Source organism: Klebsiella sp. CN_Kp073 (genome assembly GCF_040065495.2).
GTDB classification, from domain to species: Bacteria; Pseudomonadota; Gammaproteobacteria; order Enterobacterales; family Enterobacteriaceae; genus Klebsiella; species Klebsiella aerogenes.
The window spans coordinates 4,865,438-4,922,556 of record NZ_CM198051.1 but is presented as its reverse complement, the minus strand read 5'-3'; the positions used below and the strand labels follow the sequence as shown (position 1 = coordinate 4,922,556).

The following is a 57,119-nucleotide window of genomic DNA, read 5'->3' as shown; positions in this document are numbered from 1 at the left end:
CAAGCCGAGGCCGAGCGATAGCGCCGATATCGGGTCTTTCACCAGCCCGCCGGGGCTCATGATCGCCGCCCCTTTCGGGTGCACCGCCATCGCTTCAGTGAACAGATTATTGAAGCTGAAACCGACGTGCTTCATCACCATAAAGGCCATAAAGCTGGCGCCGAACAACAGCAGAACCGCTTTGATAATCTGCACCCAGGTGGTGGCGAGCATGCCGCCAAACAGCACGTACAACACCATCAGCACGCCGACCAGCACCACCGCAACGTGGTAGTTGAGGCCGAACAGCAACTGGATGAGTTTGCCGGCGCCAACCATCTGCGCAATCAGATACAGCGCCACCACCACCAGCGAACCGCAGGCGGAGAGAGTGCGAATCGGCCCCTGCTTCAGGCGATAAGACGCTACGTCGGCAAAGGTGTAGCGACCGAGGTTACGCAGGCGTTCGGCGATCAGGAACAGGATAATCGGCCAGCCCACGAGGAAGCCGAGCGAGTAGATCAAACCGTCGTAGCCGGAAGTGTACACCAGCGCGGAAATGCCGAGAAACGAGGCTGCGGACATAAAGTCGCCGGCGATCGCCAGACCGTTCTGGAAACCGGTGATATTGCCGCCCGCGGTGTAGTAATCGCTGCGCGAACGCACGCGTTTTGACGCCCAGTAAGTGATATACAGCGTCAGGGCGACGAAAATCACGAACATGATAATCGCCTGCCAGTTGGTCGGCTGCCGCTGCACCGCGCCGGTAATGGCATCGGCGGCGTTGGCCGCGAAAGGGAGCGTGGCGGCAAGCGCCGTCAGGACTTTTTTCATGATGCTTGCACCTCGCTAATCACGCTTTTGGTCAACTTGTCGTATTCGCCGTTTGCCCGCCAGACGTAAATGCCGGTCAGAACGAAGGAGATGATAATGACGCCGATACCAATAGGGATGCCGCGGGTAACGCTGGTGCCTTCATGCAGCGGCGTCCCAAGCCAGCCGGGCGCGAAGGCGATAAGCAAAATAAAGCCTACGTAAATGACCAACATAATGACTGACAGAATGGCGGCAAACCGTTGCCGTGATGCAACTAACTCCCTGAAATGCTCACTATTTTCTATCCGCTGACAAATTTGTTCATTCATCTTAGCGTCTCCAGAGGTAACCCTTATGTCATCCATCGGCTATCCGTCGGCAACAGTGACCCGCCCGACGTTATTACGTCGAGTAGCCGCTGGTTTACCGCTTTCCTGCTGAACAGAATCCTTGGGGGGAGTTTATGTTTTTAACCTCTCCCTCCAGAGAGGGAGAGGGGGGTAGGTATCGTGTTAAGAAGGCATCGCAATGGCCTGCTTCTCTTCGAGCAGTTTGTCCACTACGCCCGGATCGGCCAGCGTCGAGGTATCCCCGAGATTACTGGTATCGCCAGCGGCAATCTTACGCAGAATTCGGCGCATGATTTTGCCGGAGCGGGTTTTCGGCAACGAGTCGGTCCAGTGCAGTACATCCGGCGTCGCCAGCGGGCCAATCTCTTTGCGCACCCAGTTACGCACTTCGGCATACAGCTCCGGCGTCGGCTCTTCGCCGTGATTCAGCGTCACGTAAGCGTAGATGGCCTGGCCTTTGATGTTATGCGGAATACCAACCACCGCCGCTTCGGCGATTTTCGGATGCGAGACCAGCGCGGATTCAATTTCCGCGGTGCCCAGACGGTGGCCGGAGACGTTCAGTACGTCATCGACGCGACCGGTGATCCAGTAGTAACCATCTTCGTCGCGACGGGCGCCGTCGCCGCTAAAGTACATATTTTTAAAGGTTGAGAAATAGGTCTGCTCGAAGCGCTCATGATCGCCAAACAGGGTACGTGCCTGGCCAGGCCAGGAGTCGGCGATCGCCAGATTGCCCTCGGTCGCGCCTTCCAGCGGCGTCCCTTCGTTGTCCACCAGTACCGGCTGGACGCCAAAGAATGGACGCGTGGCGGAACCGGCTTTCAGTTCGGTGGCGCCCGGCAGCGGGGTAATCATGAAGCCGCCGGTTTCTGTCTGCCACCAGGTGTCCATCACCGGGCACTTCTCGTTGCCGATCTTCTTCCAGTACCACTCCCAGGCTTCCGGGTTAATCGGCTCGCCGACCGAGCCGAGAATGCGCAGTGAGGAACGATCGGTACCTTCGATAGCTTTGTCGCCTTCCGCCATCAGCGCGCGGATCGCCGTCGGCGCGGTGTAGAGAATATTGACCTGATGTTTGTCCACCACCTGGCACATGCGCGCCGGGGTCGGCCAGTTTGGTACGCCTTCGAACATTAGCGTGGTGGCGCCGCAGGCCAGCGGGCCGTACAGCAGGTAGCTGTGACCGGTGACCCAGCCCACATCGGCGGTGCACCAGTAGATATCGCCCGGATGATAATCAAAGACGTATTTGAAGGTGGTTGCGGCATATACCAGATAGCCGCCGGTGGTGTGCAGTACGCCTTTCGGCTTGCCGGTCGAGCCGGAGGTATAGAGGATAAAGAGCGGGTCTTCAGCGTTCATTTCCACCGCTTCATGCTGGTCATCCGCTTTTTCAATCAGATCGCTCCACCACAGATCGCGACCTTCCTGCCAGTCGATTTTGCCGCCGGTGCGCTTGAGGACCACCACGTGCTCAATGCTGGTGACGTGCGGATTTTTCAGCGCATCGTCGACGTTTTTCTTCAGCGGGATGGCGCGACCGGCGCGTAATCCTTCGTCAGAGGTGATCACCAGGCGAGCGCTGGAGTCGATAATGCGTCCGGCAACCGCTTCCGGCGAAAAGCCGCCGAAGATTACCGAGTGGATGGCGCCGATGCGCGCGCAGGCCAGCATGGCCACGGCGGCTTCCGGCACCATCGGCATATAGATAGCAACGACATCGCCTTTTTTAATGCCCAGATCGAGCAATACGTTGGCAAAACGGCAAACATCGCGATGGAGCTGGCGATAAGTGATGTTTTTACTCTGGCTGGCATCGTCGCCTTCCCAGATGATCGCGGTCTGGTCGCCGCGCTCGTGCAGGTGGCGGTCGAGACAGTTGGCCGCGAGGTTCAGGGTGCCATCTTCATACCATTTGATGGAGATGTTTCCCGGCGCGAAAGAGGTATTTTTTATCTGCGTATAGGGCTTAATCCAGTCGAGGATTTTGCCCTGCTCGCCCCAGAAGGCATCTGGGTTGGTGATGGATTGTTGGTAGTTCACCTGGTACTGTTGCGGATTCATCAGGCAATGTTCCGCAATCTCTGCGGGAATAGGGTGTTTATGTATTTGGCTCATGGCTTTTTTTCTCCTTTAACTTGTTAAATATATGTCAAATAACCGTTAAGAATAGGGGCTTTATGAGCTTTGTTTACTATTTGGGGGGCAGATCACGCATTGATTAAACTGAATGAAATTCAATCAAATGAAACTTTGAAATGAAATAATTCATTTGCTGTATTTATAGAAACTGAATGTGTTAAATATTTTTTATAACAAATACTTATGCAATGTAATGCGCTGAAATGGGCGGATTTATGCAGAAAACCAGAGGAAAGCGCTGTTCTTAAAGGCTTGCGCAGCATGCCGTGCAAATGATACTGATATTGCGCGTTAAATAACCCCATAAAGCAACGCAACACAATTCATACCCCTTTCAGTGGGTGCCATTACCTCCCGGAATGGTGCCTTTCATTGAGGAAGTCAGTAGTGATGAAAAAAACAAAAGTCAGCCTGGCCTGGCAGATTTTGCTAGCCCTGGTGCTTGGCATACTTCTGGGCAGCTACCTGCATTACCACGCCGAAAGCCGTGATTGGTTAATCTCAAACCTCCTGACCCCGGCGGGCGATATCTTTATCCACCTGATTAAAATGATTGTCGTCCCGATTGTCATCTCGACGCTGGTGGTGGGCATTGCGGGCGTAGGCGACGCTAAGCAACTGGGCCGCATCGGCGCCAAGACCATCATCTATTTTGAAGTGATCACCACGGTGGCTATTGTACTGGGGATCACCCTGGCGAACGTCTTCCAGCCGGGCAGCGGCATTGATATGTCGCAGCTGGCGGCGGTCGATATCTCGAAATATCAGAACACCACCGCGGAAGTGCAGAGTCACGCGCATGGCCTGATGGGAACCATCCTGTCGCTGGTGCCGACCAACATCGTCGCCTCGATGGCGAAAGGCGATATGTTGCCGATTATCTTCTTCTCGGTGCTGTTCGGCCTGGGGCTTTCTTCCCTGCCGTCTACTCACCGCGAGCCGCTGGTGACCGTGTTCCGCTCTATCTCCGAAACCATGTTTAAAGTGACGCACATGGTAATGCGCTATGCGCCGGTCGGGGTCTTTGCCCTGATCTCGGTGACCGTCGCCACCTTCGGCTTCGCTTCGCTGTGGCCGCTGGCTAAGCTGGTTATCCTGGTCTACTTTGCGATTCTGTTCTTCGCGCTGGTGGTGCTGGGTATCGTGGCGCGGGTATGTGGGCTGAGCATCTGGATCCTGATTCGTATCCTCAAAGACGAGCTGATTCTGGCTTACTCCACCGCGAGCTCCGAGAGCGTACTGCCGCGTATCATTGAGAAAATGGAAGCCTACGGCGCGCCGGCCTCAATCACCAGCTTTGTGGTGCCGACCGGCTACTCCTTTAACCTCGATGGTTCGACGCTATATCAAAGCATCGCGGCGATCTTCATCGCCCAGCTGTACGGTATCGAACTCTCCCTGTGGCAGGAAATCACTCTCGTGTTGACGCTGATGGTGACCTCAAAAGGCATCGCGGGCGTACCGGGCGTCTCCTTCGTGGTGCTGCTGGCGACCCTGGGTAGCGTGGGGATCCCGCTGGAAGGGCTGGCGTTTATTGCCGGCGTCGACCGTATCCTCGATATGGCGCGTACCGCGCTGAACGTGGTCGGCAACGCGCTGGCGGTGCTGGTTATCGCCAAGTGGGAACACAAGTTTGACCGTAAGAAAGCGCTGGCGTATGAACGCGAAGTGCTGGGCAAGTTTGATAAAACCGCCCAATAAGATGTCAGAGCCCGGCCATTCGCGCCGGGCTTTTTTTAGCCTTTGGTTATCCTGTCGAACTCTTCACATCCGGTATCAAACCCCTCCTGACAGCTGACGTTAAGCCAGTGCAGCGCTTTTTGCGGGTTTGGTTCGATAAAACCTTTCTCTCCCTGCTGGAACATCATCCCTGCCCAGTATTCGGCATAGCCGGTGCGTGAAAGCGCCGAGCTGCCTTTGAAGTACTGCGCGGCCTTGAGGTCATCTTCCGGCGGCAGCACGCCGCTGGCGTAGATAAGCCCCAGTAGCATCTGCGCATCGACGGCGGAGTCGCTCTCTTCATCTTTGGCCGCATCCTGCAGCAGTCTGATGGCGTGCGCATAATCGGTGGGGCCGGCCTGCTGATTGACCAGCACCCGGGCGAGGATAATCTCGCCGGCCTTGCTGCCGGCCTGCACGGATTTTTCCGCTAGCTGTCGCGCCTGTTGATAGTCGGCCTGCTGCGGGTTACGGATTTTAAGCTGAGCCAGCAGCGCCATTGCGTCGCCATCGCCCTGCGCCGCCGCTTTCTGCGCCCAGTATTCGGCCTGTTGGTAGTTGCCGGAGCTAACCCAGGTATCCGCCAGATAAAACTGCGCGCGCGGGTCGCCGGCTTCGGCCTGCTGTTGGTATTGGCTGCCCGGATCCGCAGCGTCTGCGGCGAAGCTTGTCAGCGCCAGCAGTAAATAGAGGTATTTCATTTTTTTATTATCAGTAAGGAAGACCCCCGCAGTATAAAGGGCGGCGGAAAAGAAGAAAATGGCGGGAATTAGCGGGGTGAATACCCGGATAGCGGCGCATGGCGCCTTATCCGGGCTACGGTTCGGTATTAGGTTAGTAGCCCCGGTAAGCGTAAGCGCCACCGGGGGAGAATTCCCGGATAGCGGCGCATAGCGCCTTATCCGGGCTACGGTTCGGTAGTCGGTCGGTAGCCCCGGTAAGCGCAAGCGCTACCGGGGAGGGTTTCCGGATATCGGGTATGGCCGCCGAACCTTAACCCATCGCGCTTTCGCGCAGGCGGGCTTTCAGCTTGTTGTACTCGTCGATCACGTACTGCTCCGCCGCGCGCTGATCGGCAATCCGCTCAACGTTAACCGCGCAGTACTTGTACTCCGGCGTTTTGGTTATCGGGCTCAGGTTCTCCGACACCAGCTCGTTACAGGCGCCAATCCACCACTGGTAGGTCATGTATACCGCGCCTTTATTCGGCCGATCGCTGACCTGCGCGCGGGTGATGATGCGGCCTTTACGCGAATTGACCCACACCAGCGCTTCATCCTCGATGCCTAACCGTTCGGCGTCGGCGGTGTTGATTTGCGCATAGCCCGGTTCATCCGCCAGCGCCGCCAGCGCCGCACAGTTGCCGGTCATCGAACGGCAGGAGTAGTGACCGACTTCGCGCACCGTTGAGAGCACCATCGGGTACTCGTCGGTGAGCTTATCGATCGGCGCGACCCAGTCGCAGGTGAAGAACTGCGCCAGCCCGTTGGGGGTATCGAACTTCTCTTTAAACAGATACGACGTCCCCTGGTCGGCGTCGGACTCATCGCGGCATGGCCACATGACGTAGCCGAGCTCGCCCATTTTTTCATAGGTGGCGCCGTAGAAGTCCGGGCACAGATGCCGCAACTCATCCCAGATCTCCTGGGTATTGTTGTAGTGCATCGGATAGCCCATCCGGGTGGCGATTTCGCTGATGATCTGCCAGTCGGTTTTCAGGTCCCACTTCGGCTCCACCGCTTTAAAGAAGCGCTGGAAGCCGCGGTCCGCTGCGGTATACACGCCTTCGTGCTCGCCCCACGAGGTGGATGGCAGGATGACGTCGGCCGCGGCGGCGGTTTTGGTCATGAAAATATCCTGGACGATAACCAGTTCCAGCTGTTCAAACGCCTTGCGCACCGCGGAAAGCTCGGCATCGGTCTGCAGCGGATCCTCGCCCATAATGTAGGCGGCGCGAACTTCGCCGTGTTCGGCGCGGTGCGGTAGCTCGCTGATGCGGTAGCCGGTATGCTCCGGCAGGCTGTCGACGCCCCACGCTCTGGCAAACTTCTCGCGGTTTTCCGGGAACTTAACGTACTGGTAGCCCGGATAGGTATCCGGCAGCGCGCCCATATCGCAGGCGCCCTGAACGTTGTTCTGTCCGCGTACCGGGTTGACGCCGACGCTCGGCTTGCCGAGGTTGCCAGTGAGGATCGCGAGGCTGGTCAGCGACCGCACGGTCTCCACGCCCTGGTAGAACTGGGTGACGCCCATGCCCCACAGGATGGCGGCGGATTTGGCGCTGGCGTACATCCGGGCGCAGGCGCGGATCTCCTGAGCGCTGACGCCGGTTATCTCTTCCACCGACTCCGGCGTGTAGCCTTCGACGATTTTGCGATACTCCTCGAAGCCCTCGGAACGGCTGGCGACGAAGGATTTATCGTACAGATCCTCTTCAATAATAACGTGGCCAATGGCGTTGAGCAGCGCGATATTCGAGCCGTTCTTCAGCGCGATGTGCATGTCGGCGATGCGCGCGGTTTCAATCTTGCGCGGGTCGCAGACGATGATTTTTGCCCCGTTGCGTTTGGCGTTAATGACGTGATTCGCCACAATAGGGTGGGAATCCGCCGGGTTGTAACCGAAGATAAACACCAGATCGGTGTTATCAATCTCCGTGATGGCATTACTCATGGCGCCGTTACCGACCGACTGGTGCAGACCTGCAACCGAAGGGCCGTGTCAGACGCGAGCGCAGCAGTCGACGTTATTGGTACCAATAACGGCGCGCGCGAATTTTTGCATCACGTAGTTGGTTTCATTACCGGTCCCGCGGGAGGAGCCGGTGGTCTGGATCGCGTCCGGGCCATATTTTTCTTTAATGGCGCCAAGGCGGGTGGCGACGTAATCGAGCGCCTCGTCCCAGGAGACGGCTTCCAGTTTGCCGCCACGCTGGCGACGGATCATGGGGGTTTTGAGACGCGGGGTCAGGATCTGGGTATCGTTAATGAAGTCCCAGCCATAATAGCCTTTCAGACACAGGGTTCCCTGATTGGTTTTCCCCTGCGCCGCCTCAGCCCGGACGATTTTGCCGTTATCGACCACCAGGTTGATTTTGCAACCTGATGCGCAATACGGGCAAACCGTGACGACTTTTTTCATCGGTTTTGCTCCAGTTAATCAATTAGCGCTGACGCGCAATCGACCGTCACTATGCATCTTCTATGCCATGTTTTCATTGTGGGTATTGACGGATAGTACGCGGCTTTTTTGGGCGAAATGCTGACGAAAAACAGGTCATCGTCAGTTTTGACGTGACGAAAAGCCCGGAGATGTGACGCCGATTATAAAAACGGCAGCGAAAAATGGATTTGTCGTCGCCCGCTTGCACAATCGACCAGACTGACACTATTCCCGCCAGGCAGAGGTAAACCATGAAACCGGTCATTTTAGTGATTGATGATGACACCGCGATCTGCGAGCTGCTGGGCGACGTGCTCGGCGCCCACGCGTTCGAGGTGGTGGCCTGCCAGAACGGCGGCGAAGCGCTGGCGACGGTCGCCCGGCGCGCAGATATCGCGCTGGTGCTGCTGGATATGATCCTGCCGGATACCAATGGTTTGCTGGTGTTACAACAGCTGCAGCGCACGCGGCCTGAGCTACCGGTGATCATGCTTTCCGGCCTGGGAAGCGAATCGGATGTGGTGGTCGGGCTGGAAATGGGCGCCGACGATTACATCGCCAAACCGTTTAATGCCCGGGTAGTGGTGGCGCGCGTAAAGGCGGTGCTGCGGCGCAGCGGGGCGATCGGCGCGGAAAGCCTCGTGCCGGGCGTGGAGCATGGGCTGTTGTTTAACGGCTGGCGACTGGATACCCGCCGCTGTGAGCTGTTTAATCCCCAGCAGCAGAGCGTGGCGTTAACCCAGGGGGAATATGGATTGTTGCTGGCGCTGGCGCAAAACGCCCGCCGGGTTCTGAACCGTGAACAGCTGCTGGCGCTGACCCATAATGAGAGCATGGAAGTATTCGACCGCACGATCGATGTGCTGATCATGCGCCTGCGGCGTAAAGTTGAGGTCAATCCGCATCAGCCCACGTTGATTAAAACCCTGCGCGGGCTGGGCTACGTTTTCGCCGCTGACGTTATCCATAACGACAAAGCGGCGTAGGGCGAAAAGAGACCCGTCAGCCGCTTTGCTGCGTTATTTCACCGTCCAGCCCTTGTAGCTGCTGACGTTATTTTTATCGATCATCTTCACCGGGATCAGCACCGGCGCGGCTGGCGCGGGCTTGCCCTGCAGAATGTCATAACCGATTTCCACCGCCTTCGCCGCCATGACCTGCGGGTCCTGCGCCGGCGTGGCGACGAACAGCGAATTCTTACGCTTCAGCGCCTCTTCGCCGTCCGGGCTGCCGTCGACGCCCACGATAAAGAACTCATTACGTTGCGCCTGTTTCGCCGCCAGATCGGCGCCAATCGCCGTTGGATCGTTAATCGCGAACACGCCGTCAATCTTCGGATTCGCCGCCAGCAGCGACGTCATCACTTCCAGCCCGCCTTCGCGGCTGCCTTTAGCGTTCTGGTTGGCGGAGAGGATTTTGATATCCGGATGTTTTTTGAATTCGGTTTCGCAGCCTTCGACGCGGTTCTGCACCGCGGAAACCGGCGGTCCGTTAATAATCACCACGTTGCCTTTGTTGTTCAGGCGATCGCTAATATATTTACAGGCCATCGCGCCGGCCTGGGTGTTATCGGAGGTGATGGTGGCATCTGCGCCTTCGGCGGCGACGTCAACCGCCACCACCACGATCCCGGCCTCTTTCGCCCGCTTCACCGCCGGGCCGATACCTTTTGAATCAGCGGCGTTGAGGATGATCATATCGACTTTGGCGGCGATAAAATTATCGATCTGCGCTACCTGCTGTCCCAGGTCGTAGCCGCTCGACACCAGCGTGACCTTCACTTTGTCCCCCGCCAGCTTGCGCGCTTCCAGCTCGGCCCCCTTGGTGATTTGCACGAAAAACGGGTTGGCGAGGTCGCCCACCGTCACGCCTATCGCTTGTAGATCTTTGGCCGACGCAAAAGGGGAGGTGGCCAGCAGCGCGCCGGCACATAGCGCGGTCACTATCGGTTTTAAACGCATTCGCTTTTCCTCGCAGGTAAGATGTTGTTATGCACTTTGATGGTGTCGGGTACGGTATTTGTCGATCAGCACCGCTATGATGATCACCGCCCCTTTGATCACCAATTGCCAGAAGTAGGAGACGCCCATCAGCGTCATACCATTGTTAAGAGTGGCGATAATCAGCGCTCCCACCAGCGTACCGGTGATGGTGCCGATACCGCCGACGAAACTGGTGCCGCCGAGGATCACCGCGGCAATGGCGTCCAGCTCATAGCCGACGCCGAGGTTGCCGTTGGCGCTGTACAACCGCGAGGCGCTCATCACCCCGCCGAGCCCGGAAAGCAGCCCGCTCATGCCATAGACGAACAGCAGCACCAGCCACACTTTAATTCCCGTCAGCCGCGCCGCCTGCATATTGCCGCCGACGGCGTAGATATGAATACCGAGGGTGGTGCGGCGCAGGATAAACCAGCATACCGCCACGACCGCCAGCGCAATCACCACCAGCCACGGCACCGGGCCGAGATAGTTATTGCCGATCCACTCAAAGCTAATATCGGAGTTAATCACCGTGGTGCCGTCGGCCAGCAGATAGGCGGCGCCGCGCAGCGCGGTGTAAGTGCCAAGGGTGACAATAAACGGCGGTAGCCCGGCGAAGGCCACCAGCGCGCCGTTGAACAGCCCGAGCAGCAGACCAAGCATCAGGGCCGCCGGAATCGACAGCATCGCGAATTGCGGGATGAGCGATACCACCATCGCCGCAACCGCGGTGGTGCCGAGAATTGACCCCACCGACAGATCGATACCGCCGGTAAGAATAATAAAGGTCATCCCCGCCGCCAGCACGATGTTGATAGAGGACTGGCGGGTAATATTCAGCAGGTTGCTTTCGGTAAAGAAGTTCGGCGCGACGAAGCCGAACACCGCGACGATTAGGATTAAAATCGGCAGGATGCCGACGGTTTGCATCAGGTCGCCCATCAGCATTTTTTTTGCCGAGGCGGATTTCGCCGCCGGCGCGGAGGTCTCTTTCGGTATGCTCATGCTTGTCCTGCCTTAAGGTGAGAATCGTTCACGCCGGTCGCCAGCGTCATAATGCTTTCCTGACTAATCTCGCCAACCTGCAACTCGCCGGCGATAGCGCCTTCACGCATCACGTATACCCGGTCGCTCATGCCTACGATTTCCGGCAATTCGCTGGAGATCATTAAAATGGCGACGCCCTGGCGGGCCATCTGATTCATGATGCGGTAAATCTCGCTTTTGGCGCCGACGTCAACGCCGCGGGTCGGTTCATCCAGGATGAGAATGCGCGGGCCGATCGCCACCCAGCGTGAAATCAGCAGCTTTTGCTGATTGCCTCCGGAAAGCCCGCCGGCGCGCACCTGAGCATGCGGGACGCGGATGTTCAGCAACTGGATGGCGTCATCGGAGATAGTTTGCGCTTTCTTACGGTCTAGCATTCCCCAATTGGCGTCGCGCTCAAGCGTCGCCATGGTGATGTTCTCCTGCGCCGCCAGTTCGAGAAACAGCCCCTGTTCCTTACGGTTTTCGGTCAGAAAGCCGATCCCGAGGTCGATAGCTTCGCGCGGCGAGTGAATAACCACCGGTTCGCCGTCGATTTCAATCACCCCGGCGGTGGCTTTGCGGACGCCGAAAATCAGCTGCGCCAGTTCGGAACGTCCGGCGCCGACCAGCCCGGCGAGGCCAACGATTTCCCCGGCGTGCACCACCAGGCTGCTGGGATGCACTTTGCCGCCGTCGCTGAGATCCTGCACCCGCAGGCGCGGCTGGCCGCGAGGGATATCGCGCTCTTTATTGAACAGATCGCTAAGCGGACGGCCAACCATCATGCGCACTAATTCGGGGGCGCTAAGGTGGTCGCGGGTGAGGCTGCCGACATACTGGCCATCGCGCAGCACGCTGACCCGGTCGGAGAGTTCATACACCTCCGCCATGCGGTGGCTGATATAGATGATTGCCATCCCTTCATCGCGCAGGCGCAAAATCAGCTCAAACAGGCGCTGCGTTTCTCGCGAGGAGAGGGCGGCGGTAGGTTCATCCATCACCAGAATGCGGCTGTTGCGATGCAGCGCGCGGGCGATTTCCACCTGCTGCTGTTCAGCGATAGTCAGCTTCATCACCCGGTCGCTGGCTCTGAACTGCGCGCCGAGCCGGTCGATAACCGCCTGCGCCTGGGACTCCATCTCTTTGCGTTGTACCAGACCGCCGCGGGAAAGCTCGCTGCCGAGGAAAATGTTTTCCGCGACGGTGAGGTTCGGCGCCAGCTGCATCTCCTGATAGATCAAGGTGATCCCCGCCGCCAGCGCATCTTTCGGGCCTCTGATCGTCTGCGGTTGTCCGTCGATCAGGATCTCGCCGCTGGAGGCGGTATAGGCGCCGGCGAGGATCTTCATCAACGTGCTTTTTCCCGCGCCGTTTTCGCCCATCAGCGCGTGGATCTCGCCGGGCCAGACCGTCAGATCCACCCCTTTCAGCGCATAAAACTTGCCGAAAACTTTGGCGATGTTGCGCATGGATAGCACCGGTGTTCCCTGCATGCCTGCTCTCCTGGCTGCGTTGTCGATATCGGCACTTCATCACCGCAACGTAAATGAGTGATGTCATCGGCCATTCATAATTGTCATATTTTTGAATAGTTAATGCAGATCACAATTACGCAGTGAAATTTTCTTCACCTTCGGCGACAGTCCGGGAATGATGGGAGAAAACGCCAGACCGGAGCCGCTATGTCTTCCCATCACCCGCATTTTTTCGTTAGCGCCCGCGGTCGCCTGCTGTCATTTAACTTGTTGATGGTGGCGGTGACGTTAATGGTCGCCGGGGTGGCGATATTTGGTTTTCGCCATGCCAGCCAGTTGCAGGAGCAGGTACAGCAGCAAACGCTCAGCGACATGAGCGGCAGTATGAATCTGGCGCGCGATACCGCGAACGTCGCTACCGCGGCGGTGCGACTGTCGCAGGTAGTAGGCGCGCTGGAGTATAAAAGCGAAGCGGAACGTCTGCTGGAAACCCAACAGGCACTGAAGCATTCGCTGAGCCAACTGGCTTCGGCGCCGCTGGCGCGGCAGGAACAGACGCTGGTGGCGAGCATTATTCGCCGCAGCAACGAGCTGCAGCAGAGCGTCGCCGGCATGCTGGAGCGCGGGCAGCGCCGCCACCTGCAGCGCAATGAACTGCTGAGCGCGCTGTATCAAAACCAGAGCTATTTGCGCCATTTGCAGGATCTCAACGATCGCGAGGGTAAACCGGCGATCGATCCTCAGCGTTTAAACGAAATGGACCGGCTGATCGTCGCCGCGATACACACCGCCACGCCGCGCTCGATCGTTCTGCAGCTCGATGACATCAGACGCTTTTTACCGCGTAATGATAGCGATTCTGAGCGGGCGTTTATCCTGCCGGATTTCAACGCCGAGCTGGCGCGGCTGGCGCCGCTATCGGCGCAGCTTGAAGAGAGCGATCTGGCGATCGGCTGGTATATGTTTCATATTAAAGCGCTGGTTGCGCTGCTTAATGATGATATTAATCAGTATGTTGCCAGAGTTGCCCAGGCATCTGAGGCGCGAGCGGCGCAAAGCCACCAGCAGTTGCGCTCCATCAGCGCGTTTATCCTGCTGGCGGCGCTGCTGGCGCTGGCGATTACCGGCTGCGCGGGCTGGTATATCTATCGTAATCTCGGCCTTAATCTGAACGCGATATCCGGCGCGATGTCGCGGCTGGCGCACGGCGAGCAGAATGTGACGGTGCCGGCTCTGCAGCGGCGCGATGAGCTTGGCGAACTGGCGCGCGCCTTTAACGTTTTCGCCCGCAATACCGCTTCCCTTGAACACACTACCCGCCTGCTGCGGGAGAAAACCACCCAGATGGAGATTGACCGCCTTGAGCGACAGGGGCTGGAGGAGGCGCTGCTGCATAGCCAAAAAATGAAAGCCGTCGGCCAGCTTACCGGCGGCCTGGCGCACGATTTTAACAACCTGCTGGCGGTTATTATCGGCAGCCTCGAACTGGTACAGCCGGATGAGCGCGATGCGCCGCGGATATCGCGGGCGCTGAAGGCTGCCGAACGCGGCGCCTTACTCACTCAGCGGCTGCTGGCCTTTTCGCGTAAACAGGCGCTGAACCCGCAGGCGGTGGCGCTACAGCCATTGCTGGAGAACGTCTGCGAGCTGATGCGCCATTCGCTGCCTGCCTCTTTGCGTCTCGAAATTGAAGCGCAGTCGCCTGCCTGGCCGGCATGGATCGATGTCGGACAACTGGAAAACGCCATCATCAACCTGGTGATGAACGCCCGCGACGCCATGGAGGGGCGGTCAGGCATTATCGCGCTACGCACCTGGAACCAGCGGGTCACCCGTAGCGATGGACGACGTCAGGATATGGTGGCGCTGGAGGTGATTGACCACGGCAGCGGCATGTCGCAGGAAATTAAAGCGCAGGTCTTCGAGCCCTTTTTTACTACCAAACAGACCGGCAGCGGCAGCGGGCTTGGGCTGTCGATGGTGTACGGTTTTGTGCGCCAGTCGGGCGGGCGCGTAGCGATTGAAAGCGCGCCGGGGCAGGGCACCACCGTACGTTTACAGCTACCGCGAGCCACGTCAGCGGTGGAGGAGGAGCGACCGCCGTTGGATAGCGAACCGATGGCGACCGGCGAGCGGCTAGCGCTGGTGCTGGAGGATGAAGCCGATGTGCGCCAGACGTTATGCGAGCAGCTGCATCAGCTGGGTTGGCTAACGCTGGAGGCGCAAAGCGGCGAGCAGGCGCTGCAGATGCTGGCGGCCTCCGGGGATATCGCGTTGTTGATTAGCGATTTAATGCTCCCCGGCGGGCTGAGCGGCGCCGAGGTTATTCACGAAGTGCAACGCCGTTTCCCGGCGGTGGCGCTGCTATTGATTAGCGGCCAGGATTTGCGCCCGGCGCATAACCCGGCGTTGCCGGAGGTGGAACGGCTGCGCAAGCCTTTTACCCGTACGCAGCTGGCGCAGGCGTTGCGTGCGGCGATGGCGCGGATTTGAGATTCATCCGCTACACGCGGCAAATAGGGTTGATTAAGGTATCGCCAGTACCCTGATGAGACCGGCCCCGATGAAACGTTACGCAACCGCTCTGTTTTTTTGCACGCTGGCGCTGAGCAGCCAATTGGCCCACGCCGATATTATTGATGACGCTATTGGCAATATTCAGCAAGCCATCAACGATGCCTACAATCCGGGCAACAGCCGTTCCGACGACGATGACGGGCGCTATGACGACGGACGCTACGATGACGGCAGCTATCAGGGCAGCCGCCAGCAGCGTAGGGATAATCAGCAGCAATATAACGATCGCCAGCGGCAGCTTGACGACCGCCGTCGCCAGCTGGATGAGCGCCAGCGCCAGCTCGATAGCGATCGCCGCCAGCTGGAAAGCGATCAGCGCCGCCTCGACAACGATTATTGATTTTCCCGGTCACGCTGCCGGCTAATCGAGCACGATCTCCATGCCGTCGTATCCCGCCTCGAAACCTTTCGGCAGCGAGTTATCCATCATCCACTGGTCGAACTGATGGCTGATATGAGTGAGGATCACCCGCGGGCAGCCAAGTACCTGGTTCAGCGCGCGCACGGTATTCAGGTCGCTGTGGTTGCGCGGCGCCTGTGCTTTGGGCTCGTAGCTGCAATCGATGACAATCACCTGCGGCTGATTATTAAGTAAAAACTTCAGCGTCTTCTCCGGCAGTCCGGCGGTATCCGCAAGCCAGGCCACCCGGCTGTGCGCCGACTCCAGCAGATAGCCGTAGGTCAGCTTTGAGTGGATTAACGGCAGCGGCGTGACCTGTAGCCCCTGTAGTTCAAATACCGTGAAGGGGGTAACGGTGTGGCTAAAATCGAGGATGCCGGGATGCTTAAACAGATCGTCGCAGCCGATGTCATCCGGCGGGCCGTATACCGCAATCGGATCGCCCACGCCCCAGCGCAGGGGGAACAGCCCCTGTACGTGGTCCATATGGTAATGCGTCAATAAAATCTGCTGGAAGCTGCCCGCGGGCTGGCGTTCCGCCAGATCCGCCAGCCCGGCATCGAGCAGCGTGACCGCATGGTTAAAGCACACCACCGCGCTGCAGGGGCGGCGGCGATAGCGCGCATCGGCGCGGGCGCGCTGGCAGGCGGCGCAGTCGCAGCCGAAGACCGGCACCTGCTGGGCGCCGCCGGTGCCGGTCAGGCGGATCGTCAGGCTCATCGTATTACCTTATCCTCAGGCATGCTGATTCTCTTCACGCCCGGCGTGCTGGCGCAACAGCTGGAAGAAACGCTCTACCGATTGCCCGAGGCTGCCGTCGTTATTCAACGTCAGGCAATCGGCCGGTTTATAGCGCGCGGCGCGTTGCAGTCGCTGGTCGATTTCCACGGCATTTTCCCGGCCGCGCTGTTCAAGCCGCTGGCGCAACACCTGTGGTGAGACTTCGAGACAAATCGGTACCAGTACGTCATCGTAACGTTCTCGCGCCTGCGCCAGATGCGCGCGCGAGCCGTTGGCGACGACATCAAAACCGGCATGCAGCCAGAGGTCGATCTCCACGCCGACGCCATAGTAATTATTGTTGGCATGCCAGCTGAGGGCGAAAAGATTACGCTCGGCGCGGGTGAAAAACTCATGCTCGCTCAGCGCAATATGGTTCTCGCAGCCCGCCTGGTGCGGGCGGGTGATGTAGCGATGCGCGACCAGCAGTTGCGGATGCTCACGCTGGCGCAGCGCGGCCAGCAGACTATCTTTTCCCGACCCGGAAGGGCCGACCAGCCAAATCAGTTTTCCAGGCATTAAAAGACCCTCTTTCCCTGACGCCAGACGTGATCGATATGGACGTGCTCGCCGCGGCGGTGCGCCAGTACCAGATCGGCGCGTTTGCCTTCGGCGATGACGCCGCGGTCATGCAGACCCAGCGCCTGCGCCGGATGTTTGCTGACCAGACGGATAGCCTGCGCCAGCGTGAAAGCGTTGTCGTCGCTATCGGCGATACGGAAAGCGGCATCAAGCAGGCTGGCGGGGTAGTAGTCGGAAGAGAGAATATCTAACAGGCCGCTGGCGGCTAGTTGATGCGCGGCGACATTGCCGGAATGCGAGCCGCCGCGCACGATATTCGGCGCCCCCATCAACACATTCATTCCATGCTGGCGCGAAGCCTGCGCGGCGGCCAACGTGGTAGGAAATTCGGCGATCACGCTGCCAAGCTGGTGGGATTCGGCGACATGTTCATGAGTGGCGTCGTCGTGGCTGGCGAGAGCGATTTGGCGTTCCCGGCACATCGCGGCGATAGCCTGGCGATTAGGCTGCGACCAGGCCGCCGCCAGCGCCATTTGCTCCTCTTCGAAGCGTTCCATCTGCTCGCCGCTGAGCTGATATTTGCCCTGATAATATTCGCGATATTTTTCGCGGTTGGCGAACTGGCGTTGACCCGGCGAATGGTCCATCAGCGACACCAGAGTGACCGGCTCGCGGTCGACCAGCTTTTCAAACAGCGGCAGAGTGGTGTGGTGCGGCAGTTCACAGCGCAGATGCAGGCGGTGCTCGGCGCGGTTAAGCCCGCGTTTTTGCGTCTCTTCCACCGCGTTGATCATCTTTTCCAGATTCTCAAGGCGGTCGCCGCCGTCGCGCACGTCGCCAATCGCCACGGCGTCGAGTACGGTGGTGATGCCGCTGGCGACCATTAAAGCATCGTGGCTGCTCATCGCCGAGTGTGCAGGCCAGTCAACCTTTGGCCGCGGGGTGAAGAATTTATCCAGGTTATCGGTATGGAGTTCGATAAGCCCCGGCAGCAGCCAGCCGCCTTCGCCATCGAGGGCGCCGGGCAGCCGGCTCTGGCTTTCGGCAAAGGCGTAAATCCGCCCCTCCTGCACTTCCAGCGAACCGTCGATGGTTTCGTCTTCCAGTACCAGCTTTACGTTATTGATTATCATACTGTGATACCCATTGGGTGCAGGCGGTCGGCGACCTGACCGCGTACCGTTTCATCATGGAAAATACCGACGATGGCCGCGCCGCGGGCTTTAGCCTGCTGGATCAGCGCCACCACCGCGGCGCTGTTGTTGGCATCCAGCGAGGCGGTGGGTTCATCAAGGAGTAAAATCGGATAGTCGACCGCAAAACCGCGGGCGATGTTGACCCGCTGCTGTTCGCCGCCGGAAAAGGTGGATGGCGCCAGATGCCACAAACGCTCCGGCACGTTGAGATGGCTCAGCAGACGGGCGGCTTTAGCGGCGCTCTCTTCGCGCGGCGTCCCGAGCTCAAGCAGCGGCTGCATGACGACTTCCAGCGCGGATATCCGCGGGATCACCCGCAGAAACTGGCTGACCCAACCGATGGTGGTTTTACGCACTTCCAGCACCTTGCGCGGCGTGGCGGTCACCAGATCCACCCATTCGTCGCCGTGGCGGATATGAATATGACCGCTGTCCGGCAGATAGTTAGCGTACAGCGAACGCAGCAGCGTCGATTTGCCGCTGCCGGAATGGCCGTGCAGCACCACGCACTCCCCGGCGTTAACGGAGAGCGAAGCGTCGGCGAGCACCGGCAGACGTACGCCGTGCTGTTGGTGCAGAACAAAGGTTTTATGGATGTTTTCAACGCGGATCATTTTAGCCCTCTCGGGGTTGGAGTGCCGGGTGGCGCTTCGCTTACCCGGCCTACGAATAACGCACCTGTAGGCCGGATAAGGTGCAGCCGCCATCCGGCAAAACAGCATCAATTCTGCAACACCGACGACACCAGCAGCTGGGTGTAAGGATGGTGCGGATCGTCGAGCACCCGGTCGGTTAAGCCACTTTCCACCACCTGTCCTTGTTTCATCACCAGCAGACGGTTCGCCAGCAGGCGAGCGACGCCGAGATCGTGGGTGACGATCACCACCGCCAGACCCAGCTCCACCACCAGCCCGCGCAGGAGATCGAGCAGGCGCGCCTGTACCGAGACGTCCAGCCCGCCGGTGGGTTCATCCATAAACACCAGTTTCGGCTGCGTCACGAGATTGCGGGCGATTTGCAAGCGCTGCTGCATACCGCCGGAAAAGGTGGTCGGCAGGTCGTCGATGCGGGAAGGCGGGATCTCCACCTCCTGCAGCCAGCGTTCGGCGGTGGCGCGAATGTCGCCGTAGTGGCGGGCGCCGGTCGCCATCAGCCGTTCGCCGATGTTGCCGCCCGCCGAGACCTGGCGACGCAGGCCGTCCATCGGGTGCTGATGCACAACGCCCCATTCGGTGCGTAGCAGGCGGCGGCGTTCGGCTTCGCTCATGGCGTACAGCGAGCGCTGTTGATACCGCACTTCACCCTGTTGCGGCGCCAGACGAGCGGAAATCGCTTTCAGCAGCGTGGTTTTACCGGAGCCGGATTCACCGACGATACCGAGCACTTCGCCCGGCCACAGCTCGAAAGAGACATCGCTAAAACCTTTGCCCGGCGCATAGAGATGGGTCAGGTGATTGACTGCAAGTAACGGCTGGCTCATTTTTTCTGCGCCTCGCTCCGTTGGCGGCAATAATCGGTATCGGAGCAGACAAACATCCGCTGGCCGCTATCATCCAGCACCACTTCGTCAAGATAGCTGTGACGCGAACCGCAAATGGCGCAGGGTTCATCCCACTCCTGCACGCTAAACGGGTGATCGTCGAAATCGAGGCTTTCGACTGCGGTATAGGGCGGCACCGCGTAGATACGCTTTTCGCGCCCGGCGCCGAACAGCTGCAGCGCCGGCATCATGTGCATTTTGGGGTTATCGAATTTCGGGATCGGCGAAGGGTCCATCACGTAGCGGCCGTTCACCTTCACCGGATAGGCGTAGGTGGTGGCGATGTGGCCGAAGCGGGCGATATCCTCATACAGCTTCACCTGCATTACGCCGTACTCTTCCAGCGCGTGCATGGTGCGGGTTTCGGTTTCACGCGGTTCGATAAAGCGCAGCGGCTCCGGGATCGGCACCTGATAGATCAGGATCTGATCTTCCACCAGCGGCGTTTCCGGGATCCGATGGCGGGTCTGGATCAGGGTGGCGTCTTCGGTGCGTTCGGTGGTGGCGACACCGGTTACGCGTTTAAAGAACTGGCGGATCGACACCGCGTTGGTGGTGTCATCGGCGCCCTGATCGATGACCTTCAGTACGTCGTTCTCGCCGATAACGCTGGCGGTCAGTTGGATCCCGCCGGTACCCCAACCATAGGGCATCGGCATTTCGCGGCCGCCGAAGGGCACCTGATAGCCGGGAATGGCCACCGCTTTCAGTATCGCCCGGCGGATCATGCGCTTGGTTTGCTCATCAAGATAAGCAAAGTTATAGCCAGTCAGTGGGTTAGCCACGTTCGTTCTCCCGTTGCAGGCGTTTCAACAGCGCCAGTTCGGCCTGGAAATCGACATAGTGCGGCAGTTTCAGATGCGAGACGAAACCGGCGGCTTCAACGTTATCGGCGTGCGCCAGCACGAACTCTTCGTCCTGGGCCGGTCCGCTTATCTCTTCGCCGTATTCCGGCGCCTGAAGGGCACGGTCGACCAGCGCCATGGCCATCGCTTTACGCTCGCTCATGCCAAACGTCAGGCCGTAGCCGCGGGTGAAGTGCGGCGGCTCATCCTCTGGATCGACAAAGCCGTTGACCATTTCGCATTCGGTCAGCAGCAGCTCGCCAATATTGACGCTAAAACCCAACTCTTCCGGCACGATTTCCACCTGCACGTAGCCGCTGCGGATCTCGCCGGCAAACGGGTGATTGCGGCCATAGCCGCGCTGGGTCGAGTAGGCCAGCGCCAGCAGATAGCCTTCATCGCCGCGTACCAGCTGCTGCAGCCGCGAGGAGCGCGAGCAGGGATAGACCGGCGGGGTGCGGGTGATATCGTCAGGCGGCGCGCCGCAGTCCGCTTCCGCTTTGGCCAGCCCCTGTTGCGCCAGCAGGTTGAAGACGTGCGGCGTCGGCGGCGTTTCGCTACCGGCTTTCTGCACCGACGGCGGTTCGCCGTTGGCCAGCAGGGCAAAATCGAGCAGGCGGTGGGTATAGTCGTAAGTGGGGCCCAGCAGCTGGCCGCCGGGGATATCTTTGTACACCGCGGAGATGCGGCGCTCGAGGCGCATTCCAGCGGTATCAACCGGTTCGCTGACCGCCAGCTGCGGCAGGGTGGTGCGGTAGGCGCGCAGCAGGAAAATGGCTTCGACGTTATCGCCGCTGGCCTGCTTCAGCGCCAGCGCCGCCAGTTCGCGGTCGGCAATACCGCCTTCGGTCATCACCCGGTCCACCGCCAGGCTGAGCTGTTCGCTTATCTGGTCAACGCTCAGTTCGGGAAGCCGTCCATCGCCCCGTCGTTTCTGCTCTTGCAAGGCGTGAGCGGCGCTAATCGCCTTCTCGCCGCCTTTGACGGCAACATACATTTAGCACACCTCCACGTGGGTGGTACGCGGGATAGCCAGCAGGCGCTCGCCGCAGGTCAGGATCAGGTCAATGCCCAGCGGGAACGGGTGTGGGCGTTCGGTTAATTCGTCGATGATGCAGTCCGGCAGCTGTGGGGCGATCATTCGCTCCTCGGCAATGCCCGCGCCGGTCAGGCGCAGCATGCGTCCGCCGCTCAGGCTGGCTAGTTGAACAATCAGCGTGACGCCGGTTTCCGGCGCCGCCACGGTACCGGCGGAAAGGACATTAAGCTGTTCGGCGCTGATGGTGTCGCAGGCGACGGCAAATACCGCCTGCTGCGGCTGTTCCACCAGCGTCGCGCCGGTATGGAAGCGCAGATTTTGGCTGACCAGATCGTTATGCAGCGCGGCGGCCATCCATACCGGGGTGTCGTGATCGGCCAGGGTCAGCAGCAAGCTGGTGGAGGCGATATTCAATGGCTGCCAGCCGTGCTGAAGCTGCTGCAGAGAGACAATCACTCCCGGCTCGCTCATTGCTTTCAGCAGGCGGCGGAAACTGTGTTGGGCATCCTGCACCGGTAGGGTAAAGGCGGTTTGTAATGTCATGCGTTATCTCCGCGAACCAGAGTAAAGAAGTCGACCCGGCTGGCGTTGACTTCGGCGCGACGAGCATCGAGGCGCGCGCTGCGTTGTGCTTCCAGCGGGGTAATGAGGGTTTCCATTAAGGTGTGAAAATAGTGAGGCGATTGCAGCAGGCCGTCGATCGCCGCGCAGCGCTCGGCGTGTGGGCGATTGCGGCCTAAAATCCAGCTGTAGCCGAGGGTGCCATCGGCCAGGCGCACGGCGGCGCGGGTCAGGGTGGCGTCACCGGCAAAGAAACGATCGCCGATGCCGCCCATACGCGCCTGGAGCTGTACCAGCCCGGTTTCCGGGGCGCGAATTAATTCATACTCCGGCGCCAGCCGCAGCGATTGCATGCGCGCCAGAAGGTCCTGCGGTTCACTGTGGGCCAGCACGGACATCCAACGCTGGCGGGTGGCGGTATCGAAGTGCATTCAGTGCTCCATGGTGAATTCAATCATGTCGGCGCGGGTCAGGCTAACGGAGTACTCCGTCGTGACTGTCTCGCCCTCGCGGCTATTGAGCGTGCGTACGCACAGCAGTGGCGCCATATTGGGGATTTCCAGCAGCTTGCTCTCTTTCGCCTGCGCGCGGCGAGCGCTGATTTTGGTGCGTACGCGGGTCAGTTCGATGGCGAGCTGGTCGCGCAGCAGGTCGTGTAGCGAACCGTGGGTGAAGGTTTGCAGCACCGGCCAGAAGCGCAGGTCGGCGAAATAGTGGTCAATCAAACACAGCGCCACGCCGTTGACCCGGCGCAGGGTGCGCAGATGAATGACGGTTTCGCCTTCGGCAATGCCAAAGGCTTCGGCGACATGGCTGCTGGCCGGGCGCAGCACCGACAGCAGTTTCTCGCTGGTCGGGTGGCTGCCTTGTTCCAGCAGGTTCTGGCTGAAACGCGCCTGAGCGTTGAGCGGGTAGTCGATGGGGCGCATCAATACCAGCACGCCGACACCCTGACGGCGCTGGACCCAGCCGCGTTCCACCAGTTGATCGATGGCGCGACGTAGGGTGTGGCGGTTGACTTCAAAGCGCGCCGCCAGCTGCTGTTCCGCAGGCAAATAATCGCCGCAGCGATAGTGATGGCGCAGCTCCTGTTCAAGCCTGGCGGCAATTTCCTGATACCGGGTGGGGTAACTGGTCGGATGTCTGGATAAGTACATGGTTATCGAGCCTCACTAAGCACCTTGGGGATCCCCGTTGAGCGTGGGCCGATACTGACGCGTTTTTGTTACATTCCTGTTAAGTCACGATGACCGCAGGATGAAGAGTTAATGCCGGTGAGATGACAGGGCGGAGAAGCCGCCCTGGAGAGAAGATTAGGGTTGTTTGACGACGTTAACCATCCACGGCACGCCGAAGCGATCGACGACTTTGCCGAAACCGTAGGCCCAGAAGGTCTCCTGCCACGCCATTTCGATGCGCCCGCCATCGGCCAGCGCTTCAAACCAGTGTTTGCCTTCAGCAATATCTTTCGGCTCCAGCACGAGGACGAATCCCGCGTAATGTTCCATGTCGCTACTGGGGCTATCGCTCAGCATCAGAATACTGTCGGCGACCTGCAGACTGGCGTGGGCGATGCAGTCGGCGGCAAGATGCTGCCCGGAGGCGCAGCCATCGTCGGCATCCTGGGCGCTCTGCGGCATTTCGCCGTAGGTGATTTGGTGGATAAGCTGCGCCCCCAGCGCCTGCTGATAGAAGGCGATGGCGGCAGCGCAGTTGCCGCTAAAAGCAATGTAAGGACTCAGGGACATAACCATGACCTCAGATAACCAATGACCCATAAAGCGTAGTTGGTGACGGGCAAAAGAAGCCAGGCGGCAAAGCGGGGTGAATTTTTCTGAAAATGCGTCGCCGCGTGGCGGGAAGGCAGAGACGAAATGAGAATTGATCGCGCGGTTTGGCTGGAAGGTTCCGGGAATAATTTTGGCGAAATGAGCGATATAATTTGGCGACGTTCCGCCGCTGATATTCGGACGCGCCGGCAAGGTTGCCGCCAGCGCCGGAAAAATAATAGCGCTGGCGTGAAAAAATTTAATTAGTTCTTTTTGACGAATTCAGATTTCAGCTTCATCGGGCCAAAACCGTCAATTTTGCAGTCGATGTTGTGATCGCCTTCGACCAGACGGATATTCTTCACTTTGGTGCCGATTTTCAGCATGGAAGAGCTGCCTTTTACCTTCAGATCTTTCACCACGGTCACGCTGTCGCCATCGGCAAGTAAGTTGCCGTTAGCGTCTTTTACGATCAGCGCGTCGGCGTCATCGGCCGGCTCGGCATTGTTCCACTCGTGGGCGCATTCCGGGCAGATGTACATGCCGTTATCTTCATATGTGTATTCAGAATGGCATTTTGGGCAGTGTGGAAGTTGCATGGCGTTCCTCGTGATTACTGGGAAAAACAGGACGTTGGTCCGTTAAACAGCGGCTGTGAGCCGAAAGTGCGGCTGATTATAGCGCAATCCCGCACTTTTGTCGGGTATTTTTTCCAGGAAATAACGCAGGGTAATTATTTTGGCTTTACGGAGAATATGCTGAAAAACAGACGTTAATAAAGTCCATAAATAAACATCGGCGGCGAAACAGAGATTGAACTTATTCATTTTATTTGGCTCTGTAATTAAGCTGGGCGAATTTTTCGTGAAGTTGATCCCAAATTTAAACGCTGGTAGGGTAAAAAGGGATGTAAGTAAATTCGTCACTGCTTATTTGGTAAGTGAATTATTAATTTAAGGCCAGAGCAGGCGTCAACAGGTTCGGTTGTACACTCTGTCAGAAAGACAGTGCAGGCAAACCTGCTACGCTTGAAATGTGGAGCACAGCACTTCGCCGCTCCCAACGTACGTCGCGAATGACCTCGTCATTTGGCGAGGAGTCGTGCGCTCAAGGCGATAGCACAGAGGAAAAGTATGCTTAAAAGGAAAAAAATAAAGCCGATTACGCTTAGGGATGTCACCATCATCGATGATGGTAAGTTGCGAAAAGCCATCACCGCGGCCTCGCTCGGTAATGCGATGGAGTGGTTCGATTTCGGTGTGTATGGTTTTGTGGCTTATGCCCTTGGTAAAGTCTTCTTCCCCGATGCCGATCCCAGCGTGCAGATGATTGCCGCGCTCGGTACTTTCTCGGTTCCCTTCTTGATTCGTCCGCTCGGCGGCCTGTTCTTCGGGATGCTCGGCGATAAATACGGTCGACAAAAAATCTTAGCGATCACCATCGTTATTATGTCGATAAGTACATTCTGTATCGGTCTTATTCCGTCGTATGCCACCATTGGTATCTGGGCGCCGATTCTGCTGCTGCTGTGTAAAATGGCGCAGGGCTTCTCGGTGGGCGGCGAATATACCGGGGCGTCGATCTTCGTAGCCGAATACTCGCCTGACCGTAAACGCGGGTTTATGGGCAGCTGGCTGGACTTCGGTTCGATTGCCGGCTTCGTGATGGGCGCAGGCGTGGTGGTACTGATTTCCAGCGTGGTGGGTGAAGAGAACTTCCTCGACTGGGGCTGGCGTATCCCGTTCTTCCTGGCGCTGCCGCTAGGGATTATCGGCTTGTACCTGCGTCACGCGCTGGAAGAGACGCCGGCGTTCCAGCAGCACGTGGATACCCTTGAACAGGGCGACCGCGAAGGTCTGCAGGAAGGTCCGAAGGTCTCCTTTAAAGAGATTGCCACCAAGCACTGGCGCAGCCTGCTGACCTGTATTGGTCTGGTGATTTCCACCAACGTGACCTATTACATGCTGTTGACCTACATGCCGAGCTACCTGTCGCATAACCTGCACTACTCGGAAGATCACGGCGTACTGATTATTATCGCCATCATGGTCGGCATGCTGTTTGTCCAGCCGGTTATCGGCATGCTGAGCGACCGTTTTGGCCGCCGTCCGTTTATCCTGGTGGGTAGCGTCGCGCTGTTCACGCTGTCTATCCCGGCCTTTATCATGATTAACAGCAACGTGATTGGCCTGATCTTCGCCGGTCTGCTGCTGCTGGCGGTGGTGCTGAACTGCTTTATCGGCGTGATGGCCTCATCGCTGCCGGCGATGTTCCCGACCCACATCCGCTTCAGCGCCCTGGCCAGCGCCTTTAACATCTCGGTGCTGATCGCCGGTCTGACGCCGACGCTGGCGGCATGGCTGGTGGAAACCACCCAGAACCTGATGATGCCGGCTTACTATCTGATGGTGATTGCGGTGATTGGCCTGATTACCGGCCTGTCGATGAAAGAGACCGCTAACCGTCCGCTGAAAGGGGCGACACCGGCGGCGTCCGATATCCAGGAAGCGAAAGAAATTCTGGGCGAGCACTACGATAACATCGAGCATAAAATCGAAGATATCGATCAGGAAATCGCCGACCTGCAGGAAAAACGCGCCCGTCTGGTACAGCAGCATCCGCGTATCAACGACTAACCGTTTTTCACTGTTCACGATGCCGCCTGGGGAGACCCCGGCGGCATTTTTTATGGCTGCGGCGACGCGAGGCTGTGGCGGCGCTGTTGGCTCAATTTACGGTACTGCTGCGGCGGCATGCCGACGTAGCGGGTAAAGGTGCTGTAGAAGCGGCTGCTGGAACGGAACCCGGCGGTGAGGGCGATATCAAGGATGGTCTTATCGGTATCGCTTAGCAGCGCGCGCACGTGATTGATGCGCATGGCGGTAATGTACTGCTTCATGGTCTGCTGCATCACCCGCTGAAAAACGCCCATCGCGTAGTTTGGGTTAAGTTTAACGTGCTCGGCGACGGCATCGACGGTCAGCGCCTGGTCATAATGGGCGGCGATAAATTCCAGCATCTGGCTAACGTAAAATTGCGCGTGGCGCGAGACGCTGTTCTTGTGGGTGCGCGAGGTCTTATTGACCAGAATCGGCTGCCAGCCGGCGAGGCTCAGCCGCTTGAGCATCAGGGCGATTTCATCGATCGCCAACTGGCGAATCTGTTCATTCTCGTGATTCAACTCCTGCTGCCAACGCCGTACTTCAAAAGCGCTTAACTGCTGGGCGGCGAGAGATTTAATCACCATCCCGTGGGTGACGTGATTTATCAGTTCGCGATCCAGCGGCCACGACAGAAACAGATGCATCGGCAGGTTGAATATTGCCATCTGCTGGCAGTCGCCCGGGCGGGTCAGTTGATGCGGCGTACAGGCCCAAAACAGGGTGATATAGCCTTTCTCAATGCGCACCACTTCATTGTTAATCAAATACTCCACGTCGCCGTCGAACGGCACGTTGACCTCTACCTGGCCGTGCCAGTGGCTGGTGGCCATGGCGTGCGGCGGGCGCAGTTCGATATCCATGCGCTGATACTCGGAATAGAGCGCCAGCGGGCTGCGGCTCTGCTTTTCATCGCTGCTGCACATGTGCGGGTCGGGGGGCAGGGAAGTGAAGCGGTGTTCCATCATGGGCGGATTCCTGGATCGTCAGAGTGGCTGCGTTTTTAGCCTGAACTGATTACAGCTTAGCGGAATCATCGGCCCGTTTTCTCTCCTTTTAAGCCGATCTATTCCCAAAAACTCAGATTTTGTGGCGTTCAATGGCCGATCTGAGTTTCCGGGAATGCTCCGGCGGGAACGGGGCAGCGCAGCGGAGAGCGGCATGCCACTCTGAAAGTGTTCAATGACCTGATGGAGAGAGCGCGATGTCTGCCCCCAAAATTACCTTTATCGGCGCCGGTTCGACGGTGTTCGTCAAAAATATTCTCGGTGATGTGTTCCAGCGCCCGGCGCTGAAGTCGGCGCATATCGCGCTGATGGATATCGATGAAACCCGGCTGGAAGAGTCGCATACCGTGGTGCGAAAGCTGATGGATTCCGTCGGCGCGAATGGCGAAATTAGCTGCCATCGCGATCGTAAAACCGCCTTGCGGGACGCCGATTTTGTCGTCGTCGCCTTCCAGATTGGCGGCTACGAGCCCTGCACCGTGACTGACTTTGAAGTCTGTAAACGCCATGGCCTTGAGCAGACCATTGCCGATACGCTGGGGCCGGGAGGCATTATGCGCGCGCTGCGCACCATCCCGCATCTGTGGGCTATCTGCGACGATATGAGCGAGGTCTGCCCGGACGCCACCATGCTTAACTACGTTAATCCGATGGCGATGAACACCTGGGCGATGTACGCCCGCTACCCGCATATCAAGCAGGTGGGTCTGTGCCATTCGGTGCAAGGCACAGCGGAAGAGCTGGCGCGCGACCTTAACCTCGACCCGGCGGATTTACGTTACCGCTGCGCGGGCATTAACCATATGGCGTTCTATCTGTCGCTGGAGAAAAAGCTCGCGGACGGCAGCTACGTCAGTATCTACCCCGACCTGCTGCAGGCCTACGCCGAAGGACTGGCGCCGAAGCCGAACCTGCATGGCAATCCGCGCTGCGAAAACATTGTCCGCTATGAGATGTTCAAAAAGCTGGGCTACTTTGTCACCGAATCGTCGGAACATTTCGCCGAATACACGCCATGGTTTATCAAGCCGGGGCGCGACGATCTTATCGCCCGTTATAAAGTGCCGCTGGATGAGTACCCTAAACGCTGCGTCGAGCAGCTGGCCAACTGGCATAAAGAGCTGGAGAGCTATAAGAGCGGCGAGCGTATCGAGGTTAAACCTTCTCGCGAGTATGCCAGCACCATCATGAACGCTATCTGGACCGGCGAGCCGAGCGTCGTGTATGGCAACGTACGCAACGATGATCTCATCGACAATCTGCCGCAGGGCTGTTGCGTCGAAGTCCCTTGTCTGGTGGACGCTAACGGTATCCAGCCGACGAAAATCGGCGTGCTACCGGCGCATCTGGCGGCGCTGATGCAGACCAACATCAACGTGCAGACGCTGCTAACGGAGGCCATCCTGACGGAAAATCGCGATTACGTTTATTACGCCACGATGATGGATCCGCACACCGCCGCGGTGCTGGGGATCGAAGAGATCTACGCGCTGGTGGACGATCTGATCGCCAGCCACGGCGACTGGCTGCCGGCCTGGCTGCACCGTTAATTTTCTCATGCCGCCGGGGGATCTGGCCCGGCGGCGCCTGCCATGCTCTATCAAACGCTAAAGGAGGCGCTGGCGACAGCGACCTGTACCCTATGAGTATTTCAATGACAACAAAGCTCAGCTACGGATTTGGTGCCTTTGGTAAAGATTTCGCTATCGGTATCGTTTACATGTATCTGATGTATTACTACACCGATATTGTTGGCTTATCGGTTGGGGTGGTTGGCACCTTGTTCCTGGTGGCGAGGATCCTCGATGCGATAGCCGATCCGATCATGGGATGGATCGTCAACTGCACGCGATCGCGATGGGGGAAGTTCAAGCCGTGGATCCTGATCGGGACTATCACCAACTCGGTGGTGCTGTATATGCTGTTCAGCGCCCATCACTTCAGCGGCGGAGCGCTACTGGCGTGGGTGTGGCTGACCTACCTGCTGTGGGGCTTCACCTATACCATCATGGATGTGCCGTTCTGGTCGCTGGTGCCGACCATTACCCTTGATAAACGCGAACGTGAACAACTGGTGCCTTACCCGCGCTTTTTCGCCAGCCTTGCCGGGTTTGTGACCGCCGGCGTCACGCTGCCGTTTGTCAGCGCCGTCGGCGGCGCCGATCGCGGCTTCGGTTTCCAGATGTTTACCCTGGTGCTGATTGCCTTCTTCGTGGTCTCCACCCTCGTTACCTTACGCAACGTCCATGAGGTTTACTCGTCGGATAGCGGCGTGAGCGAGGATTCCAGCCATCTTTCACTGCGCCAGATGGTGGCGCTCATCTATAAAAACGATCAGCTGGCCTGCCTGTTGGGCATGGCGCTGGCCTATAACACGGCGGCGAATATTATCGCCGGCTTCGCGATTTATTACTTTACCTACGTTATCGGCAGCGCGGAGATGTTCCCGTATTACATGTCCTACGCGGGGGCGGCGAATTTGCTGACGCTGATCCTGTTCCCACGGCTGGTGAAAGGGCTGTCGCGGCGCATTCTGTGGGCGGGAGCATCTATCATGCCGGTGCTGGGCTGCGGCGTGCTGTTGCTGATGGCGCTGAGCGGCGTTTACAACATCGTGCTGATTTCGCTTGCCGGGGTGCTGTTGAATATCGGCACCGCGCTGTTCTGGGTGCTACAGGTCATTATGGTGGCCGATACCGTTGATTACGGCGAATATACGATGAATATCCGCTGCGAAAGCATCGCCTACTCGGTGCAGACGCTGGTGGTCAAAGCCGGTTCGGCGTTTGCGGCCTGGTTTATCGCCATCGTGCTCGGTATCATTGGCTACGTGCCGAATACGGCGCAATCGCCTCACACGCTGCTGGGGATGCAGGCGATTATGATTGCGCTGCCGACGCTCTTTTTTGCCCTGACGCTGTTTCTTTATTTCCGTTATTACAAGCTGAATGGCGATATGTTGCGACGTATTCAGATTCACCTGCTGGATAAATATCGTCGGGTACCGGAAAATGTCGTCGAGCCGGAACGGCCGATTGTGGTACCCAATCAGGTGTAAAAAGCGTGCGAAAACCGCTGGCGAAAGAGGGGAGGGATGCTCTCTTTTTGCGCAAAAATAGCGTTTAAAACAGACAGAAATGAAAATCTTAAGTTCTCTGATTTGTCTCTCATAGTTCTCTCTTTGAGCTCAATGGGTTAATTGAAATCTCCATTGTTTCTCAAATAAAACTCAGAATTGTCTCTTTTTCGTGCTCTTGCGCTGCTTTTTAACTCTTGCTACTCTTTTTGGGTCTTACGTTTTCTCTTATTTGTCTCAGTGATGGAGCAATGCGATGCGCATTTTTATCGATGATGGTTCAACCAATATCAAAATGCTGTGGGAGCAAGATGGCGAAAATTTCACCCATATCAGCCCCAATAGTTTCAAGCGCGGCTGGTCTGCCACTTTCGGCGCCGGGAAGCCATTTAACTACACCGTGGATGATGAAAAGTACTCTTTCGACCTGATCACCCCCGATGCGTTACCCACCAACAATATTGATTGGCAATACAGCCCATTGAACTCCATCGCTGTCCATCATGCGCTGCTGACCAGTGGTCTGGAACCGCAGGATGTCGAGATTGTGGTCACCCTGCCGCTGACCGAATTTTATGATGAAGATGCGCAATATCGTCTTGATAACATTGAGCGTAAGAAAAAGAGCCTGCTGCGCGAAGTTAAACTGAATAAAGGCGTGGTGTTCAATATCACCAAAGTCACCGTGCGTCCGGAATCCATTCCGGCGGGTATTAGCCTGTGCGATGAGCTTAAACCATCTCATTCGGTGCTGATTGTCGACCTCGGCGGCACCACGCTGGATATTTCGATGGTGGCCGGGCAGATGACCTCGGTTTCGCGCATTTACGGCGACCCGAAGCTGGGCGTGTCGCTGGTGACCGACGCCGTTAAGCTGGCGCTGGCCCGGGCGAATACCGATACCTCGAGCTATAACGTTGACCAGATAATCATCAACCGCCACGACGAAGAGTATTTGACCGATAACATCAACGATCCGGATGCGGTATCGGAGGTGAAAAAGGTTATCTCTAATAGCATCGAACGCCTGACGACTCGCGTTCTGACGGCGATTGATAGTTTTAAAGGCTATTCGCACGCCATCGTGATTGGCGGCGGCGCGCCGCTGGTTGCCGATGCGATTCGCGAACGCATGGGTCTGCGCGAAGATCGCTTTGTGGTGGCCGACGAGCCGCAGTTCGCCCTCGTGCGTGGTCTGAAAATTATTGGTTAAGGAGCGTCTATGACTCTGGACCGCAGAAAGGTTCTGATTTACCTGCGCCCGGATATCAGCGCCAGCGAGCGCTTTGCGGACGCGAAAATTGAAGCCCATCATCGCGGCGATCGCGGGGATATGTCGCGTACGGCGCTGTTGGCGGGGTTAGCGTTGGGTGAAGTTGATAGCCGGCTGCCGTCAATGCTGGCGGCGCTGCTGGCGGAAGATACGCCGCCGGAGACGTTGCGTAGAATGCTGGCCTCGTTTCTTGAGATTCAGCCAGCGTCTTCCGCTCCGGCATCCGCGCCAGCGGCTGCCGCTGTTAAAGCGCCCGAGCCGCCAGCCCCGGTGAGCGAGAGCGTCTCCGCGCGTAATCTCGCCGGCTCGCTGCCGGATTAAGCGCTTATCCCGGCTTTCGCTACGCTCAGCCGGGCTACGGTTTGCTCCGTGAGCGACCTGTAGCCCGGGTAAGGCGGAACGCCGCGACCCGGGAACTTCGCTTAGCTGTGGGTCAAAAAGCGGGCCAGTCGCTGCTGCAGCAGGCGATTCTCGCGGGTTAGGCGCGCATTTTCATCCAGCAGCGTCAGCGCCACCGCAATCCCCGGCCAGTCCAGCTCCAGCTCGTTACGCAGGCGCACCGCGCGATGCACAATCGTCACCGCGCTGTCGTCAAACAGCCAGGCTTCAGCCTGCGGCTGGTGTGGCTCAATCATCCCTAAGCCGACGATCTCCGTCAGCTCCTCTTCCGACACCCCGGTGCGCAGGCACAACTCGGTGATGGTAAACGTCACTGTTACTTTAGCCATCAGGCTTTCCCCCATGTCTTACGCGGATCGAAGCTGGCTTCGCTTTCGGCGAGCTGCTGCCAGAGCTCACGCGCTTTTTCATCTGGTTTTGGCGGCATGACAATTTTGATGACGGCGAACAAATCGCCGGTGTGGGTTTTGCTCACCAACCCTTTGCCCTTGATGCGTAGCCGTTGCCCCGCCTGGCTGCCCGCCGGTATTGTCAGCAGAATGCTCTCTTTTAGCGTCGGTACGGTGACTTTCGTCCCCAGCGCGGCTTCCCACGGCGCCAGCGGCAGTACGATCTCCAGGTTATGACCGTTGATGTCGAACAGCGGATGCGGCGCGATGTGAATCACCAGCCACAGATCGCCATTTGGGCCGCCGTTTTCGCCCGGTGTCCCCTGGCCTTTCAGGCGAATACGCTGGCCATCGCTGACCCCGGCCGGAATTTTCACATTCAGCGTTTTCGGCGTTTCACTCTCAACCATGCCGAAGACGTTATAGACCGGCAGCTTGTAGCTGATGGTACGAGTCTGTTCGGTGAGGGTTTCTTCGAGGAACACCGCCACTTCGATTTCGACATCGTGGCCGCGCTCGGCGCGCTGGCGGCGGGCGTGATGCGCCTGCTGGCCGAACATCGAGGAGAAGATATCGTCGAAGTCCTGCTGGCTGTAGCTTTGTTCGTGGGCGTGCTGCTGGCGGTTGAACTGCGGATCGTTGCGGTGCTGCCAAAGTTGGTCATATTCGGCGCGACGCTGATCGTCTTTGAGGACTTCCCATGCTTCGGCGAGATCTTTGAATTTTGCTTCGGCATCGGGTTCTTTGCTGACGTCGGGGTGATATTTACGCGCCAAACGGCGATAGGCGGTCTTGATGGTTTTCAGATCGTCCGTTGGCTTAACCCCTAGAATGGTATAATAATCCTTTAATTCCATGGTGTTATCTCATTTATGCTCAAAAATCTGGTCACAGAATCCCTGGATCAGGCGGCTCTATTAAGAGTAGGGCAAATGAGAAAGGGTGGCGGAGAAAAGTGGCGAAAACTTGACGCCGTCGGGGGTGACGGCGTCCAGTGATTATTCCGGGGTGCCGGAGCGGTAGTTGCGGCGCCATCCTTCCAGCAGCACCAACGCCGCGCCAATGGCCCCGGCAACAAAATGTAGATAATTCGGGGAATTGGGGAACAGCTGAACCAGGGTCGGGTCGGTTATCATCATTGAACCGGCAATCCAGCCAATCAGCGCGCCGCCCAGTAATACGACCGAGGGAAAGCGAGTCAGGATTGCCAACACCAGCTTACTACCGGCGACAATAATCGGAATGCTGATTAATACCCCCAGCGCCACCAGTAACAGATGGCCTTTACCGGCGGCGGCCACGGCCAGTACGTTATCCAGCGACATGATGACATCGGCGACGGTGATGGTGACGGCGGTGCGCCACAGGCTGCTTGAGCTGCTGATATCGCTCTCTTCTTCTTCGTTGGCGACCAGCTTAATGCCAATCCACAGTAGCAGTAACGCGCCGACGATTTTTAGCCACGGCAACGACAACAAATAAATCGCCACCGCCAGCAGCGCGACCCGGGCGATAATCGCGCCGAGAGTACCGATAACAATGGCTTTGGTGCGCAGATGCGCCGGCAGCTTGCGGCAGGCCATGGCGATGACCACCGCGTTATCGCCGCCTAATAACAAATCGATGGCGATGATTTGTAGCAAAATAACGGCGAAGTCCCACTGACTCAATATTTCGTTCATGCCTGGCTCGTATTGCAAATAATGTCGATCAAAAAAAGATGGGCGCAGGGTACTCCCGTTCTTCGCCCCTGACCACCCTTCAAGCCGTAGGGAGAATAGTGGCGTCTGACAAATAAAGTTACGAATCAATGCATAGACTGACAATGATTCGCCGCCAAAGGATGATATTTTGTCCGATTAGGCTCACCTGCCGTCTACTTTTTCGTAAGGACTTTTCAATATGTCTGGCATCAAGAATTTACTTATTCTCGCCCTGGCGGGCGCTTCCCTGCTGCCGGCGCTGGCCAGCGCCGCTGACGCGCCGGCCGCGACTTTCACCGCGGAGCAGGAAGCGCGCATCGGCAAAATCGCCGCTGACTACCTGGTCGCCCATCCGGAAGTGCTATTGCAGGCCAGCCAAAAGCTGCAGCAAATTCAGGCGGAGCAGCAGGCCAGCGCCGCTACTCAGGCGGTAATCAAGAATGCCAACAAGCTGACGCAGGATAAGGCCACGCCAACCTACGGCCCGGCTAACGGTAAAGTCACCGTTATCGAGTTCTTCGATTATCAATGCATCTACTGTAGCCGCCTTGCACCGGTTATGGAGCAGGTGATTAAAGATCATCCGCAAACCCGTTTTGCCTTTAAAGAGTGGCCGATTTTCGGCAGCCGCTGGGCAACCTCGCTGGACGCGGCGAAAACCGGCCTGCAGATTTATCAGCAGAAAGGGGCTGAGGCCTATCTGACTTACCACAACGGCGTTTACGCTACCGGGCATAACGAAGGCAAACTGACGGCGGTGGACATCCAGCAGCAGGCGAAAAAGGTGAACTTTGACGCCAAAAAAGCGGCGGATGTTGAACCGGCGCTGGAAAACATTAACCAGCTGGCGCAGGAGATTGGCTTAAGCGGTACGCCTGGCGTGATTGTCATGCCGACTACCGGCGCGACCGAAGCGACCATTACCGTCTTCCCGGGACTGGCCGACAAAGCCTCGCTGGATGCGGCGATTAAGAAAGCCGGCGGTCAGTAATCTCACCGGGCTGAAAGAGGAAAGGCCGCGCGTGATGCGGCCTTTTTTGGGGGGCCGTTACCGTTCGATCTCCTCGTTCTGATTGATTTTCAAATCAATAATTCTGCCAATCTGATCATGGTATACCGTCAGCAGGTTATATTGGCTCATCTCGGAAATGATCTGCGGCGCGATATTAAAGCTCTCCGCCAGCTCTTCATGGCGCAGCGAGGCCATGCTGCCGTGCCGCCGGGAGTTATAACGGCGCAGATTGTACTGATACCACAAAATCAGCAGCCAGCCGTTAATTGCCGCCACCAATAAATAGACCAGCACGGTATTAAACGACGCCATAATTGCGTCCCAGCTGTCGTTACCGCGCTCGGTAAACTGCATCAGCAGGTTGGCATACAGAAAAAAGGCGAAGCCGGCCCACGCGATGGCAGTTAACACGCCGTCAAAGATCCGCGGCAACATGCGATGCTCGGTTAATATCAGAGTTTGTTCGTTCATGACATTCTTCCTTTACCTCTATCAGGGCTGACCCAGCGAGCCCTGGCGCGTTTACGTTTCAACATGACTTTGGGGAAGGCGACGATGGTGGTTAACAGGCCGATCATCCAGTACACCATCGGAAACCAGATCACCCAGAACAGCGAGCCGGCGACGCCGCGTTCATAGCGCCTTTCGATGTACAGGCTGGCGATAAACTGCAGCAGACACATCACCCCCAGCAGTAGCCCGGTAAATTCCGGCGGAAAAAGGCTGCGGACGGTCAGGTTCTCCGGCAGCGGGGCAAAATGGCTGGCGATGAACAGAAAAATGGTGACCGCATAGGCGAAGGCCCACAGCGTGGAGAGCGCATATTCGAGGAACAGCGGCCACATCCGGTGGTGTTCCCAGCGAAACAGGCGGCGCAGATTGACCAGGAAAACCTCGGCGCCGCCCTGCGCCCAGCGTAAACGCTGTTTCCACAGTCCCTTCAGCGTTTCCGGCATCAGGATCCAGCACAGCGCCCGCGGCTCGAAGAAAATCGCCCAATGACGTAGCTGCAGCTTCCAGCTGATATCGATATCTTCGGTGATCATATCCGGGCTCCAGTAGCCGACGTCCGCCAGCGCCTGGCGACGAAAAGCGGCAATCACCCCGGAGACGGTAAACACCCGGCCATAAATACGCTGGGTGCGCTTGATCAGCCCGATTATCGAAGAGAACTCGCCGACCTGAATGCGGCCAATCAGCGTCGAGCGGGTACGAATACGCGGATTACCGGTCACCGCGCCGACGTGGGGGTATTGGATCAGCGGCGCCACAAGGTAGGCGGCGGTATCGCGGTCGAGCAGGGCATCGCCGTCGATACACACCAGTAAGTCCCCGCGCGCGGCGGCAGCGCCGGCTTTCAGCGCTACCGCTTTCCCCTGATTTTCAGCCAGGTGAATCACCCGCAGCAGAGCGTACTCTTCCGCCAGTTGATTAAGCACCCTGGCGGTATCGTCGGAGGAACCGTCGTTGATGGCGATCACCTCAATGTTGCGATAGCGCTGCGCCAGCGCGGCTTCGATGGTCTCGCGGGCATTTTTCTCCTCGTTAAAACAGGGAATCAAAATGGAGATCAACGGATCGCCCGCAAGCTCCGGCGGCGGCGTCTCTTTACCCCATGGCCAGTGGCGCTCCAGTTGAAACCAGAAGTAGAGCCCGCCGGTTATCCACAGCACCGACATAAACAGCGGCCAGAAGAAGACGAAATCCAGTATCAACTCGCCGGTGAAAACGGCGGCCACGCCCAGCGGTAGCCCGAAAACCAGGCATAAAATCGAAAATGCGATAATGCGATCAGTCATTGTTGGGATACCAGTACGATGAAAACAGGGGCCTGATTTTTGAGATATCAGGCTGATTATTAAGAAAATCGTCGGGGTAGTAGCCGTAATTGTTGACGCCGTTGAGCTGTAACGTCCGCATCCAGTCAACCAGCTGTTGGTCAGGGATGGCGTTCTGCTGCGGGAGAGTCCAGTCTTTAGCCTGCAGCTCAAAAATGGTTTTCTTCAATGCGCCCGGTCTGGCGCTGACGGCGCGCACCAGACGCGCTAGCCACGCATCGCTTTCCGCAACCGGAACCGATTCCATCAGCGGCATCGCCATCGGCACCGTCCAGTCGTAGGCCGTCAGAAAATCATCGAGATTCTGCGCGAACCAGGCCTCGCTTTCCGGCTGCAGGATCGGCAGGGCAAAGATATTGCGCGCGGTTCTCACCTGCGGGCCGCGGATCTCTTTTACGCTCTGGCTGAGCGTGCGGGTGAAGTCGATAAGCGCCTGGCTTTTAAACCGCGTCCAGGCATGCAGCGTGGCGGGATTTTGGCGGATCTGCGCGATATCCTCCCAATGGCCCGCCGCCCGCCAGGCGGCCATCGCCCCGGCGCCGGCATCTTCATAATCCGTCAGCACCGCGTCGTCGTGGAACAGCACGCCGTCAAAGGTCGCGTAGCGGGCAAGGTCTTGATAAATATCGCGGATCTGATCGCGCACCTGGCTATTCCATGGCGATAGCCGTACATAGGGGCGAGTGGCCTGGCGCAGCGTGTTGCTCTGCGCATCCCAGCGCTGTACGCGCGGTAGCGAACCGTTCAGATCGAACGCCAGCACCGGCATCCACGCATACACTTTGGCGCCGCCGCGCGTTTGTAATTGCCAGGCGACGAAGTTGAAGAGATCGGCGCGCATCGGCAGGCGGCGGTTGGGGAAGTAGAGCGCTTTCACCGTGCCGTCGCCGAGCGGATCGGAAAAGGCCTGCAGGAAAACGTGAGTGATTTTCATGTCGTAGACACGCTGGATCAGCTTATCGATATTTTTGCGCTGCTGAACCGGGTCTTTATCGTAGACATAATCGAGATCGACGTGCATCACCCGAACCGGCTCACGCTCCTGGATTTGCGTCACCTGGCTGGCGAAGGCCTTGATCGACGGATTGCCGGAGATAAGCAGACGGGGAATGTTATCCAAATCCCGCACATCGCCCAGACCATCGCCGAGGGTAAACGCCAGTTGATAGCCGTGGCTTTTCGCGATAGCCAGCGATGTGCCGTTGGCGGCGCCGTAGGGCCATACCCAGGCGCGCGGCGCTTTGCCGGTGACGTCGGCGATTTTGTCGCTCACTTTGCGCACGTCGGTATCGATGCGCTGGTGAAACTGCTGGTCGCTTTCGTAGCGTCCGCTGGCCTTATCATAAAAACGGTTGGCAACCGCCGGTTCGCGGCTACCTTGCGGATTGGCCTGAATACCGTAGTGCGAAGCCCAGGTATGCGCGCCGATTTCAACCAGCGGCGATTGCGCGAGCTCGCGCACCATCTCCCAGGTGGCGAAACGCTCGCGCGGGGTCATCAGACCACCGAAATCGACTTTTTTCTGCTCCGGCGTATCGACCCAGCTGCCTACCGGCGCCCATAGTGCCGGGACGTTCCAGGCTTTTAACAGCGGCCAGACCCGGGTGTAAAAACTGCTGTAGCCATCATCGAAACTCAGCAGAAATGCCTTTGGCGGCAGCGTGATTAACCCCGCGTTGGAGTCGAGAATATTTTGCACGCTGACGGCCTTATAACCATTGTGCAGCAGCCAGCCGATTTGATCGTTGAGCGCGCTGGTACGCACCGCCAGATAACGCTGATCGGCGGCATCGTCTTCTACATCGTGATAGGCCAATACCAGAAACTTATTCTGTGGCCAGGGCTTATTCGCCTCCGGCTGCGGCCGCGCGTCCGGCGGCAGAAAAGGAATCGTTTCTGCGCGAAGCGCGCAGGTCATCAGGAGCCAGCCGATAACCATCAGGCTGATGCGGATACTTTTGTTGACCATGTTTATCCTTAAAACCGTAAATTCGCATCAAGGGCAATGGAGAGATTGCTTTCGCGTTTGCCGTCGTAGGGACGCTTGTCCCAGTTCAGCATCACGCCGGTGTCGATCACGTTGTTCCAGCGAATACGCTGGCCGTAGCCGAGCATGGCGATAGCGCCGGTCGAATACGCTTTTTGCCAGTAGGCGCCGCCGCCTGCCGCAAGCTGCTGGCTCCAGACGGTATCGTAGTGCTGATACATGACGTGATCGGCGACCAGCGCCGAGGTGGCGGCGAAGTCGCGTTTCGGGTTGTAGTACAGGGTATCCGCCCGGCTGTTGACGCTGGCGGAGAGCCCAGGTTCCAGATCGAGCGTGATGGTTGGCGATTGCCAGAGCCGCTCTTTGCCGGAGATTGTATATTCCTGACGACGGTTGTGGTCGGAGAAGCGGGTGGCGGCGGCGCTGAAGCGATATTCGCGTCGTTCGTTTTGATACCAGCGAACCCAGCCCTCGCCGCGGTTGGCGCTGATACCGTTACGCAGCGCGCGCAGCGGCGTCTGCCGCGACAGACGTTCGACCTCGCCGCCAATTTGCCAGTTGTCGTTGAAGCTTTGCCAGGCGGAAAGTCGGGCGCCGGGTTTGTTGTCGCCGGCGAAATTGTTGTTGGAGATTTCCAGTTCAGCCCAGGCATCGCGCGGGCGCCATTCGATGCCGCCAAATAGCTGGCGGCTGGAGCCTTTTCCTTCATCAAAATTCCCTTTGGCGAAGCGATTACCGACGAAAAGTCGCCAGTTATCCGCGATTGGCGGGCCGTAAATCGCCGCATCCCAGCTAAAGTCGTGGCTACCGCTGACCGGGTTATCCGAGTGGATCCCTTGCGTGCTGTTAAGGCGCAGTTCCGACATATGGTGCACCTCGCGAGCGCGAGCTAATTTTTGCGTGCTCAGGTCTTCGGGGCTGCGCGCCAGCAGGTCATCGGTTAATAGCTCCATCTGCCGCCACTCCTGAAGATCCATCGCCACGTAGGCCTGCTGACGTTCGAGGGGGATGTTCGAAGGCTCCAACGCTTCCGCCGCTTTCAGTTCCCGTTCGGCGGCGCGGGGTAAACCACGCGCCTGTAGTATCGCCGCGTAGTCAATGCGCAGCCCCTGATTACCGGGCGCGGTGGTGGCCAGTCGGTCGGAGAGCCGTTCGGCTTCCGGCAGCGCATTAGTACTCAGTAGATACTGTACCTTCAGCGATTGAGCGTTCAGCCACGGGTCGTTTGGCTGCGGCGTCGGCGAGCCGTAAAGGCGGCGGGTGTAGGGAACGCCATTCGTCACTTTAGCGAGATACTCGCGGGCGGCCTGATACTGGCCGCTATCCAGCAGCGCATAAAATAATTCATGCTGATCATCTTGCGGGTCCGGCAGGTAAAGTGGATGTTGGCGGGCGATCGCCAGCGCGGCCTCGACGTTTTGTTGTGCAAGATAAGAGGAGATAACCCAGCCGATGGCCCAGTCAGGGACGGGCTGTTGAGCGGCGGTCAGCGACTGATATTCCTTAATGACCTGGGCGTAATAGCCGCGGGTGTATAGCGCGCCGAGGCGGTCAATACGCGCGCGGGCAAGATCCTCTGCGGCCTGCGGCTCCTGACGCCAACGGGCGAACAGCGCGTCGTAGCGGTTGAGCGCCGTTTGCGCGAGGCGAAAGCGCTCCTGTTCACCGCGGGCCGGGGTGTGCGCCAGCCGTACCCACTCCGCCGCCGCGTCCATTTCTAGCTTTCGCTGCTGCGCGGGCGTTAAGGTGGTTTTCGCTGACCATTGCAGCGCAGGCGAATTGATGCGATTGCTGCTCAGGCTATCAATCAGGCTATTGAGCGTTTCTCTGTTTTGCGGCGCGAGTTCCTGCGCGCGCATATCGGTGAGCAGCTGGTCCCAGCTTTTTCCCTGACGTAAATAGACGTAGGAGAGCGTCTGCAGGTGAGCGGCGCTGGGCGTGGTGGCGACCAAGCGGCGGGCTTCACTTAGCGCCTGCCCGTCATGGCGCGCATCGGCCAGCGTTTTAATCCGACCAATAAGATAATCGTCGTTCATCGGCTGCTGGCCAATTGCCTGATCCCAGAGCGCCAGCGCTGAAGACCACCGTTTTTGATTACGGAAAGCCTGTGCCGCTGCCGCCGTACCGCGTGCCGGTAGCGCCATATAAACCTGATAACGCTGCCAGACCTGGATTACTTCCTCATCACGTCCAGCCCAGGAGGCAATTTGAAGCCAGTCGGCGACTTGCTCAGGCGTCAAAGCATGTTGTTGTTGATATTGCTGAAGATAATCGAGAAAAGGGGAGTAATTACCTTCACGCGCCTGTAGCACATGCCGATCATATATCGACTCAGCCCCCTGAGCCAGAATAGGCGTTAACAACAATAAACTAATTGAAAGCGAGAATGTCGTGCGGCGATAAAAGAATAACTTATTGAAACGAGTTGATCTTCCCATAACTATTTACCATATGTCCATCAAGAATCCATTGCACAACACGTCGGCCTTTTAGCTGAATGCAAAAGGATGGGGTAATGAGTTTTTACCTGACGGTACGCGACTGCGATTACTTATTTAAGGTAATAAAATATCTCCTCGCGATAACGGGGTGGCGATTAATGTACACCTGATATGTTTGCCTGAAAATATGCCAAATAATAGGCCTGTAGTTTTAAGATAAATCTGGAAATTGACCTTTAATGAATTAATTAATTGTCTTATGTTACGCATAACTTACTGAATTGAAAAAAGTTAAATGGTGTCCGAAATTCTGTTTTAATGTTTTTGGTTGGCTTTTTCATGCATAATGTCAGGCGGTTGCTGTAGATATTTAAGACGATTTTTGACAAAAATTCTCAATAGTAGAAAAGCTTCTTTTTTGTGCGAGTTTTTTATTTATAATTAGCCTGAGCACAGATAATTAAGAAATGACGTAAGGATAGTGGAGTGGAGCGTTCACTATAGATGGAGAGATTGGGGGATTACTAAAAGACAATCACATGCTTTATTTGGCTCGCCATAGTCAGCACGCTACCAGGCGCTGTGCATATTCTCCCTGGAGGGGTTTTGTTGCTTTATTGTTAAAGGGATGATTTGTGGCAACGACAATGTTTTTAGTAACTCAGGATCACTATCTCTTTGAAGGGGTGAGGATTTTCTTTCCAGATATCATCCAGTTACATTCGATAGAGCGTAAGCTTTTTGAGAGTGATGCCGAGGAGTTTTCGGTGCTGGTGGATAGTCGGGCGCCGCTTTGTTTTTACGATTATCTTATTCCTGGTGCAGCGGAAGCGGGTAAACGTATCTGCTGTATTATGCTTGATATGCGCCATCGGGAAGAGCATTTGCTGAGCTTAAAGTGGTTTCTCAACATGTCTTTGACGCCGACGGATATGGCTAATTTATTTAGCCTGTTTCTTGACGTGAAGAGTAAGCGATTGACCCGAGAATGGCTCAAGAATTTCAGCCTGAAACCGCAGGAACATATGACGTTGACTTTACTCAGAGCGGGGATGACCATGGAGCAAATAGCTGGGGTACTTAATACTTCGGTGAAAAGCCTGTATCGCAAGCGCATTGAGCTTTATGAACGTCTGGGGTTGGCTAACTTTAATGAAGCCTGTCTGTTTATTTTTAAAAATAGACTGCTCGAGTGTCCCGCGCCGAAGCGATAAAAAGGGAAATGAATGCAGAGTAAGCTATCTACATACAAGCCACTAAACAACGGTATTATTTTAATTTAATCAATCATTGATAGGTATAACCGTAGTTCAGGAATGACTCAGATGATAACCTGCGGTATATGATAAAAATGCTCTTTGGAAGTACTTACTGCTTCGGCAGTTTTAATGCACACAGCAATTAATATTATAAATGCTCTCAATATTGAGTTGGCATAGATTTATCGTGGATCAAATTACCGGGGTTTTCTTTCATTATTTCTTCGAATGGCGTGGTTATATTTATATACGCAAATTAGCTAGCATATGTGAGAGAAATTATCGAATGATCAAGGACAGTATCGCCGAATCTCTGGAAGCTCGCGGATTGTATCGCCGGGCTGCTTCGCGCTGGGTGGATGTGATGCAGACGTGCGTCGATGACAACGATCGCGAATGGATAAGGATGCACCGCAATAAATGTCTGAAAAAAGCGAAGCTGCCGCCGGCGCGTAAAGAGGAGTTTGCTGATATCCATAAGGCTGCCAGAGAGACGCAGTACCGTATGGGGATTGCCAAGCCGAATGGCGAAGTGTTCCGCCTTCCCGATAAAAAGAAAGCGACGCGGCGCTAGCGTTTTCGGCGACATCTCGCTGAATCAGATCAAACCGATAGTGTGGTAAGGAAGCCGCGGGTTACTGACGGCCTGTCGGCTCCGCCTCATTCAGGGAATGACTAATTCTATCTCTTACCCGTTTCAGGAAGCTAAGGGCATCTGTTCCCCACAGGTGAGGATCAAAGTCTGAACCATAGCGCATCCTGAATTCCTCTTCCGGGTTATCTGCTTCCTTCAGCAGAAGGTCAATGTCTGCGATAAGGCCATACTTTATGGCGAGATGACTATCGGCGATAAATGCGTCAATTTTGGGCTCGATCTCATCACTATCATCGATAAGATCATAATCTTGCCCGAAGTAAACCGTGATAAAGCCGTTAAGTTCATTCAGGTTCATTTTTGTCATGTACAAACCGTGTTCAGGGTAGAGGAAAGGCTGTCAATACAAAATAGGGTTTTCCATGCCAGTGCGTAAACTCGATGACCACCCGGACTTTGTAGCAAGTAGTTACTTCTTTCGCACCTTTGAATAATAATATTCCTGTTTGGTTTGCAAACATGCGATCCAACTGCATTTTTGCATTCATCCCTGGTGGTAGATGTCTTACCCACATCTCTATCTGAGTCTTATTGTCCTGAATAACGGCAGATACTAAGCGCTCAGCTTCACTGGTACTTTTGAAACTACTGACAGACTTTAATCGGGGAGTAGTATCCAGTCTCATTCTCAGCCCTTCTGGCGTTTTGCCAACATGATTTTGGAGAGTATGGCCACCTGATGAGCGACTCCTCAAAAATTCATGTTCAGCCAGTTTTATCCGTCCTCCACGTATAGAAGCAACGCGGATAGCACCCATTGTCAGCGCAAATCCCATAGGAATTGCAAGATCCAGAGTCATTCCAACGTTCACGGCAGTTTGGTGATCGGAACCCAGACTTTCGGCCAGAGATACTACAGAATTGTATGTATCGGTACTGACCTGCCTACCGCTCCATACCTGACGAAAGGAAGCCTGTATCGTATCCAGGCTGTGGGTTCCCACGATGACACACCCGATTTTAGTGATCATTGTTGGTTCGGGGGCTATGCACATGACTCCGGCACCAAACATTTCAACCAGACCGTTGGCCAATCCTAGACCTCCCCAGAGGCGATTACTAAGTGTTTCCCCCTCACTGACGGATTTATCGGCCAGAACGGCGGCTAGTTGTACGGGAGAAAGAGCCATTCTTATTCCGTTATTCTCTTGCATATCACAGACTTCCTGTTGTGATTAAATATTCGACACAATCATAACAGTCATTAGCATGAATTTTCATTACCGGATAAGCTACTATTGCTCTTATTTTCTCAAATACGTTCTGATTAGAGTGGGTTGAAGATAAATTGGCACTATTATTTTGCGTAAGTGGCTTATAAAGAGGGGCGGCTGAAACGAAGATTCATCTTAACGTTTTTATGTGACTCAATGCAGTATGTCACATCCGAACTGAAGGCCTGCGTTAGTGATGAATAACCGATGGCTGAAGTTAAAGGTAAAAACGATGGGCATTGAATGCCTAATGGCGCTGTGCTTATCAGGCATACGGTTCGCGGTAGGCCGTAGAAAAGCAAAAACCCAGCCATAGGCTGGGTTCTCTGAATAAGTGGTGCCCGGACTCGGAATCGAACCAAGGACACGGGGATTTTCAATCCCCTGCTCTACCGACTGAGCTATCCGGGCAACGGGGCGCATTAAACCGTAATCCGCCCACTGCGTCAATGAAATTTCTCTATTTATTGTTTGATTGCTTATCTTTGCGGCAATTCTGCGCCAAAAGGCGCGTTTTGCTTAAAATCACATCACTCCATTATCGCCTTCGCGAACTTTCCAGCCGCTGGTGATGGCGATGGCATGGCGTTTTCCGGAGATATCGTAATCGCCAACGATCTCTTCATCATCTCGTGGCGAACTGATGGTTAGGATGGCATCCACTCCGTGGCGATAGGCGCCATGATGGCTGAAGATCGTGCCGATAAAGCATTTATCGTTGAGCCACACCGGGATCCACGCCACCGTTTCAACGGTGTAGTGCCCCGCAACGCCGCCATAGTAGTTGTCCGCATCATCTTTAGCGGTACCGGGGGGAACAGGACAAATCGGCTCATCGTTATCGTCAGCAGGTTTATCCTTTAGCAGGCTACCTTGCATGACGTCCAATGACTTCAATAAGCCCGCTTTATCTTTATCGTTTAAGGCTGGGGTGGGTGACTGCCCGTTTTCCGCAGCGCTAATGATATTGAGGTTATAACGGTAGCGGATGGTGATGGCCGGCGTCAGGTCGCTCTGGTTAAACGGACGCAGCAGATAGAGGTTATCTTCCCCAAACACGCCGTTAAACCACAGGGCGTAAACCTGGCCGTTGATTCTGACCCAGCGGCCCCACTGGTTCGCTCCGCGATCGTTAATAGAGTAAAGGGCGCCGGGCACGCCGGCATCGAAGTTATCGTCGTCATTGCTGTCGGCATCGTTCACCGATTCAAAGGCGCTATCGCCGCGTTTCAGCACGCCGGTATAGCTGAACAGGCCGGTACCGCCAACATAGCTATCGATGATGAGGTCGCGTTTGCCGTCGCCGTCGAGGTCGATAAGCGTGAAGCTGACTTTGCCGTTTTCCGAATCGGCGCTGATATCGGAATGTAAAAACGCCTGCCACTCATCGTCGCTGATATCCGCCGCTGGCTTGGTGGTTGAGACCGGCGCGTCGTCGGCATAGGTGAGGGTAAAGTGGCTGATGTGTCCGCTGAGCGGAAACTGTTCCGCAATGTTCTCTAATGCGAGTTCCGGATTGCGTTTTTGCTCTTTTAGGAGCGCGTCGTGCAACGTCTTCAGCGCGAGTATATCGGCCTCTCGTTGCTTGCGGGGAATAACCTTGCTGACGAAGGTGGGAAGCTGCCAGGTTCCGCCAGGGGTGATTTCCCGACACATGCCGGTGCTGTACTTGAGGCTTTGCACAAAGGTTTTGCCATCCCACACACGTTCTTCCCCATTAACGCAGTCGGCGACGCTGCGCCCTTTGTTGAAGAAGGTCATTACGCCATCGTTATAGCTGGAGGCATCAGTGGTTATCAGCTGTGGCCTGGCGGCCTGTGTGTTATCGACAACCCACATCGCGTAGCCGTCGTTATAGGCGGCGCGCCAGCACAGAGTCTGCAGCAGCGAGTGATTTTTATCCAGCGGGGTGACGGTGATCTGCCGTTCGCTGGCCGGAATATCGGCGTTTTGCCAGTCATCACAACGGCTGTTGAGCGCGCTTTCCAATTGCGGCAGCCATTTCTGCTGTTGTTTAGCTGTTAACGCAACGGGCTGGGCGTTGTGAATAAACGGCGCGCTAAGGATCTCCGGCGCGGGAATGGCGTGCAGGACGGCACTCTCATCGCTGTCGCCTTTACGTAACAGGGCATCGGCGGTGCCAATCCGCTGCTGGAATTCATCGACCTTAAGGAATACCGCGCTGCTGCCCGCGTTAGATAGGCGTTTGCGCTGGCCATTGAGCGCCAGTTCGATTTTCGCGTTTTGCTCCAGGGCGGTAATAAGCGCGCTGGTTTGCGTACTGTCAAAGTGAAAATGGTTATCGTCGATAGCCTCAAGCGTCCCGCGATCGCTATCGTTGATAAACAGATTTACGCTGGCATCTGGCGGAATATCGTGCTCGGTCTGCGCAAACGTGACCTGGGCGGTTACCTGCCGCCCGGGGCCGGCGCTTCGGGTCAGCAGAACGCTGACCTCGCCCATTGTCGCGCCATAGCCCGCAGCCCGGCAGGTGCCGGTATTATCGCAGGCGACTTCCCAGTCTTTGTAGGCGAAAGAGAAACCGCGAGGAGGGGCGGCCATCAGCGAGGTCGAACAAAGCCCCAGTACGGCGGCCCAGAGAAGTGGACGCATAGAAATCCCTGCCACAGAACGTGTCAGGGAATTATATGCGCCTTGCAGGGGTTCGGAAATCCGAATTACGTGAGCGCGCCGCCCATCCGGCAGCGGGCAAAGCGCAGAATATCTTCCGCCAGACGCTGGGCGGTATCGACGTCGGCCTGGCTGCGCTTGATCAGCATGCGGCTCAGGCAGCCTTCGACGATTAATTCCATCTGCCTGGCGACCATTTCCGGATCATCCACCTCAAGCAGGGTCAGCAGCTCATGTGTGTAGGCCAGTGACGCCTGCTTCTGCTGTTCCGCTAACTGGTGAATCGGATGCTGAGCATCCGGATAGAAAGTACAGGCGGCGATAAACAGGCAGCCCGGATAGCGGTGGTTGCTGACGCATTTGGTCAGCGCGCTATAGCGCGCCAGCAGCTTTTGTTCTGCGCTCAGCGTCTCATCCAGCAACAGTTGGCGACGCCAGGCGTCTACCTGCTGGCTTAAATAACGCAGGGCGTCATAGAGCAACGCTTCGCGATCGGGCCAAAAGCGCTTGAGGTCATCAAGCGGATATGCGACGCGGTCGGCGACCATTTCCAGCGTGGTGTTGGCGATACCCTCGATTTCGAGAATTTGTATGGCTTCACCCAGGACATCTTCACGTTGCACGGTAGTCTCCTCCATTTATCCTCCTCAAGTGTCGTTCACGGTTGCCAATCGCGCAAATGGGCGCTGAATGCCGCAGCATCCATAAACCCGGTGACGCGCTGCGCGGGCTGCTCTTCTCCCTGCGCGTTGAAGAACAGAATCGTCGGCAAGCCGAGCACCTGTAAATGCTTCAGCAGGGCCGCGTCTTGCGCGCTGTTCTTAGTGACATCCACTTGCAACAGAACGGTCTCTTTTAGGGCCTGTCGCACTTCAGGAGCGCTAAAGGTATATTTTTCGAACTCTTTACAGGCCACGCACCAGTCAGCATACAGATCGAGCATGACCGGTTTCCCTTTGGCCTGCGCTAACGCCTGGTTGAGTTCATCCACGGTACTGACACGGGTAAACTCCAGATGCGCCTGCTGCTGGGCGGTTGGTGCGCCAAAGGCCCAATCCTGCAGCGGACGCGCGCTAACCAGCGCGGCGCCCAGCATGACGATTTGCACCAGCCGTAGCCACGGTTTGCTCGCGCCAAGCGAGGTGATAAATGCCCAGCTAAAGAAGGCGACGCCAAGCAGAGACCACAGGCGTAAACCCCAGGCTTCGCCGATCACGCGCTCCAGTAAAAAGACCGGCAGCGCGAGGATCACGAAGCCAAACGCGGTCTTGACGTGAGCCATCCACGGCCCGCTCTTCGGTAGCAGACGGTTACCGAACACGGTCACCAGGATCAGCGGCAGCCCCATTCCCAGCGCGTACAGATATAGGGTGCCGCCGCCAAGCCACAGATTACCGCTTTGAGCGATATACAACAGAATGGCGCTAAGCGGGGCCGTAGTGCAAGGGGAACAGATAAGCCCGGCGATGGCGCCCATTGCAAACACGCCGCCAGGCGAGCCCCCCTGGCGCTTGTTGCTCATTAGCGTCAGTCGGGTTTGCAGCGATGAAGGCAGCTGCAGCGTAAACAGGCCGAACATCGACAGCGCCAGCGCGATAAATACCACTGACAGCCCAATTAATACGTAAGGGTGCTGCAGCGCGGCCTGAAACTGCAGACCGGCGGCGGCCACGACCAACCCCAGCGCGGTATAGGTAACCGCCATCCCCTGGACATAAATAAAGGCCAACAGCAGGGCGCGTGCCGTCGATAAGCGCTGCTTACCGCCGAGGACAATCCCGGAAATCAGCGGATACATCGGTAACACACAAGGCGTAAAGGCAATACCGATACCAATCAGCAGCGCCCATAGCGCCGAAAATGGCAGCGACGCGGGCTCCGCGCCGGTTTGGCTGCCGCTGGCCGGGAGCGCGGCGGGCGCTGATGGTTTGGCCGCTTGCGCCTTGTCGGAATCGGCGAGCACCGCGCTGAGCGGCACGACTTTGGTCTCCGGCGGATAGCAGAACCCGGCGTCGGCACAGCCCTGATAGGTGACGGTCAGCGTGGCTGCTTTGCTGGCTTCCGTAAGGGTAATCGGCAAGGTCAGGCGCTGACGATAAATTTCGCTTTTGCCGTAAAACTCGTCTTCATGCCATTCGCCAGGCGGTAACGAAGGTTCGACGATTGCCGCATCTTTTGTCGTCAGCGTAATCTGCTTACGGTAGAGGTAGTAACCATCCTTGATGCGCCAGCTCAGGTTGAGGTCGTGTTGATTCTGCTGAAAGTCAAAGGCGAAAGCCCGATCGGCAGGCACGAAGTTTGAGCGCCCGGGGGCGTCAAACAACCCGGCGCTGGCCGATGCGCTGCACAGTAGCAGGATCAGCGTAATGATGCGTTGAGCCATGAGAGGTAATCGTTGTCTCCGTGAGTAACCGGCAGGACCAGTAGTTCGGGGGTTTGATACGGGTGATGGGACTTCAGGCAGTCCAGTAACGCCTGCTGATGGGTCTGATTGGTTTTGAGCAGCATCTGGACTTCATACTCCTGCTCAAGCTTCCCTTCCCAGTAGTAGAGCGACGTCGCTCCCGGCAGGATGGTGGCGCAGGCGGCGAGTTTTTCCCCGAGCGCTTTGGCCGCCAGATCCTGGGCGGTTGCTTCATCCGGCGCGGTACAGAGTACAACAACAGCATCAGGCGTAGTCATCGTGAACCTCGTATCAGCGAAAAGAGGCACTATAGCATGCATGATGCGGAGAGATTAACCAAAGGGGCCAGTTACTTTACTGGCCCCTTTTTAACGATCTTACAGCATGAGGCCGCCGAAGATGAATCCGAGGATCACGCAAAGCGTAATGGCGATGACGCCCGGGATCAGGAAGGCGTGGTTAAAGACATATTTGCCGATACGCGTGGAACCGGTGTCGTCCATTTCGACCGCGGCCAGCAGGGTCGGATAGGTTGGCAGCACGAACAGCGCTGAGACCGCGGCGAATGAGGCAATTGCCGTCAGCGGGGTGACGCCGAGCAGCAGTGCGGCGGGCATTAACGCCTTGGTCGTGGCGGCCTGTGAATAGAGCAGCGTAGCCGCGAAGAACAGCACCACCGCCAGCAGCCACGGATAGTTGTGCAGCAGATCGCCCGCCACCGTCTGGATATCGGCAATATGTGCTTTGACGAAGGTATCCCCAAGCCAGGCGACGCCGAGCACGCAGACGCAGGCGCTCATCCCGGACTTGAAGGTGCTGGCGTTCAGCACTTCGCCGGTATCGATCTTACAGGTGATGCTAATCAGCGTGGCGATGGTCAGCATGAAGACCACGATCGCTTCGTTACGCGGCAGTACCGGGTTCTGGATCAGGCCGACGGTGTCGCTGATGGCGGTAGCGTAGAACATGACCGCGACAATGCCCACCAGGAACAGCAGAACGGAGCGTTTAGCATGCGGCTTCAGCTCGAAGACCTGACTGCCGCGCAGGCTCACTTCCCCTTTTGCCAGTCGCTCCTGGTATACCGGGTCGTCTTTCAGCTCGCAGCCGAGGAAGTTACAGACGACGGCGGTCAGCATGACGGCAATCAGGGTAACCGGCAGGCAGATCGCCAGCAGCGTCAGGTAGCTGACGCCAAGCGGTTCGAGAATACCGGCAAAGAAGACCACTGCCGCGGAGATCGGCGAGGCGGTAATCGCAATCTGCGAAGCGACAACGGCGATGGAGAGCGGGCGGGAAGGGCGAATACCCTGCTCTTTCGCCACTTCGGTAATCACTGGCAGGGTAGAGAACGCGGTATGACCGGTGCCTGCCAGCACGGTCATAAACCAGGTGACCAGCGGCGCAAGGAAGGTAATGTACTTGGGATGGCGGCGTAGCATACGTTCGGCGAGGCTGACCAGATAGTCCATCCCTCCGGCGACCTGCATCGCGGCGATAGCGGCGATAACCGCCATGATAATTTCAATGACGTCAAAGGGGATTGCCCCGGGTGGAATTTGAAAAATTAAGGTTAAGACGAGGACGCCGAGGCCACCGGCAAAGCCGATACCAATGCCCCCCAGTCGGGCCCCCAAATAGATTGCCAGCAAGACAACCACGAGCTCTGCACCAAACATATATGCCTTCCTTGTTTTTTAACAAGTTGATATTGAATTGTTGTCGTTTCGTAAACCCAAAAAAGCAAAAAGGCATGTCATCACTGACATGCCTTTGGTTAGTTTACCCTGAAAGCTTACTGTTCGCTTTCATCGGTATACCGTTTTGCTTTATAAGCCGGATGCATCAGGTTTTGCGGAGAGAAAATGTCGTCCAGCTCGGCTTCGGTCAGCAGCCCGCGCTCCAGTACCACTTCACGTACGCTCTTACCGGTTTCGGCGCAGATCTTGCCGACGATATCGCCATTGTGGTGGCCGATGAACGGGTTGAGGTAGGTCACGATACCGATGGAGTTGTAGACGTAGCTTTCGCATACCGCTTTGTTGGCGGTAATGCCGTTCACGCATTTTTCCAGCAGGTTGTAGCAGGCGTTGGTCAGGATGTGGATAGATTCAAACATCGCCTGGCCAATCACCGGCTCCATAACGTTCAACTGCAGCTGACCGGCTTCGGAGGCCATGGTTACGGTGGTATCGTTGCCGATAACTTTGAAGCACACCTGGTTAACCACTTCTGGCACCACCGGGTTAACTTTTGCCGGCATGATGGAGGAACCGGCCTGCAGTTCTGGCAGGTTGATTTCATTCAGCCCAGCGCGCGGGCCGGAAGAGAGCAGGCGCAGGTCGTTACAAATCTTGGACAGTTTGACCGCCAGGCGTTTCAGCGAACTGTGAACCATCACATACGCGCCGCAGTCAGAAGTCGCTTCAATCAGGTCTTCCGCCGGAACGACCGGCAGGTTGCTGACTTCCGCCAGTTTCTGTACCGCCAGCTGCTGGTAGCCGTCAGGGGTGTTCAGGCGAGTCCCGATAGCGGTCGCGCCGAGGTTCACTTCCAGCAGCAGTTCTGCGGTACGCAGAATACTTTTGGTTTCTTCGTTCAGCAGAACGTTAAAAGCGTGGAATTCCTGGCCGAGGGTCATCGGCACCGCATCCTGCAACTGCGTGCGGCCCATTTTCAGGACATCCTGGAACTCGACGGCTTTTGCCTGGAAACCTTCGCCCAGCTGTTTGATGGCGTCGATCAGTTTGAGAATCGAAGCATAGACCGCGATGCGGAAACCGGTTGGGTAGGCGTCGTTAGTGGACTGGCATTTGTTGACGTGGTCATTAGGGTTGAGGAACTGGTATTCACCTTTTTGGTGGCCCATCAGTTCCAGACCGATATTCGCCAGCACTTCGTTGGTGTTCATGTTGACGGAGGTGCCCGCGCCGCCCTGGAACACATCAACCGGGAACTGGTCCATGCATTTACCGTTGTTCAGCACCTCATCGCATGCGGCGACAATAGTGTTCGCTACGCTTTTAGGAATGGTTTGCAGTTCCTTGTTAGCCAGCGCGGCGGCCTTCTTCACCATCACCATGCCCCGAACAAACTCAGGGATGTCGCTAATCTTGTTGTTGCTGATGTAGAAGTTTTCAATCGCTCTCAGAGTATGAACGCCATAGTATGCGTCAGCTGGAACTTCCCTGGTGCCCAACAGATCTTCTTCGATACGAATGTTGTTTAACATGTGAACCTTCTTTTTCAAGCTGCCAATGAATTCACCAAATACACAGAATTTATAGGATTTAGCGTATTTTCAGACCGAAGATTATTTCCTTAACCGGCCCGGTGCCCACGATCATATGCTGATGATAGCGAAGTTCAGTAACCTTGATCACTTATTATATAGCGCGGCGGATAAGAATTATTAATCTGTGAAATGAGTCACCGCTTTACTATTTTTGAAAAAAATGCCGTTGCCGTTGATTGAAAAATGGCGCGCCAACCCCACATTCCTATGACGCGAATAGCAAATTTATCACTACGGGCGTCTGCGACGACGGCCGATTGAAGGAGACGCCGGTGCGTTGGATCCCATTTATTGCCTTTTTCTTATACGTTTACGTCGAGATCTCGATCTTTATCCAGGTCGCGCACGTGCTCGGCGTGCTGCTGACGCTGATCCTGGTTATCTTTAGCTCGGTGGTGGGAATGTCGCTGGTGCGCAACCAGGGCTTCAAAAACCTGATGCTGATGCAGCAGAAAATGGCGGCTGGCGAAAGCCCTGCCGCAGAAATGATTAAAAGCGTGTCGCTGATTATCGCCGGGCTTCTGCTGCTGATCCCAGGCTTCTTTACCGACTTCCTCGGCCTGCTGCTGCTGTTGCCGCCGGTGCAAAAGCTGATGACCTTAAAACTGATGCCGTATCTGCGCTTTAGCCGGATGCCGGGCGGCGGTTTTAGCGCCGGCGCCGGCAACGGAGACACCTTCGAAGGGGAGTTCCAGCGCAAAGACGACGAACGCGACCGTCTGGATCACAAAGACGACCGCTAAAACGACAAAACCGGCCTGCGCCGGTTTTTTGTTATCTGTTTGCTGAAGGTGAGCGTGCTGGCAAGGCGAACCACAGCACCGCCAACATGATGATGGCGTACAAACTCTTCCAGCCGACCATGGCCAACAGCAGCAGGCATAGCACGCTTCCCACCGTGGCCAGCACACGGTATTTACCGTGCAGGAGTCGGCATCCCGCCAGCATGCACAGCAGATAAATCATGATGAAAATGCCGTTGGCATAGACGATAAGCGCATCGAGATTAATGTTCAGCCAGTAAATGCACAGCGTACTGAGTACGCAGCAGCCTAAGACCGCATTCAGCGCGTTGCGCGGTACCTGGCGCGGCGACAGGCGGGCCAGATAGCTCTCCGGTTTGAACTGCGCCTGCGACCAGACCAGGCGGGCAAAACTTTGGATATAGATATTAAGGCTGGCGAAGCAGGCGAGGTAGCCGATTACGCAGGCAACCCACAGCGCCTGCACGCCGAACAGTCGCACTACGATGTTTGGCAGCGAAGCCGCCGCCGCCATTTCCTCACTGAAGGCGCGAAAATGTAGAACGACCACCGTACAGCCCCAATAAACGGTGCCAGCCAGCACCAGGCCAATCATCAGCGCTCGGGGGAAGTCGCGCTCCGGACGTTTAAACTCTGATGCCAGATGAGCAAAGGCTTCCAGGCCGACGAAGCACCAGAACATCACCGATAGGGCCGCAAACAGCTGCGACGTGTCGACATCTTTAGGCTGCGGGAAAGGGATCTGTGCCGGGTTTATGCCGCCGCGCCACCAGATGGCGACGATCAGCGCGACAATCATTACCGCAACCAGCGTCTGTAGATTGGCGCTGGAACTGGCGCCGCGCGAACCCACCCACCAGACGATCGCCAGCGTGCCGAGCTCGGCAAGCAGCAGTTGAGTATCGTGCCAGCCGAACAGCGCCTGGCCAAAACCGGTGGCGATATGCAGGGCGGCGGGTAAGCCCACCGGGATCACCGATAAAAACAGCCAACCGGTTACCCGCGCCAGACGCGGGCCGAACGCCATATCCACAAAATGAGCCACGCCGCCAGCGCTGGGAAAGTGGCGCCCAAGCACGGCAAACACGATAGCGATGGGAAAGACCAGCAGAATCAGTGCCGGCCACGCCCACAGGCTATTATCGCCTGCGACCAGCGCCGCCAGCGCCGGTACGGCGAATACGCCGGTTCCCAGTAGTGATGTTGAAAGTAACCCGACTCCCTGACCTAACCCCAGCTCCTGTTTTAAACCACTGATGACTCAATCCTGCGCGCGGCAAAAAAACGATGTTATCACAACCCCTTGCGCCAGAAAGCGCGGCCGCCGCGGGAATATTTTTGCGCGTCAGCGCACAGGCGGAAATTTTTTTTTAATTTTCCCCTTGAAGCGGTAAATGGCCATCCCCATCTCTCTCTGCACTAGTCGGAAACCGTTTACGGCCCGGCGCCATCCATAACTGATAATGACTTTCTCGAAGGAGAGCTATCAATGAGTATTCGTCCGTTACATGATCGTGTGATCGTCAAACGTAAAGAAGTTGAAACCAAATCTGCAGGCGGCATCGTTCTGACCGGTTCTGCGGCAGCTAAATCAACTCGTGGCGAAATCATCGCTGTCGGTAAAGGCCGCATCCTGGAAAACGGAACTGTGCAGCCGCTGGACGTTAAAGTTGGTGACATCGTGATTTTCAACGATGGTTACGGCGTGAAGTCTGAGAAGATCGACAACGAAGAAGTGCTGATCATGTCCGAAAGCGACATCCTGGCAATTGTTGAAGCGTAATTCGCACGACCCTGAACGAATTTGAGGAATAAAAGAAATGGCAGCAAAAGACGTAAAATTCGGTAACGACGCTCGTGTAAAAATGCTGCGCGGCGTAAACGTACTGGCAGATGCAGTTAAAGTGACCCTGGGCCCGAAAGGCCGCAACGTTGTTCTGGACAAATCCTTCGGCGCGCCGACCATCACTAAAGATGGCGTATCCGTTGCTCGTGAAATCGAACTGGAAGACAAATTCGAAAACATGGGCGCGCAGATGGTGAAAGAAGTTGCCTCTAAAGCGAACGACGCTGCAGGCGACGGTACCACCACCGCAACCGTACTGGCTCAGGCTATCGTTAACGAAGGCCTGAAAGCCGTTGCTGCGGGCATGAACCCGATGGATCTGAAACGTGGTATCGACAAAGCTGTCGTTGCCGCCGTTGAAGAACTGAAAGCGCTGTCCGTACCGTGCTCCGACTCTAAAGCGATTGCTCAGGTTGGTACTATCTCCGCTAACTCCGACGAAACCGTAGGTAAACTGATCGCTGAAGCGATGGATAAAGTCGGTAAAGAAGGCGTTATCACCGTTGAAGACGGTACCGGTCTGGAAGACGAACTGGACGTGGTTGAAGGTATGCAGTTCGACCGCGGCTACCTGTCCCCATACTTCATCAACAAGCCGGACACCGGCGCCGTTGAACTGGAAAGCCCGTTCATCCTGCTGGCTGACAAAAAAATCTCCAACATCCGCGAAATGCTGCCGGTTCTGGAAGCCGTAGCGAAAGCTGGCAAACCGCTGGTTATCATCGCTGAAGACGTTGAAGGCGAAGCGCTGGCGACCCTGGTGGTTAACACCATGCGCGGCATCGTGAAAGTTGCTGCGGTTAAAGCGCCGGGCTTCGGTGACCGTCGTAAAGCTATGCTGCAGGACATCGCGACTCTGACTGGTGGTACCGTTATCTCTGAAGAGATCGGTATGGAGCTGGAAAAAGCGACTCTGGAAGACCTGGGTCAGGCGAAACGCGTTGTTATCAACAAAGACACCACCACCATCATCGATGGCGTTGGCGAAGAAGCGGCGATTCAGGGCCGCGTTGCTCAGATCCGTAAGCAGATCGAAGAAGCGACCTCTGATTACGACCGTGAAAAACTGCAGGAGCGCGTGGCTAAACTGGCCGGCGGCGTTGCGGTAATCAAAGTCGGTGCTGCTACCGAAGTTGAAATGAAAGAGAAAAAAGCGCGCGTTGACGATGCCCTGCACGCGACCCGTGCTGCGGTTGAAGAAGGCGTGGTAGCTGGCGGCGGTGTAGCGCTGGTTCGCGTTGCGGCGAAAATCGCTGGCCTGACCGGTCAGAACGAAGATCAGAACGTCGGTATCAAAGTTGCGCTGCGCGCAATGGAAGCGCCGCTGCGTCAGATCGTTTCCAACGCTGGCGAAGAGCCGTCTGTTGTTGCTAACAACGT

52 protein-coding genes and 1 tRNA gene (2 of these 53 running past the window's edge) are annotated in these 57,119 nt (G+C 56.7%); 15 read left to right on the top strand and 38 right to left on the bottom strand.

Features of this window, described 5'->3' with window-relative positions:
• From actP to acs, 3 genes are all read right to left on the bottom strand, one after another.
• On the bottom strand, positions 1-813 hold the beginning of the coding sequence (gene actP, locus ABLV66_RS23675) for a cation/acetate symporter ActP (protein ID WP_047078461.1). 837 nt of this gene lie to the left of the window's left edge; only the first 813 of its 1,650 coding nucleotides appear in the window; the start codon lies at positions 811-813; the stop codon falls past the left edge of the window.
• Positions 810-1,124 carry a DUF485 domain-containing protein gene (locus ABLV66_RS23670; protein WP_348877255.1) on the bottom strand — a complete coding sequence of 105 codons (315 nt, stop codon included), beginning with the start codon at positions 1,122-1,124 and terminating at the stop codon, positions 810-812. Before ABLV66_RS23670 ends, actP begins: the two co-directional genes overlap by 4 nt.
• Positions 1,125-1,307: 183 nt before the next feature.
• Positions 1,308-3,266, bottom strand: coding sequence for an acetate--CoA ligase (gene acs, locus ABLV66_RS23665; protein ID WP_348877256.1), 1,959 nt, complete (start codon positions 3,264-3,266; stop codon positions 1,308-1,310).
• Positions 3,267-3,680: 414 nt separating this feature from the next.
• Between acs and gltP the strand changes: the two genes are divergently transcribed.
• Positions 3,681-4,991 (top strand): glutamate/aspartate:proton symporter GltP, encoded by a 1,311-nt coding sequence (gene gltP, locus ABLV66_RS23660; RefSeq protein WP_047047489.1) that lies wholly within the window; start codon positions 3,681-3,683, stop codon positions 4,989-4,991.
• 35 nt (positions 4,992-5,026) lie between these two features.
• Here gltP and ABLV66_RS23655 read toward each other — a convergent pair whose 3' ends face one another.
• Entirely contained in the window at positions 5,027-5,710 is a 684-nt protein-coding gene (locus ABLV66_RS23655) for a tetratricopeptide repeat protein (RefSeq protein ID WP_026612428.1), read from the bottom strand.
• 292 nt (positions 5,711-6,002) lie between these two features.
• Positions 6,003-8,150, bottom strand: coding sequence for a formate dehydrogenase subunit alpha (gene fdhF / locus ABLV66_RS23650; RefSeq protein WP_077598920.1), 2,148 nt, complete (start codon positions 8,148-8,150; stop codon positions 6,003-6,005).
• A gap of 272 nt (positions 8,151-8,422) precedes the next feature.
• Here fdhF and ABLV66_RS23645 point away from each other — a divergent pair, with 272 nt between their 5' ends.
• Positions 8,423-9,157 carry a response regulator gene (locus tag ABLV66_RS23645; protein WP_049034654.1) on the top strand — a complete coding sequence of 245 codons (735 nt, stop codon included), beginning with the start codon at positions 8,423-8,425 and terminating at the stop codon, positions 9,155-9,157.
• Between the two features lie 33 nt (positions 9,158-9,190).
• Here ABLV66_RS23645 and ABLV66_RS23640 read toward each other — a convergent pair whose 3' ends face one another.
• Genes ABLV66_RS23640 through ABLV66_RS23630 form a run of 3 tightly spaced genes read right to left on the bottom strand, consistent with a single transcriptional unit; the run spans position 9,191 to position 12,675 of the window.
• A complete protein-coding gene (locus tag ABLV66_RS23640; protein ID WP_045396533.1) occupies positions 9,191-10,132 on the bottom strand; it encodes an ABC transporter substrate-binding protein in 942 nt (313 codons plus the stop codon).
• Between the two features lie 27 nt (positions 10,133-10,159).
• Positions 10,160-11,158: an ABC transporter permease subunit gene (locus ABLV66_RS23635; protein ID WP_045380370.1), complete on the bottom strand. Its 999-nt coding sequence runs from the start codon at positions 11,156-11,158 to the stop codon at positions 10,160-10,162.
• The gene (locus ABLV66_RS23630; protein WP_348877292.1) at positions 11,155-12,675 is read right to left on the bottom strand and encodes a sugar ABC transporter ATP-binding protein; all 1,521 of its coding nucleotides are present in this window, start codon (positions 12,673-12,675) and stop codon (positions 11,155-11,157) included. Before ABLV66_RS23630 ends, ABLV66_RS23635 begins: the two co-directional genes overlap by 4 nt.
• A gap of 189 nt (positions 12,676-12,864) precedes the next feature.
• Between ABLV66_RS23630 and ABLV66_RS23625 the strand changes: the two genes are divergently transcribed.
• A complete protein-coding gene (locus ABLV66_RS23625) occupies positions 12,865-15,150 on the top strand; it encodes an ATP-binding protein (protein ID WP_348877290.1) in 2,286 nt (761 codons plus the stop codon).
• A 70-nt stretch (positions 15,151-15,220) separates the two neighbouring features.
• Positions 15,221-15,574, top strand: coding sequence for a DDRRRQL repeat protein YjdP (gene yjdP, locus ABLV66_RS23620; RefSeq protein WP_320483097.1), 354 nt, complete (start codon positions 15,221-15,223; stop codon positions 15,572-15,574).
• A 21-nt stretch (positions 15,575-15,595) separates the two neighbouring features.
• Here yjdP and phnP read toward each other — a convergent pair whose 3' ends face one another.
• From phnP to ABLV66_RS23560, 12 genes are all read right to left on the bottom strand, one after another.
• On the bottom strand, positions 15,596-16,354 hold the full coding sequence (phnP, locus tag ABLV66_RS23615; RefSeq protein WP_348877289.1) for a phosphonate metabolism protein PhnP: 759 nt from the start codon (positions 16,352-16,354) through the stop codon (positions 15,596-15,598).
• A 15-nt stretch (positions 16,355-16,369) separates the two neighbouring features.
• Complete coding sequence (gene phnN / locus ABLV66_RS23610) at positions 16,370-16,933, bottom strand: ribose 1,5-bisphosphokinase (RefSeq protein WP_045396519.1); 564 nt, start codon at positions 16,931-16,933, stop codon at positions 16,370-16,372.
• Positions 16,933-18,069 (bottom strand): alpha-D-ribose 1-methylphosphonate 5-triphosphate diphosphatase, encoded by a 1,137-nt coding sequence (gene phnM / locus ABLV66_RS23605; protein ID WP_045396516.1) that lies wholly within the window; start codon positions 18,067-18,069, stop codon positions 16,933-16,935. The genes phnN and phnM overlap by 1 nt, the downstream gene beginning before the upstream one ends.
• On the bottom strand, positions 18,066-18,746 hold the full coding sequence (gene phnL / locus ABLV66_RS23600; RefSeq protein WP_045396513.1) for a phosphonate C-P lyase system protein PhnL: 681 nt from the start codon (positions 18,744-18,746) through the stop codon (positions 18,066-18,068). Before phnL ends, phnM begins: the two co-directional genes overlap by 4 nt.
• 107 nt (positions 18,747-18,853) lie before the next feature.
• Entirely contained in the window at positions 18,854-19,612 is a 759-nt protein-coding gene (phnK, locus tag ABLV66_RS23595) for a phosphonate C-P lyase system protein PhnK (RefSeq protein ID WP_045396510.1), read from the bottom strand.
• Positions 19,609-20,457 carry an alpha-D-ribose 1-methylphosphonate 5-phosphate C-P-lyase PhnJ gene (locus tag ABLV66_RS23590; RefSeq protein ID WP_348877288.1) on the bottom strand — a complete coding sequence of 283 codons (849 nt, stop codon included), beginning with the start codon at positions 20,455-20,457 and terminating at the stop codon, positions 19,609-19,611. Before ABLV66_RS23590 ends, phnK begins: the two co-directional genes overlap by 4 nt.
• Entirely contained in the window at positions 20,450-21,514 is a 1,065-nt protein-coding gene (locus ABLV66_RS23585) for a carbon-phosphorus lyase complex subunit (protein WP_348877287.1), read from the bottom strand. The genes ABLV66_RS23590 and ABLV66_RS23585 overlap by 8 nt, the downstream gene beginning before the upstream one ends.
• Positions 21,515-22,099: a phosphonate C-P lyase system protein PhnH gene (gene phnH / locus ABLV66_RS23580; RefSeq protein WP_015368697.1), complete on the bottom strand. Its 585-nt coding sequence runs from the start codon at positions 22,097-22,099 to the stop codon at positions 21,515-21,517.
• Positions 22,096-22,548 (bottom strand): phosphonate C-P lyase system protein PhnG, encoded by a 453-nt coding sequence (gene phnG, locus ABLV66_RS23575; RefSeq protein ID WP_045396504.1) that lies wholly within the window; start codon positions 22,546-22,548, stop codon positions 22,096-22,098. The genes phnH and phnG overlap by 4 nt, the downstream gene beginning before the upstream one ends.
• On the bottom strand, positions 22,549-23,274 hold the full coding sequence (gene phnF / locus ABLV66_RS23570; protein ID WP_015368695.1) for a phosphonate metabolism transcriptional regulator PhnF: 726 nt from the start codon (positions 23,272-23,274) through the stop codon (positions 22,549-22,551). It abuts the gene before it with no gap.
• 156 nt (positions 23,275-23,430) lie between these two features.
• Positions 23,431-23,865 carry a VOC family metalloprotein YjdN gene (gene yjdN, locus ABLV66_RS23565; protein WP_348877286.1) on the bottom strand — a complete coding sequence of 145 codons (435 nt, stop codon included), beginning with the start codon at positions 23,863-23,865 and terminating at the stop codon, positions 23,431-23,433.
• Positions 23,866-24,149: 284 nt separating this feature from the next.
• On the bottom strand, positions 24,150-24,485 hold the full coding sequence (locus tag ABLV66_RS23560) for a zinc ribbon domain-containing protein YjdM (protein WP_015368693.1): 336 nt from the start codon (positions 24,483-24,485) through the stop codon (positions 24,150-24,152).
• 534 nt (positions 24,486-25,019) lie between these two features.
• On the opposite strand from ABLV66_RS23560, the gene proP reads away from it, so the two are divergent.
• A complete protein-coding gene (gene proP / locus ABLV66_RS23555; RefSeq protein ID WP_020079848.1) occupies positions 25,020-26,522 on the top strand; it encodes a glycine betaine/L-proline transporter ProP in 1,503 nt (500 codons plus the stop codon).
• Between the two features lie 50 nt (positions 26,523-26,572).
• On the opposite strand, the gene melR is transcribed toward proP, so the two are convergent.
• A complete protein-coding gene (gene melR, locus ABLV66_RS23550) occupies positions 26,573-27,511 on the bottom strand; it encodes a transcriptional regulator MelR (protein WP_032715623.1) in 939 nt (312 codons plus the stop codon).
• A gap of 239 nt (positions 27,512-27,750) precedes the next feature.
• Between melR and ABLV66_RS23545 the strand changes: the two genes are divergently transcribed.
• From ABLV66_RS23545 to ABLV66_RS23530, 4 genes are all read left to right on the top strand, one after another.
• A complete protein-coding gene (locus tag ABLV66_RS23545; RefSeq protein ID WP_047046363.1) occupies positions 27,751-29,103 on the top strand; it encodes an alpha-glucosidase/alpha-galactosidase in 1,353 nt (450 codons plus the stop codon).
• A 92-nt stretch (positions 29,104-29,195) separates the two neighbouring features.
• The gene (gene melB, locus ABLV66_RS23540) at positions 29,196-30,611 is read left to right on the top strand and encodes a melibiose:sodium transporter MelB (protein WP_047065954.1); all 1,416 of its coding nucleotides are present in this window, start codon (positions 29,196-29,198) and stop codon (positions 30,609-30,611) included.
• A gap of 274 nt (positions 30,612-30,885) precedes the next feature.
• Positions 30,886-31,842, top strand: a complete 957-nt coding sequence (gene parM / locus ABLV66_RS23535; protein WP_348877285.1) for a plasmid segregation protein ParM domain-containing protein — start codon at positions 30,886-30,888, stop codon at positions 31,840-31,842.
• 9 nt (positions 31,843-31,851) lie between these two features.
• On the top strand, positions 31,852-32,223 hold the full coding sequence (locus ABLV66_RS23530) for a plasmid partitioning/stability family protein (protein ID WP_020079845.1): 372 nt from the start codon (positions 31,852-31,854) through the stop codon (positions 32,221-32,223).
• Between the two features lie 101 nt (positions 32,224-32,324).
• Here ABLV66_RS23530 and cbpM read toward each other — a convergent pair whose 3' ends face one another.
• The 3 genes from cbpM to ABLV66_RS23515 form a co-directional block, all read right to left on the bottom strand.
• Complete coding sequence (gene cbpM / locus ABLV66_RS23525; RefSeq protein ID WP_047046357.1) at positions 32,325-32,630, bottom strand: chaperone modulator CbpM; 306 nt, start codon at positions 32,628-32,630, stop codon at positions 32,325-32,327.
• Complete coding sequence (cbpA, locus tag ABLV66_RS23520) at positions 32,630-33,547, bottom strand: curved DNA-binding protein (protein WP_047046356.1); 918 nt, start codon at positions 33,545-33,547, stop codon at positions 32,630-32,632. The genes cbpM and cbpA overlap by 1 nt, the downstream gene beginning before the upstream one ends.
• Before the next feature lie 141 nt (positions 33,548-33,688).
• Complete coding sequence (locus tag ABLV66_RS23515) at positions 33,689-34,372, bottom strand: TerC family protein (RefSeq protein WP_316423238.1); 684 nt, start codon at positions 34,370-34,372, stop codon at positions 33,689-33,691.
• A 220-nt stretch (positions 34,373-34,592) separates the two neighbouring features.
• On the opposite strand from ABLV66_RS23515, the gene ABLV66_RS23510 reads away from it, so the two are divergent.
• A complete protein-coding gene (locus ABLV66_RS23510) occupies positions 34,593-35,384 on the top strand; it encodes a DsbA family protein (RefSeq protein ID WP_063414396.1) in 792 nt (263 codons plus the stop codon).
• Between the two features lie 57 nt (positions 35,385-35,441).
• Here ABLV66_RS23510 and pgaD read toward each other — a convergent pair whose 3' ends face one another.
• The 4 genes from pgaD to pgaA are packed head-to-tail and all read right to left on the bottom strand — an operon-like array spanning position 35,442 to position 41,668.
• The gene (pgaD, locus tag ABLV66_RS23505; RefSeq protein WP_348877283.1) at positions 35,442-35,876 is read right to left on the bottom strand and encodes a poly-beta-1,6-N-acetyl-D-glucosamine biosynthesis protein PgaD; all 435 of its coding nucleotides are present in this window, start codon (positions 35,874-35,876) and stop codon (positions 35,442-35,444) included.
• Positions 35,873-37,204: a poly-beta-1,6-N-acetyl-D-glucosamine synthase gene (gene pgaC, locus ABLV66_RS23500; protein ID WP_047078506.1), complete on the bottom strand. Its 1,332-nt coding sequence runs from the start codon at positions 37,202-37,204 to the stop codon at positions 35,873-35,875. The genes pgaD and pgaC overlap by 4 nt, the downstream gene beginning before the upstream one ends.
• Positions 37,197-39,182, bottom strand: a complete 1,986-nt coding sequence (gene pgaB, locus ABLV66_RS23495) for a poly-beta-1,6-N-acetyl-D-glucosamine N-deacetylase PgaB (protein ID WP_512174195.1) — start codon at positions 39,180-39,182, stop codon at positions 37,197-37,199. Before pgaB ends, pgaC begins: the two co-directional genes overlap by 8 nt.
• 38 nt (positions 39,183-39,220) lie before the next feature.
• Positions 39,221-41,668, bottom strand: coding sequence for a poly-beta-1,6 N-acetyl-D-glucosamine export porin PgaA (pgaA, locus tag ABLV66_RS23490; protein WP_348877281.1), 2,448 nt, complete (start codon positions 41,666-41,668; stop codon positions 39,221-39,223).
• A gap of 650 nt (positions 41,669-42,318) precedes the next feature.
• Between pgaA and ABLV66_RS23485 the strand changes: the two genes are divergently transcribed.
• Positions 42,319-42,885, top strand: a complete 567-nt coding sequence (locus tag ABLV66_RS23485; protein WP_045396469.1) for a helix-turn-helix transcriptional regulator — start codon at positions 42,319-42,321, stop codon at positions 42,883-42,885.
• A gap of 199 nt (positions 42,886-43,084) precedes the next feature.
• Positions 43,085-43,504: a PerC family transcriptional regulator gene (locus ABLV66_RS23480; protein ID WP_348877279.1), complete on the top strand. Its 420-nt coding sequence runs from the start codon at positions 43,085-43,087 to the stop codon at positions 43,502-43,504.
• A 61-nt stretch (positions 43,505-43,565) separates the two neighbouring features.
• Here the strand turns inward: ABLV66_RS23480 and ABLV66_RS23475 are convergent, their stop codons facing one another.
• The 9 genes from ABLV66_RS23475 to aspA all read right to left on the bottom strand — a co-directional run bounded on the left by ABLV66_RS23475 (position 43,566) and on the right by aspA (position 53,066).
• Positions 43,566-43,892, bottom strand: a complete 327-nt coding sequence (locus ABLV66_RS23475; RefSeq protein ID WP_045396464.1) for a contact-dependent growth inhibition system immunity protein — start codon at positions 43,890-43,892, stop codon at positions 43,566-43,568.
• Between the two features lie 13 nt (positions 43,893-43,905).
• The gene (locus ABLV66_RS23470; RefSeq protein WP_348877277.1) at positions 43,906-44,739 is read right to left on the bottom strand and encodes an RNase A-like domain-containing protein; all 834 of its coding nucleotides are present in this window, start codon (positions 44,737-44,739) and stop codon (positions 43,906-43,908) included.
• 395 nt (positions 44,740-45,134) lie between these two features.
• Positions 45,135-45,210 (bottom strand) — tRNA-Phe (locus tag ABLV66_RS23465).
• A gap of 114 nt (positions 45,211-45,324) precedes the next feature.
• The gene (locus tag ABLV66_RS23460; protein WP_045396455.1) at positions 45,325-47,412 is read right to left on the bottom strand and encodes a DUF1176 domain-containing protein; all 2,088 of its coding nucleotides are present in this window, start codon (positions 47,410-47,412) and stop codon (positions 45,325-45,327) included.
• A 65-nt stretch (positions 47,413-47,477) separates the two neighbouring features.
• Positions 47,478-48,053, bottom strand: a complete 576-nt coding sequence (locus tag ABLV66_RS23455; protein ID WP_047046398.1) for a transcriptional regulator — start codon at positions 48,051-48,053, stop codon at positions 47,478-47,480.
• A 35-nt stretch (positions 48,054-48,088) separates the two neighbouring features.
• Positions 48,089-49,813, bottom strand: a complete 1,725-nt coding sequence (locus ABLV66_RS23450; protein WP_063414405.1) for a protein-disulfide reductase DsbD — start codon at positions 49,811-49,813, stop codon at positions 48,089-48,091.
• Positions 49,789-50,112: a divalent cation tolerance protein CutA gene (gene cutA / locus ABLV66_RS23445; RefSeq protein WP_047065964.1), complete on the bottom strand. Its 324-nt coding sequence runs from the start codon at positions 50,110-50,112 to the stop codon at positions 49,789-49,791. The genes ABLV66_RS23450 and cutA overlap by 25 nt, the downstream gene beginning before the upstream one ends.
• Before the next feature lie 99 nt (positions 50,113-50,211).
• Positions 50,212-51,513: an anaerobic C4-dicarboxylate transporter gene (locus tag ABLV66_RS23440; protein ID WP_015368669.1), complete on the bottom strand. Its 1,302-nt coding sequence runs from the start codon at positions 51,511-51,513 to the stop codon at positions 50,212-50,214.
• A gap of 116 nt (positions 51,514-51,629) precedes the next feature.
• A complete protein-coding gene (aspA, locus tag ABLV66_RS23435) occupies positions 51,630-53,066 on the bottom strand; it encodes an aspartate ammonia-lyase (RefSeq protein ID WP_045380159.1) in 1,437 nt (478 codons plus the stop codon).
• Between the two features lie 335 nt (positions 53,067-53,401).
• Here aspA and ABLV66_RS23430 point away from each other — a divergent pair, with 335 nt between their 5' ends.
• On the top strand, positions 53,402-53,872 hold the full coding sequence (locus ABLV66_RS23430) for an FxsA family protein (RefSeq protein WP_015368667.1): 471 nt from the start codon (positions 53,402-53,404) through the stop codon (positions 53,870-53,872).
• Positions 53,873-53,903: 31 nt separating this feature from the next.
• On the opposite strand, the gene yjeH is transcribed toward ABLV66_RS23430, so the two are convergent.
• Complete coding sequence (yjeH, locus tag ABLV66_RS23425; RefSeq protein WP_348877294.1) at positions 53,904-55,151, bottom strand: L-methionine/branched-chain amino acid transporter; 1,248 nt, start codon at positions 55,149-55,151, stop codon at positions 53,904-53,906.
• Positions 55,152-55,382: 231 nt separating this feature from the next.
• On the opposite strand from yjeH, the gene ABLV66_RS23420 reads away from it, so the two are divergent.
• Positions 55,383-55,676, top strand: a complete 294-nt coding sequence (locus ABLV66_RS23420; protein ID WP_003855929.1) for a co-chaperone GroES — start codon at positions 55,383-55,385, stop codon at positions 55,674-55,676.
• Positions 55,677-55,713: 37 nt separating this feature from the next.
• Positions 55,714-57,119, top strand: the 5' portion of a protein-coding gene (gene groL, locus ABLV66_RS23415; RefSeq protein ID WP_015368665.1) for a chaperonin GroEL. The gene runs 241 nt beyond the window's last position; only the first 1,406 of its 1,647 coding nucleotides appear in the window; the start codon lies at positions 55,714-55,716; its stop codon lies off the right edge, out of view.

What these genes read in the sequence shown, in the direction of transcription:
- ABLV66_RS23670 (WP_348877255.1), bottom strand. Translation starts at nt 1,124, where the DNA reads ATGAATGAACAAATTTGTCAGCGGATAGAAAATAGTGAGCATTTCAGG.
- acs (WP_348877256.1), bottom strand. Translation starts at nt 3,266, where the DNA reads ATGAGCCAAATACATAAACACCCTATTCCCGCAGAGATTGCGGAACAT.
- gltP (WP_047047489.1), top strand. Translation starts at nt 3,681, where the DNA reads ATGAAAAAAACAAAAGTCAGCCTGGCCTGGCAGATTTTGCTAGCCCTG.
- ABLV66_RS23655 (WP_026612428.1), bottom strand. Translation starts at nt 5,710, where the DNA reads ATGAAATACCTCTATTTACTGCTGGCGCTGACAAGCTTCGCCGCAGAC.
- ABLV66_RS23645 (WP_049034654.1), top strand. Translation starts at nt 8,423, where the DNA reads ATGAAACCGGTCATTTTAGTGATTGATGATGACACCGCGATCTGCGAG.
- ABLV66_RS23640 (WP_045396533.1), bottom strand. Translation starts at nt 10,132, where the DNA reads ATGCGTTTAAAACCGATAGTGACCGCGCTATGTGCCGGCGCGCTGCTG.
- ABLV66_RS23635 (WP_045380370.1), bottom strand. Translation starts at nt 11,158, where the DNA reads ATGAGCATACCGAAAGAGACCTCCGCGCCGGCGGCGAAATCCGCCTCG.
- ABLV66_RS23630 (WP_348877292.1), bottom strand. Translation starts at nt 12,675, where the DNA reads ATGCAGGGAACACCGGTGCTATCCATGCGCAACATCGCCAAAGTTTTC.
- ABLV66_RS23625 (WP_348877290.1), top strand. Translation starts at nt 12,865, where the DNA reads ATGTCTTCCCATCACCCGCATTTTTTCGTTAGCGCCCGCGGTCGCCTG.
- yjdP (WP_320483097.1), top strand. Translation starts at nt 15,221, where the DNA reads ATGAAACGTTACGCAACCGCTCTGTTTTTTTGCACGCTGGCGCTGAGC.
- phnP (WP_348877289.1), bottom strand. Translation starts at nt 16,354, where the DNA reads ATGAGCCTGACGATCCGCCTGACCGGCACCGGCGGCGCCCAGCAGGTG.
- phnN (WP_045396519.1), bottom strand. Translation starts at nt 16,933, where the DNA reads ATGCCTGGAAAACTGATTTGGCTGGTCGGCCCTTCCGGGTCGGGAAAA.
- phnM (WP_045396516.1), bottom strand. Translation starts at nt 18,069, where the DNA reads ATGATAATCAATAACGTAAAGCTGGTACTGGAAGACGAAACCATCGAC.
- phnL (WP_045396513.1), bottom strand. Translation starts at nt 18,746, where the DNA reads ATGATCCGCGTTGAAAACATCCATAAAACCTTTGTTCTGCACCAACAG.
- phnK (WP_045396510.1), bottom strand. Translation starts at nt 19,612, where the DNA reads ATGAGCCAGCCGTTACTTGCAGTCAATCACCTGACCCATCTCTATGCG.
- ABLV66_RS23585 (WP_348877287.1), bottom strand. Translation starts at nt 21,514, where the DNA reads ATGTATGTTGCCGTCAAAGGCGGCGAGAAGGCGATTAGCGCCGCTCAC.
- phnH (WP_015368697.1), bottom strand. Translation starts at nt 22,099, where the DNA reads ATGACATTACAAACCGCCTTTACCCTACCGGTGCAGGATGCCCAACAC.
- phnG (WP_045396504.1), bottom strand. Translation starts at nt 22,548, where the DNA reads ATGCACTTCGATACCGCCACCCGCCAGCGTTGGATGTCCGTGCTGGCC.
- phnF (WP_015368695.1), bottom strand. Translation starts at nt 23,274, where the DNA reads ATGTACTTATCCAGACATCCGACCAGTTACCCCACCCGGTATCAGGAA.
- yjdN (WP_348877286.1), bottom strand. Translation starts at nt 23,865, where the DNA reads ATGTCCCTGAGTCCTTACATTGCTTTTAGCGGCAACTGCGCTGCCGCC.
- ABLV66_RS23560 (WP_015368693.1), bottom strand. Translation starts at nt 24,485, where the DNA reads ATGCAACTTCCACACTGCCCAAAATGCCATTCTGAATACACATATGAA.
- proP (WP_020079848.1), top strand. Translation starts at nt 25,020, where the DNA reads ATGCTTAAAAGGAAAAAAATAAAGCCGATTACGCTTAGGGATGTCACC.
- melR (WP_032715623.1), bottom strand. Translation starts at nt 27,511, where the DNA reads ATGGAACACCGCTTCACTTCCCTGCCCCCCGACCCGCACATGTGCAGC.
- ABLV66_RS23545 (WP_047046363.1), top strand. Translation starts at nt 27,751, where the DNA reads ATGTCTGCCCCCAAAATTACCTTTATCGGCGCCGGTTCGACGGTGTTC.
- melB (WP_047065954.1), top strand. Translation starts at nt 29,196, where the DNA reads ATGAGTATTTCAATGACAACAAAGCTCAGCTACGGATTTGGTGCCTTT.
- parM (WP_348877285.1), top strand. Translation starts at nt 30,886, where the DNA reads ATGCGCATTTTTATCGATGATGGTTCAACCAATATCAAAATGCTGTGG.
- ABLV66_RS23530 (WP_020079845.1), top strand. Translation starts at nt 31,852, where the DNA reads ATGACTCTGGACCGCAGAAAGGTTCTGATTTACCTGCGCCCGGATATC.
- cbpM (WP_047046357.1), bottom strand. Translation starts at nt 32,630, where the DNA reads ATGGCTAAAGTAACAGTGACGTTTACCATCACCGAGTTGTGCCTGCGC.
- cbpA (WP_047046356.1), bottom strand. Translation starts at nt 33,547, where the DNA reads ATGGAATTAAAGGATTATTATACCATTCTAGGGGTTAAGCCAACGGAC.
- ABLV66_RS23515 (WP_316423238.1), bottom strand. Translation starts at nt 34,372, where the DNA reads ATGAACGAAATATTGAGTCAGTGGGACTTCGCCGTTATTTTGCTACAA.
- ABLV66_RS23510 (WP_063414396.1), top strand. Translation starts at nt 34,593, where the DNA reads ATGTCTGGCATCAAGAATTTACTTATTCTCGCCCTGGCGGGCGCTTCC.
- pgaD (WP_348877283.1), bottom strand. Translation starts at nt 35,876, where the DNA reads ATGAACGAACAAACTCTGATATTAACCGAGCATCGCATGTTGCCGCGG.
- pgaC (WP_047078506.1), bottom strand. Translation starts at nt 37,204, where the DNA reads ATGACTGATCGCATTATCGCATTTTCGATTTTATGCCTGGTTTTCGGG.
- pgaB (WP_512174195.1), bottom strand. Translation starts at nt 39,182, where the DNA reads ATGGTTATCGGCTGGCTCCTGATGACCTGCGCGCTTCGCGCAGAAACG.
- pgaA (WP_348877281.1), bottom strand. Translation starts at nt 41,668, where the DNA reads ATGGGAAGATCAACTCGTTTCAATAAGTTATTCTTTTATCGCCGCACG.
- ABLV66_RS23485 (WP_045396469.1), top strand. Translation starts at nt 42,319, where the DNA reads ATGTTTTTAGTAACTCAGGATCACTATCTCTTTGAAGGGGTGAGGATT.
- ABLV66_RS23480 (WP_348877279.1), top strand. Translation starts at nt 43,085, where the DNA reads ATGCTCTCAATATTGAGTTGGCATAGATTTATCGTGGATCAAATTACC.
- ABLV66_RS23475 (WP_045396464.1), bottom strand. Translation starts at nt 43,892, where the DNA reads ATGACAAAAATGAACCTGAATGAACTTAACGGCTTTATCACGGTTTAC.
- ABLV66_RS23470 (WP_348877277.1), bottom strand. Translation starts at nt 44,739, where the DNA reads ATGCAAGAGAATAACGGAATAAGAATGGCTCTTTCTCCCGTACAACTA.
- ABLV66_RS23460 (WP_045396455.1), bottom strand. Translation starts at nt 47,412, where the DNA reads ATGCGTCCACTTCTCTGGGCCGCCGTACTGGGGCTTTGTTCGACCTCG.
- ABLV66_RS23450 (WP_063414405.1), bottom strand. Translation starts at nt 49,813, where the DNA reads ATGGCTCAACGCATCATTACGCTGATCCTGCTACTGTGCAGCGCATCG.
- cutA (WP_047065964.1), bottom strand. Translation starts at nt 50,112, where the DNA reads ATGACTACGCCTGATGCTGTTGTTGTACTCTGTACCGCGCCGGATGAA.
- ABLV66_RS23440 (WP_015368669.1), bottom strand. Translation starts at nt 51,513, where the DNA reads ATGTTTGGTGCAGAGCTCGTGGTTGTCTTGCTGGCAATCTATTTGGGG.
- aspA (WP_045380159.1), bottom strand. Translation starts at nt 53,066, where the DNA reads ATGTTAAACAACATTCGTATCGAAGAAGATCTGTTGGGCACCAGGGAA.
- ABLV66_RS23420 (WP_003855929.1), top strand. Translation starts at nt 55,383, where the DNA reads ATGAGTATTCGTCCGTTACATGATCGTGTGATCGTCAAACGTAAAGAA.